This is a genomic window from Psychrobacillus sp. NEAU-3TGS (assembly GCF_029955155.1).
In the GTDB taxonomy this organism is placed as follows: domain Bacteria; phylum Bacillota; class Bacilli; order Bacillales_A; family Planococcaceae; genus Psychrobacillus.
In genome coordinates, this window is the sequence record NZ_JAPNOZ010000004.1 from 236283 (window position 1) to 290984 (window position 54702).

54 protein-coding genes (1 of these 54 cut by a window edge) are annotated in these 54702 nt (G+C 37.9%); 36 read left to right on the top strand and 18 right to left on the bottom strand.

The window, feature by feature from the left end:
• Positions 1-685: the end of a class II fumarate hydratase gene (fumC, locus tag OR571_RS02120; protein ID WP_282241213.1), read on the top strand. It extends 692 nt beyond the left edge of the window; the window shows 685 of its 1377 coding nt (coding positions 693-1377); its start codon lies off the left edge, out of view; its stop codon occupies positions 683-685.
• A 21-nt stretch (positions 686-706) separates the two neighbouring features.
• Positions 707-1198: a PCYCGC motif-containing (lipo)protein gene (locus OR571_RS02125; protein ID WP_282241214.1), complete on the top strand. Its 492-nt coding sequence runs from the start codon at positions 707-709 to the stop codon at positions 1196-1198.
• A 126-nt stretch (positions 1199-1324) separates the two neighbouring features.
• On the opposite strand, the gene rsiV is transcribed toward OR571_RS02125, so the two are convergent.
• Together rsiV and OR571_RS02135 are read right to left on the bottom strand one after the other, a co-directional pair.
• Entirely contained in the window at positions 1325-2203 is an 879-nt protein-coding gene (rsiV, locus tag OR571_RS02130; protein WP_282241215.1) for an anti-sigma-V factor RsiV, read from the bottom strand.
• Positions 2200-2697 carry an RNA polymerase sigma factor gene (locus tag OR571_RS02135; RefSeq protein WP_282241216.1) on the bottom strand — a complete coding sequence of 166 codons (498 nt, stop codon included), beginning with the start codon at positions 2695-2697 and terminating at the stop codon, positions 2200-2202. Before OR571_RS02135 ends, rsiV begins: the two co-directional genes overlap by 4 nt.
• Positions 2698-2880: 183 nt before the next feature.
• Here OR571_RS02135 and OR571_RS02140 point away from each other — a divergent pair, with 183 nt between their 5' ends.
• On the top strand, positions 2881-3579 hold the full coding sequence (locus OR571_RS02140; protein ID WP_282241217.1) for an ABC transporter ATP-binding protein: 699 nt from the start codon (positions 2881-2883) through the stop codon (positions 3577-3579).
• Positions 3569-4864 carry an ABC transporter permease gene (locus OR571_RS02145; protein ID WP_282241218.1) on the top strand — a complete coding sequence of 432 codons (1296 nt, stop codon included), beginning with the start codon at positions 3569-3571 and terminating at the stop codon, positions 4862-4864. Before OR571_RS02140 ends, OR571_RS02145 begins: the two co-directional genes overlap by 11 nt.
• Before the next feature lie 32 nt (positions 4865-4896).
• Here the strand turns inward: OR571_RS02145 and OR571_RS02150 are convergent, their stop codons facing one another.
• The 3 genes from OR571_RS02150 to nhaC all read right to left on the bottom strand — a co-directional run bounded on the left by OR571_RS02150 (position 4897) and on the right by nhaC (position 7900).
• Positions 4897-5160 carry a hypothetical protein gene (locus OR571_RS02150; protein ID WP_282241219.1) on the bottom strand — a complete coding sequence of 88 codons (264 nt, stop codon included), beginning with the start codon at positions 5158-5160 and terminating at the stop codon, positions 4897-4899.
• Positions 5157-6344 (bottom strand): class I SAM-dependent methyltransferase, encoded by a 1188-nt coding sequence (locus OR571_RS02155; RefSeq protein ID WP_282241220.1) that lies wholly within the window; start codon positions 6342-6344, stop codon positions 5157-5159. Before OR571_RS02155 ends, OR571_RS02150 begins: the two co-directional genes overlap by 4 nt.
• Before the next feature lie 176 nt (positions 6345-6520).
• Positions 6521-7900, bottom strand: a complete 1380-nt coding sequence (gene nhaC, locus OR571_RS02160; protein ID WP_282241222.1) for a Na+/H+ antiporter NhaC — start codon at positions 7898-7900, stop codon at positions 6521-6523.
• A 185-nt stretch (positions 7901-8085) separates the two neighbouring features.
• Between nhaC and OR571_RS02165 the strand changes: the two genes are divergently transcribed.
• The 3 genes from OR571_RS02165 (at position 8086) to hflX (ending at position 11843) form a co-directional block, all read left to right on the top strand.
• The gene (locus OR571_RS02165) at positions 8086-9717 is read left to right on the top strand and encodes an AMP-binding protein (protein WP_282241223.1); all 1632 of its coding nucleotides are present in this window, start codon (positions 8086-8088) and stop codon (positions 9715-9717) included.
• 92 nt (positions 9718-9809) lie between these two features.
• Positions 9810-10553, top strand: a complete 744-nt coding sequence (locus tag OR571_RS02170) for a VOC family protein (protein ID WP_282241224.1) — start codon at positions 9810-9812, stop codon at positions 10551-10553.
• A 15-nt stretch (positions 10554-10568) separates the two neighbouring features.
• The gene (gene hflX / locus OR571_RS02175) at positions 10569-11843 is read left to right on the top strand and encodes a GTPase HflX (protein ID WP_282241225.1); all 1275 of its coding nucleotides are present in this window, start codon (positions 10569-10571) and stop codon (positions 11841-11843) included.
• A 36-nt stretch (positions 11844-11879) separates the two neighbouring features.
• On the opposite strand, the gene OR571_RS02180 is transcribed toward hflX, so the two are convergent.
• Positions 11880-13598 carry an ABC transporter ATP-binding protein gene (locus tag OR571_RS02180; protein WP_282241226.1) on the bottom strand — a complete coding sequence of 573 codons (1719 nt, stop codon included), beginning with the start codon at positions 13596-13598 and terminating at the stop codon, positions 11880-11882.
• Positions 13599-13734: 136 nt separating this feature from the next.
• Between OR571_RS02180 and OR571_RS02185 the strand changes: the two genes are divergently transcribed.
• The 10 genes from OR571_RS02185 to zupT all read left to right on the top strand — a co-directional run bounded on the left by OR571_RS02185 (position 13735) and on the right by zupT (position 23968).
• Positions 13735-15222, top strand: a complete 1488-nt coding sequence (locus OR571_RS02185) for a peptide MFS transporter (protein ID WP_282241227.1) — start codon at positions 13735-13737, stop codon at positions 15220-15222.
• A gap of 166 nt (positions 15223-15388) precedes the next feature.
• Positions 15389-16240 (top strand): DUF6612 family protein, encoded by an 852-nt coding sequence (locus OR571_RS02190; RefSeq protein ID WP_282241228.1) that lies wholly within the window; start codon positions 15389-15391, stop codon positions 16238-16240.
• Positions 16241-16742: 502 nt separating this feature from the next.
• On the top strand, positions 16743-17699 hold the full coding sequence (locus OR571_RS02195) for an ABC transporter permease (RefSeq protein WP_282241229.1): 957 nt from the start codon (positions 16743-16745) through the stop codon (positions 17697-17699).
• On the top strand, positions 17686-18642 hold the full coding sequence (locus OR571_RS02200; RefSeq protein WP_282241230.1) for an iron chelate uptake ABC transporter family permease subunit: 957 nt from the start codon (positions 17686-17688) through the stop codon (positions 18640-18642). The genes OR571_RS02195 and OR571_RS02200 overlap by 14 nt, the downstream gene beginning before the upstream one ends.
• The gene (locus tag OR571_RS02205) at positions 18639-19406 is read left to right on the top strand and encodes an iron ABC transporter ATP-binding protein (RefSeq protein WP_282241231.1); all 768 of its coding nucleotides are present in this window, start codon (positions 18639-18641) and stop codon (positions 19404-19406) included. The genes OR571_RS02200 and OR571_RS02205 overlap by 4 nt, the downstream gene beginning before the upstream one ends.
• Positions 19407-19531: 125 nt before the next feature.
• Positions 19532-20575 carry a siderophore ABC transporter substrate-binding protein gene (locus OR571_RS02210; RefSeq protein ID WP_282241232.1) on the top strand — a complete coding sequence of 348 codons (1044 nt, stop codon included), beginning with the start codon at positions 19532-19534 and terminating at the stop codon, positions 20573-20575.
• Between the two features lie 248 nt (positions 20576-20823).
• Positions 20824-21033: an antibiotic biosynthesis monooxygenase family protein gene (locus OR571_RS02215; RefSeq protein WP_282241233.1), complete on the top strand. Its 210-nt coding sequence runs from the start codon at positions 20824-20826 to the stop codon at positions 21031-21033.
• A gap of 727 nt (positions 21034-21760) precedes the next feature.
• Positions 21761-22372, top strand: a complete 612-nt coding sequence (locus OR571_RS02220) for a phosphatase PAP2 family protein (protein WP_282241234.1) — start codon at positions 21761-21763, stop codon at positions 22370-22372.
• A 50-nt stretch (positions 22373-22422) separates the two neighbouring features.
• On the top strand, positions 22423-23082 hold the full coding sequence (locus OR571_RS02225; protein WP_282241235.1) for a uracil-DNA glycosylase: 660 nt from the start codon (positions 22423-22425) through the stop codon (positions 23080-23082).
• Positions 23083-23158: 76 nt separating this feature from the next.
• Positions 23159-23968, top strand: coding sequence for a zinc transporter ZupT (gene zupT, locus OR571_RS02230; RefSeq protein WP_282241237.1), 810 nt, complete (start codon positions 23159-23161; stop codon positions 23966-23968).
• A 30-nt stretch (positions 23969-23998) separates the two neighbouring features.
• Here zupT and thrB read toward each other — a convergent pair whose 3' ends face one another.
• Together thrB and thrC are read right to left on the bottom strand one after the other, a co-directional pair.
• Positions 23999-24922, bottom strand: coding sequence for a homoserine kinase (gene thrB / locus OR571_RS02235; RefSeq protein ID WP_282241238.1), 924 nt, complete (start codon positions 24920-24922; stop codon positions 23999-24001).
• Entirely contained in the window at positions 24919-25974 is a 1056-nt protein-coding gene (gene thrC / locus OR571_RS02240; protein WP_282241239.1) for a threonine synthase, read from the bottom strand. The genes thrB and thrC overlap by 4 nt, the downstream gene beginning before the upstream one ends.
• A 330-nt stretch (positions 25975-26304) precedes the next feature.
• Between thrC and OR571_RS02245 the strand changes: the two genes are divergently transcribed.
• From OR571_RS02245 to OR571_RS02255, 3 genes are all read left to right on the top strand, one after another.
• A complete protein-coding gene (locus OR571_RS02245; protein WP_282241240.1) occupies positions 26305-27516 on the top strand; it encodes an MFS transporter in 1212 nt (403 codons plus the stop codon).
• A 111-nt stretch (positions 27517-27627) separates the two neighbouring features.
• A complete protein-coding gene (locus OR571_RS02250; protein ID WP_282241242.1) occupies positions 27628-28899 on the top strand; it encodes an acetyl-CoA hydrolase/transferase family protein in 1272 nt (423 codons plus the stop codon).
• A 1-nt stretch (position 28900) separates the two neighbouring features.
• Positions 28901-29485 carry a DNA-3-methyladenine glycosylase gene (locus OR571_RS02255; RefSeq protein ID WP_282241243.1) on the top strand — a complete coding sequence of 195 codons (585 nt, stop codon included), beginning with the start codon at positions 28901-28903 and terminating at the stop codon, positions 29483-29485.
• A gap of 55 nt (positions 29486-29540) precedes the next feature.
• Here OR571_RS02255 and OR571_RS02260 read toward each other — a convergent pair whose 3' ends face one another.
• Positions 29541-30341, bottom strand: coding sequence for a GNAT family N-acetyltransferase (locus OR571_RS02260; protein WP_282241244.1), 801 nt, complete (start codon positions 30339-30341; stop codon positions 29541-29543).
• Between the two features lie 173 nt (positions 30342-30514).
• Positions 30515-31702: an NO-inducible flavohemoprotein gene (gene hmpA / locus OR571_RS02265; RefSeq protein WP_282241245.1), complete on the bottom strand. Its 1188-nt coding sequence runs from the start codon at positions 31700-31702 to the stop codon at positions 30515-30517.
• A 173-nt stretch (positions 31703-31875) separates the two neighbouring features.
• Between hmpA and OR571_RS02270 the strand changes: the two genes are divergently transcribed.
• The 3 genes from OR571_RS02270 to OR571_RS02280 all read left to right on the top strand — a co-directional run bounded on the left by OR571_RS02270 (position 31876) and on the right by OR571_RS02280 (position 34591).
• Positions 31876-32325 carry an RrF2 family transcriptional regulator gene (locus tag OR571_RS02270; RefSeq protein WP_282241246.1) on the top strand — a complete coding sequence of 150 codons (450 nt, stop codon included), beginning with the start codon at positions 31876-31878 and terminating at the stop codon, positions 32323-32325.
• 46 nt (positions 32326-32371) lie between these two features.
• Positions 32372-33301: a manganese-dependent inorganic pyrophosphatase gene (locus tag OR571_RS02275; protein WP_282241247.1), complete on the top strand. Its 930-nt coding sequence runs from the start codon at positions 32372-32374 to the stop codon at positions 33299-33301.
• Between the two features lie 636 nt (positions 33302-33937).
• Positions 33938-34591 (top strand): DsbA family oxidoreductase, encoded by a 654-nt coding sequence (locus OR571_RS02280; RefSeq protein WP_282241248.1) that lies wholly within the window; start codon positions 33938-33940, stop codon positions 34589-34591.
• Positions 34592-34632: 41 nt separating this feature from the next.
• Here the strand turns inward: OR571_RS02280 and OR571_RS02285 are convergent, their stop codons facing one another.
• The gene (locus tag OR571_RS02285; RefSeq protein ID WP_282241249.1) at positions 34633-34986 is read right to left on the bottom strand and encodes a DUF2500 domain-containing protein; all 354 of its coding nucleotides are present in this window, start codon (positions 34984-34986) and stop codon (positions 34633-34635) included.
• A 103-nt stretch (positions 34987-35089) separates the two neighbouring features.
• Between OR571_RS02285 and OR571_RS02290 the strand changes: the two genes are divergently transcribed.
• The 5 genes from OR571_RS02290 (at position 35090) to OR571_RS02310 (ending at position 41176) form a co-directional block, all read left to right on the top strand.
• Positions 35090-36622: an FAD-dependent oxidoreductase gene (locus tag OR571_RS02290; protein WP_282241250.1), complete on the top strand. Its 1533-nt coding sequence runs from the start codon at positions 35090-35092 to the stop codon at positions 36620-36622.
• A 142-nt stretch (positions 36623-36764) separates the two neighbouring features.
• Positions 36765-37226: a PadR family transcriptional regulator gene (locus tag OR571_RS02295; protein WP_282241251.1), complete on the top strand. Its 462-nt coding sequence runs from the start codon at positions 36765-36767 to the stop codon at positions 37224-37226.
• Positions 37227-37240: 14 nt separating this feature from the next.
• Complete coding sequence (locus OR571_RS02300) at positions 37241-38983, top strand: ABC transporter ATP-binding protein (protein WP_282241252.1); 1743 nt, start codon at positions 37241-37243, stop codon at positions 38981-38983.
• Complete coding sequence (locus tag OR571_RS02305; RefSeq protein WP_348775007.1) at positions 38976-40784, top strand: ABC transporter ATP-binding protein; 1809 nt, start codon at positions 38976-38978, stop codon at positions 40782-40784. The genes OR571_RS02300 and OR571_RS02305 overlap by 8 nt, the downstream gene beginning before the upstream one ends.
• A 176-nt stretch (positions 40785-40960) precedes the next feature.
• The gene (locus OR571_RS02310) at positions 40961-41176 is read left to right on the top strand and encodes a hypothetical protein (RefSeq protein ID WP_282241253.1); all 216 of its coding nucleotides are present in this window, start codon (positions 40961-40963) and stop codon (positions 41174-41176) included.
• Positions 41177-41270: 94 nt separating this feature from the next.
• Here the strand turns inward: OR571_RS02310 and OR571_RS02315 are convergent, their stop codons facing one another.
• From OR571_RS02315 to OR571_RS02335, 5 genes are all read right to left on the bottom strand, one after another.
• Complete coding sequence (locus tag OR571_RS02315) at positions 41271-41567, bottom strand: hypothetical protein (RefSeq protein WP_282241254.1); 297 nt, start codon at positions 41565-41567, stop codon at positions 41271-41273.
• A 175-nt stretch (positions 41568-41742) separates the two neighbouring features.
• Entirely contained in the window at positions 41743-42918 is a 1176-nt protein-coding gene (locus tag OR571_RS02320; protein ID WP_282241491.1) for an amidohydrolase, read from the bottom strand.
• Entirely contained in the window at positions 42918-44150 is a 1233-nt protein-coding gene (locus OR571_RS02325) for a Zn-dependent hydrolase (protein ID WP_282241255.1), read from the bottom strand. The genes OR571_RS02320 and OR571_RS02325 overlap by 1 nt, the downstream gene beginning before the upstream one ends.
• 16 nt (positions 44151-44166) lie before the next feature.
• On the bottom strand, positions 44167-45354 hold the full coding sequence (locus OR571_RS02330) for a hypothetical protein (RefSeq protein WP_282241256.1): 1188 nt from the start codon (positions 45352-45354) through the stop codon (positions 44167-44169).
• Positions 45355-45538: 184 nt separating this feature from the next.
• Positions 45539-46066: a YceI family protein gene (locus OR571_RS02335; protein WP_282241257.1), complete on the bottom strand. Its 528-nt coding sequence runs from the start codon at positions 46064-46066 to the stop codon at positions 45539-45541.
• 254 nt (positions 46067-46320) lie between these two features.
• Between OR571_RS02335 and OR571_RS02340 the strand changes: the two genes are divergently transcribed.
• Together OR571_RS02340 and murB are read left to right on the top strand one after the other, a co-directional pair.
• Positions 46321-46626, top strand: coding sequence for a winged helix-turn-helix transcriptional regulator (locus tag OR571_RS02340; RefSeq protein WP_142539413.1), 306 nt, complete (start codon positions 46321-46323; stop codon positions 46624-46626).
• A gap of 78 nt (positions 46627-46704) precedes the next feature.
• Positions 46705-47625, top strand: coding sequence for a UDP-N-acetylmuramate dehydrogenase (gene murB / locus OR571_RS02345; protein ID WP_282241258.1), 921 nt, complete (start codon positions 46705-46707; stop codon positions 47623-47625).
• Positions 47626-47766: 141 nt separating this feature from the next.
• On the opposite strand, the gene OR571_RS02350 is transcribed toward murB, so the two are convergent.
• Positions 47767-48066 carry a hypothetical protein gene (locus OR571_RS02350; protein WP_282241259.1) on the bottom strand — a complete coding sequence of 100 codons (300 nt, stop codon included), beginning with the start codon at positions 48064-48066 and terminating at the stop codon, positions 47767-47769.
• 146 nt (positions 48067-48212) lie between these two features.
• On the opposite strand from OR571_RS02350, the gene OR571_RS02355 reads away from it, so the two are divergent.
• Genes OR571_RS02355 through OR571_RS02365 form a run of 3 tightly spaced genes read left to right on the top strand, consistent with a single transcriptional unit; the run spans position 48213 to position 51796 of the window.
• Positions 48213-48587 (top strand): ArsR/SmtB family transcription factor, encoded by a 375-nt coding sequence (locus OR571_RS02355; RefSeq protein WP_282241260.1) that lies wholly within the window; start codon positions 48213-48215, stop codon positions 48585-48587.
• Complete coding sequence (locus OR571_RS02360) at positions 48562-50667, top strand: heavy metal translocating P-type ATPase (RefSeq protein ID WP_481900352.1); 2106 nt, start codon at positions 48562-48564, stop codon at positions 50665-50667. The genes OR571_RS02355 and OR571_RS02360 overlap by 26 nt, the downstream gene beginning before the upstream one ends.
• Positions 50668-50686: 19 nt before the next feature.
• Entirely contained in the window at positions 50687-51796 is a 1110-nt protein-coding gene (locus tag OR571_RS02365) for a GNAT family N-acetyltransferase (RefSeq protein WP_282241262.1), read from the top strand.
• A 42-nt stretch (positions 51797-51838) separates the two neighbouring features.
• On the opposite strand, the gene OR571_RS02370 is transcribed toward OR571_RS02365, so the two are convergent.
• Positions 51839-51994: a lmo0937 family membrane protein gene (locus tag OR571_RS02370; protein ID WP_142539417.1), complete on the bottom strand. Its 156-nt coding sequence runs from the start codon at positions 51992-51994 to the stop codon at positions 51839-51841.
• Between the two features lie 242 nt (positions 51995-52236).
• On the opposite strand from OR571_RS02370, the gene mntR reads away from it, so the two are divergent.
• The 3 genes from mntR (at position 52237) to OR571_RS02385 (ending at position 54567) form a co-directional block, all read left to right on the top strand.
• Entirely contained in the window at positions 52237-52656 is a 420-nt protein-coding gene (gene mntR / locus OR571_RS02375; RefSeq protein WP_282241263.1) for a transcriptional regulator MntR, read from the top strand.
• 40 nt (positions 52657-52696) lie between these two features.
• Entirely contained in the window at positions 52697-53557 is an 861-nt protein-coding gene (locus OR571_RS02380) for a CvfB family protein (protein WP_282241264.1), read from the top strand.
• Between the two features lie 92 nt (positions 53558-53649).
• Entirely contained in the window at positions 53650-54567 is a 918-nt protein-coding gene (locus OR571_RS02385; RefSeq protein ID WP_282241265.1) for a DUF1002 domain-containing protein, read from the top strand.
• The last annotated feature ends 135 nt before the right edge of the window (positions 54568-54702 follow it).

The following is a 54702-nucleotide window of genomic DNA, read 5'->3' on the forward strand; positions in this document are numbered from 1 at the left end:
TACGGGACTAAACGCGCCGAAAGGATTTGGTGATTTAGTAGCAGCTGAAATTTCTAAGGCATTGAGTATTGAATTTACTTCAGCAAAAAATAAGTTCCACTCTCTTACAAGCTATGACGATGTTGTATACGTACATGGTGCAGTAAAAGCACTTGCTGCGGACTTGATGAAGATCGCTAATGATGTACGCTTACTAGCAAGTGGACCACGTTCAGGTATCGGAGAAATTTCCATTCCAGAAAACGAACCAGGAAGTTCTATCATGCCAGGTAAAGTGAACCCAACGCAAAGTGAAGCGATGACAATGGTTGTTGCTCAAGTAATGGGGAATGATACAACAATCAGTTTTGCTGCAAGTCAAGGACATTATCAATTGAATGTTTTCAAACCGGTTATTATTCATAACTTCCTACAATCAGTTCGCTTATTAAGCGATGCAATTATTAGCTTTAACAATAATTGTGCAGTGGGCATTGAACCAAACTTAGAAACAATTGAGCACCATGTAAATAATTCACTCATGTTAGTTACAGCATTAAATCCATATATTGGATATGAAAATGCTGCAAAAATTGCGAAGCACGCACATAAAAATGGTACGACATTGAAAGAAGCTGCGGTAGCACTTGATTTATTAACTGCTGAAAAGTTCGAGGAAATTGTCCGTCCAGAAAAAATGATATAAGAAGAAAAGAGATTTATTCACATGAAAAAAATACTATTTATATGCCTCATTTCTATTTTAGTCCTTTCTGCATGTGGCCAGAAAGAGACGAAAGAGAATCACGAGGGACATGAAGACCATATTGCACATTTAGCAAATGGAGATATCCAAGAAACGACTGCCTCAACAGACGTGTTGCCAGCATTTTTAGACAATCAGTCAGAGGATATGCAACTTGTGTATCAAGCAGCTGCTAAAGCACACGATGTTTTAAAATGGATGCCTTGTTACTGTGGTTGCGGTGATAGTGCAGGGCATAAGAATAATTTTAACTGTTTCGTTCAAGAGATAAAAGAAAATGGAGAAGTTGTGTGGGATGACCACGGAACACGCTGTGCGGCTTGCTTGGAAACTGCCGTAGCATCTATCAAAATGGTCCAAGAAGGTAAGTCATTAGTAGAAATTCGTAACGCAATTGACGAAGCTTATAAAGAGGGCTATGCAGCACCAACTAAAACACCAATGCCTTCATAATTAAAAAACTGCTTCTTCTCATGAGTTTGTGAGAATGAGCAGTTTTTTTTGAGTAAAGATTATAATCGGATAGTCGACTAAGGCAATCGGATAATCGACGAGTCGAGTCCAATCATAACCTTGTGATTATTTTATATAGTAATCACTTATTAAATATTCACTTATCACTTCAGTTGGAATTTCAAATGTAAGAACACCCATATAACCTGGAGCTATTTCATATTTGTCAAACGAAATTGTTAGCTTATGGTCTGCGGTTATGGAAAAAGTTTGATCCGGGCGAATAGTTTCGAATTCGAAACCTATTTCTTCCTGATCATCGATCCAATATATTTTATCAGGATCATTTGCCATTTGTTTTGCCATTTCATCTTTTAAATAAGTAGAGATAACCTCGATATAAGCATCATCTTTAAATAAGCTAGGTAATGTGATTAGTATCTGGTTTTTCTTATCAATCGTATCTGTACGCATTGTTGTAGAAGATGATCCAACTGTATTCACTTCATAACGACTAATAGAAAGAATATCCTCTGTATCGGTTACAACCTCATACGTAGATGTAACACCTAGATGCCCACCGCCTGCTTCATCTAGTTCCTTTATCTCGTTTTGGAAGTCTTCATAAAGCGCCTCGTTTTCCGTAATATATTTTTCATTTAACATTTGTTCTAATTCCTTATTTTCCAGTCCAGTTACATTTGGGGTTTTTAAGTCAGCGTTATAAGTGCCTTTATCAAGCTTAATGGCCTGGAAGGTGACGACTTGAACAAATTGCCCAAGCAGAGGGACCGTGGCAAGAGATTGTGCGAGTGCAGGGCTTACATTCACACTAGTTGTAAATAATGCTGCCGCTGCAACTAAACCGATTCCCCATTGTTTAATCGGCGATTGTTTTTTCTGTTTCCTTTTTGCTTCTTTGATAGAATTTTTCACTATATTATTTAATTCCTTAGGTATTTCAACTTCTTCATATTTCTTTTTGGCATCCTGTAAATTCTTCATAATTCCACCTTCTCTTCCATATTAACTCGCAGCTTTCGAAGTGCTGCATACAATCTCGTTTTGATGGTATTTGAATTTTCGCTCTGTATCACTGCAATTTCATCTATTTTTAAATCCTCGAAAAAACGAAGTACAATAATCGTTTTATATGGTTCATTTAGATGGTCGATGGCTTCATATAAATCATAATCTTTTTCGAGATCATGCTGCTCGGGCAAAAACGTATGAAGGATATCATCATCCATTGCTTGCATACGACCGTGCTTTCGGATGTAATCTATTGCAGTATTTACAACAATACGATAAAACCATGTTTTGATATATCGCTCTTCCTCTAATCGATCTATTGAATTTAACGCTTTAAAAATGCTGTCTTGAATAATATCTAGAGCGTTCTCTTTATTTTTTACATAACTAAAAGCTAATCGATAATAATCGTTTTGATGTTCTATTATATAGTTTTCAACTAGTTGAAACTTTTCCTTATTCGTCATGACGTATATGAACTCCTTTTTCCCGTACCCGCGATTACGTTTCAAAGATTAGACGGGCAAGTGTTTTGGAAAGTTTGACTATCAATAAAATATTTCTTAAGAAATTCTTCATATTTCTCCTTCTAAAATGTTAAGAAACAATCTGTAGAATAAACGAAAGCAGCATAAGGAAGGAGAAAACAAATGATTCAAATACAAAACGTTAACCATACATTTCTAATAGGAAAAAAAGGAAAAGAAAAAAAGGTACCTGTCTTAAAGGAACTATCCTTTGAAGTGGAAAAAGGGGAAATAGTTGCGATTGTAGGAAAAAGCGGATCAGGAAAATCCACTCTACTACATACAATAGCAGGCTTTATGAGTCCAGAACAAGGATCCATTATCGTGAATGGTCAAGAAACCGTCCATTTGAATGAAACAGAAAGAGCAAAATTCCGTTTAAATAACTTTGGGTTTATATTTCAAAACTTTCAACTCATGCCTGGGTTAACTGCCTTTGAAAATATAGAGCTACCATTGAAACTAAAGGGAATAGCGCATAAAAAAAGAAAAACGAGCGTGCAACTATTATTGAAAAAAGTAGGACTAGAGGACGTAGCAGATCATTATCCAAATGAATTATCAGGAGGTCAACAGCAGCGCGTTAGCATTGCACGAGCATTGATCACTAATCCTCCGATTTTGTTTGCAGATGAGCCAACGGGTAGCTTAGATTCAGAAACCGAACAAGATATTTTATTGTTAATACAAGATCTCAATCAAACAATGGGCGTAACGTTCGTTATTATTACGCATGACGAGGAAGTCGCAAACATTGCCCATCGTAAATTCAGAATGCGTGATGGGGTATTAGTGAAAGGAGATGCAAACAATGTTATTTAAAGATCAAGTTGACTTTGTAAGCCAACATATTAAGAAGAATAAATTACGTGTATTTATGACCGTACTAGCCGCCACGATGGGATGCGCATTTTTGATCGTCCTTGCTTCCATCGGATTTGGCATACAGGATACGATGCGTAAGGAAATATTAGAAGATCAAGCTATTACCGAGGTAGAAGTGTATACCAATAATGGAGAAGCACTCGATATTTCTCAAATTAGGACAGTTGAGCATGTAAATGCCATTGTGCATAGAACTAGTATGGACATAATGGCAGTTTCTCAATTAGGCGAGCGTTCGCTTGAAGGGAATATGCTACTAACTAATTTTGCAGAAGAAGAAAAATCAAACCTTCAATTATCCGAAGGGCGTATGCCTACAAAGGAAAATGAAATTGTTGTAGGGTACCAGTTTGCAGAAAACTTATTAACAGATGCGGAACGTAAAGAAATGGAACAAAGTACAGAAGAGGATGCTGAGCCAATAGGAGGTTATAAAGAATCTCTAATCGGAAAAACTATTTCCATGTCTATGCAATCTTACGAAATGGATGAAGCATTCCCTGAAAAGTGGGACTTTACGATTGTAGGAGTAACAGAGAAACCGGCAAGGGACTGGTTTGTCGACACTAATATGTTAGTAGATGAATCGTGGAAAGACAAGTTTCAAGAAGTTTACGAGGCGAATACGGGGAACGAGAATCCAGACTTATTCTACTCTAGCACGAAAATCTACACTTCTAGCCTAGAGCATGTTAAATCGGTAACAGAAGAGCTAAAAGAAATGGGCTATAGTGTGTATTCTGTTTCAGAACAATTGGAGCAGTTAGATGTCTTTTTCATGGCATTTAAAATAGGACTTATCTTTGTTGGGACAATCGCAGTATTAATCGCGTCGATTGGTATTTTTAACACGATGACAATGGCAGTAACTGAAAGAACTCGTGAAATCGGAGTTATGAAAGCAATAGGAGCTAGTCCTAAACTAATTCAGCGTCTATTTTTAATGGAAAGTGCATGGATCGGGATTATCGGGACTGTGCTCGCAGTCATTATTTCATATGCAGTGAGTTTCCTAGCAAACTGGATATTGCCGATGGTAGTAGGAGCAGCATTAGGGGAGGATGAGTTCCAAGATTTATCGATGACATTCTCGCTAATTCCATGGCAGCTTGTGGTCATTGCATCTGTGATTAGCATCAGTGTAGCGATGATTTCTGGATGGAGACCAGCACGAAAAGCAACAAAAATTGATGTCATTCAAGCATTAAGACAAGAGTTATAAAGAAAGGTCGTCCCCGTTATGGAGACGACCTTTTATTGTGAAATGGTGACATAAGCGAAGAATAGAACTAGTACAACTGCTACGTTTAGTAAGTTGTAATTCATCCTCGAAATTTTTCTATCCATTTTCTCCGATTTGTTGATGAATGTGATCCCAACAAAGGTGATGAGTATAGCTAAGATTAAGGCCAGAATCGGTTGCATATTATATACGCGTGCATCAATAAAATGGACGAGGATGATAGCGATGGCCATTGCCACACCATATGCCACTTTTTTTAGCGTTGGTTCTTTCATTGTCTACTCCTATCTAGTGAATAAGGCATCATTTCTTTCAATTCATTCTCCAAAAACGGATCCGCACTTAGCATCAGCTTAAACTGCTTATAACTTTCCATTTGTTCAGCAGTTGCTTTTTTCCCGTTTTTATAAGCCCGTATCAAGATGTTTTTCGGTGTGTTTTCCATATCAATAAACTCCACCAATTGTGCCTCATAGCCAACCATGTTTAGAATTTCTGCTCGGATGGAATCTGTTGCAAGTGCCGCAAAGCGTTCTTTAATAAGTCCATGCTTTAGCATAATATCAAGCCCTGGTGCATTGAGCTGTCTATTTAGCTCATGCTGGCAGCAAGGGACACTTAAAATTACACTCGCTCCCCATTTAACAGCACGGGAAAGCGCCATGTCTGTCGCTACGTCACATGCATGCAGAGTGACAACCATATCGACAGCTGTTTCATCGTTGTAATCATTAATATCTCCTACTAAAAACTCCAGCTGCTCATAGCCTAAATCATCTGCAATTTTTGCACATTCCTCAATTACTTCTTTTTTCAAGTCAAGACCCGTTACACGAATATCGAGGCCTTTTTCGATCTTTAAATAATGATAAAGGGCAAATGTCAGATACGATTTCCCAGATCCGAAATCTAGTATACGCACGGGTTTATCCTTTGGTAAATGGGCAAGCGTATCGTCGATAAATTCTATGAAACGATTGATTTGCTTAAACTTATCATACTTTTGCTTTTTCACTTTTCCTTCTTCGGTTTGCACGCCTAAACGAATAAGGAAAGGATAGGGAGTGTTTTCATCTAACAAATAATTCTTTTTCCGATTATGAGAAAGGTTCACTGTTTTTGGAGCCGCTGCTTTCTCCGATTTCCACATCACTTTGTTTTTCTTAGAAAGCTGGACTTGTACTTTCTCTGTTACGAAGTCCGCATGAATTTGGCGGAACTGTTCTAACAGCTCATCCAGTGTATTTGCGAATTCGTCTAACTGCACATTTTCATGCTTTAAAATGCGTTCATATTGGTATTCTAGTTGTATGTGATACGTATTTTTTATGTCGATTGGTTTTAGCTTTACACGCTTTATTTCATTTGACTTCGCCCGTGGCTGGCTTATGGTTGCAGCGATTAGCTGTTTGTTTGTGATTTGTTCTATTAAATATGCTTTCATTTCTTGAAATTCCATTAACATCGCCTTCTTTTTCCGTAATATACTTGGAAATAGTGTAACATATCGGTGATATTTTAGGTTAGTTGGAAAATGGAGAGCTTTAGTTGGAATTTCAGCCAGTTTAGTTGGAAAAATGAAAGCTTTAGTTGTAAAAATCGAGCATTTAGTTGTAATAGGAAATAAAATGGAAATTACTTAATGTAAGTAAGCGTCTTCCCAGTCCATCCAAACAATATCGTCAGAATTGGGCTTAACAAGCAGAAAAATGCGAATGGCAAGTAATCAATTGTGGAGACTGCTAACACATTCGTGATGAATATGCCGCATACACTCCAAGGGACGAGTGGATTCACGACTGTACCAGCGTCTTCCATGACACGTGCCAAGTTTTTATTGGCCAGTCCTACTTTTTTAAACTGTGCTTGGAAGGATTCTCCCGTTAGTAATATTGATAAATATTGCTCTCCTATTAATGTATTCACACCAATTCCAGTAAAAGCAGCTGCCGTAATAACAGACCCTACGCTTTTCAATAAACTTTCTACCTTCGATAGCAAGCTTTGTACAATACCTAGTGTAAATAATAGTCCCCCCATACTTAATGCAAGTATGACAAGTCCTATCGTGAACATCATGCTATTTATACCCCCACGAGTAAGCAACGAGTCGACTGCTTCGACTCCTATACTAGATGTATAGCCATTAAACAATATATTCAGTACTTCCTCGAAAGGCGTATATTGAAAGAAATAAGAAATACAAATAGCTGCAAAGGATGTTAATGCTAAGGCGATAATTGCAGGTACTTTTTTAATAGAAAGTATAAAGAGTAAAACAATCGGAAGTAACGTATACCAATGAACCATACCTGTTTGAAGGAGTCCTTCTTGAAAAACATTAATCTGATCTAGTTCTCGGAATTCTTTATTGGGCGATAAAATACCGTATCCAATGAGTGAAATTAGAAATGCCGGGATAGTCGTCCATCCCATATTGCGAATATGTTCAAACAAGTCCACTTGAACAATCGCAGATGCAAGATTTGTTGTATCAGATAATGGAGACATTTTATCTCCAAAAAACGCTCCAGACACAATTGCACCCGCAGTAATCGCTAATGAAATATCCATTGCGCTCGCCATTCCGATAAATGCAACTCCCACTGTTGCAACTGTTGTTAAGGAACTCCCAATAGATAACCCAACAATACAAGTAATTAAAAATACAATCGAAAAGAAGAAATGTGGTGTGATAAATTGAAAGCCTAAATAGATAAGTGTGGGGATAGTCCCACCCATCATCCAGCTACTTATTAATATACCTATAAAGAAAAAGATGAAAATAGCCCCAAGTCCCGCTTTCGAGCCTTCTACAAGTCCTTCTTCTAACTTTTTAAAAGGAACTTTTTTAAATAATCCATAAGTGATTAATATTAAAATAGCCAACAAAATAGGCATATGTGGAACTGCATCAAATTGAACAATACAAACTGCCATTAATGCAATAATCATAAACGTAATGAGAACAGCCTCTATAAAAGAAGGCGTAATTGTCGAGCGAATTCGAAACATTGTAAATCCTCCTCCATGAAAATCGATTCAAACACTTTCGCACTTCAACGCTTTGAAGTGGCGAAGTAATTAGGATTTTATCACGTTTTATTATTAAGTCAATTAGTTAATAAATAGTCTATTTCGTCAGAATTTTGTGATAGAATGATAGGAAAAGAAATAACATTCAAAAAGGGGAGATTTGTTTGTTAAACGAAAAAACAATAGGGCAGATTGTAAAAGAAGCAGCTAGAAAGTTTCCAGAAACAGAAGCATACGTATATCCCGAGCACGGGATTCGAAAAACATATAAAGAATTTGACGAAGAAACGGACGAGCTTGCAAAAGCGTTCATTGGTCTGGGCATTCAAAAAGGGGAACATGTTGCAATTTGGTCTGACAACAAAAGAGAATGGTTATTAAGTCAGTTTGCAACAGGAAAAATGGGTGCAGTACTTGTAACTGTAAATACTAATTATCAGGAAAGTGAGTTGGAGTATTTACTGCAGCAGTCCGATGCAACGACACTTATTTTATGTGAATCTTATAAAGGAACGTCTTATCTGGACATTATTCGAGCTGTTTGCCCAGACATCGAGAACTCAGAAAAGGGTAAGATACAATCTGAGAAATTACCACATTTGAAACGTGTCATTGTAATGAGTGAAAATGACTATCCAGGCATTTATACATGGACTGAGTTGCTAGCTCACGCAGAAAAGGTATCGGATGAAACATTAGCACAACAATCGAATTCTCTTCATAATGAGGATGTTATTAATATGCAATACACATCTGGTACAACGGGGTTTCCAAAAGGAGTTATGCTAACGCATAAGAATGTGGTGAATAACGGACAGCTTGTTGGTGATTATATTCATCTTACAGAAAATGACCGACTATGCATCCCCGTTCCGTTTTTTCATTGCTTCGGATGTGTCATGGGAACCATTGCATCTGTAACTCATGGAACGACAATGGTTATTATTGAACAGTTTAACCCAGAAAAAGTATTGCAAATGGTGCAGGACGAAAAATGCACTGCCTTACATGGTGTACCTACCATGTTTATAGCGGAGTTAAATCACCCGGATTTTGCTCAGTTCAATCTGAAATCATTGCGTACTGGAATTATGGCGGGATCCATTTGTCCAATCGAAGTGATGAAAAAAGTAATAGAAGATATGGGATTGTCGGAAATTACTATTGCATATGGACAAACAGAATCTTCTCCTGTCATTACACAAACAAAAACAGATGATGCGATTGAAAAGCGAGTTTCCACTGTTGGAAAGGCACATCCTGGAGTAAAAGTGAAAATCATCGACCCGGTAACAGGGGAAGATACACCTGCAGGAGTTCCAGGTGAGTTATGTACGAGAGGTTACTTAGTGATGAAAGGCTATTATAAAAATGAAGAAGCGACAAAATCTGCGATTGATGCAGAAGGGTGGCTTCATACCGGGGATATCGCGGTTATGGATGAGGATGGGTATATCGATATAACTGGTCGTATTAAAGACATGGTCATCCGTGGTGGGGAAAATATATATCCAAAAGAAGTAGAGGAATTTTTGTATCAGCACCCATCCATTCAAGATGTCCAAGTAGTGGGAGTTCCTGACCCGAAATACGGAGAGGAGCTTATGGCATGGATTATATTAAAAGCAGGAGAAAACTTAGATGCTGAGCAACTAAAGGATTTTTGCAAAGGGAAAATATCACATCATAAAATTCCGAAATATATTGAATTTATCGATGCATATCCAATGACAGCATCCGGTAAAATTCAAAAGTTTCTCCTTCGGGAAATGTCGAAAGAAAAAGCCTTAGTATAAGATATTTCCCGGGAAATCGACAAAAAGAGATGACATATTTCTTGGTCATCTCTTTTGTTCTTTTAATAAAGATAGAAGGAAGGGCTGGTAAAATGTATTTAGACCATATCGTTCATCACGTAACAAAGACGCCAAATCAGGTGACTGTAGATTGGAATGAGACGGGAGTTCATGCAGTTATTGGAGGACAGCATACATATTGGGGGACATATAATGCACTCTTATATACCAAAACTAGCTATATAGAGTGGTTAGCAATTGAACATAAAGAAGTTGCTGAAAATGCCAATCATCCATTAATCAATCTATTGTTACATGATTTGAAATCAGCACCTGGGTTTGGAACGATTTGTATTCGTACTCTATCTATTGACGAATTACATAAGCGACTGGAAGCGAAAGGTATAGAAACCTCAGGAGTATTACATGCTGAAAGAAAAACAACCAGCGGTCTAATACGTAGGTGGAAGATGCTGTTTGTTAAAGAAGAAATAAGTGATGCCCTTCCTACGCCATTTTTCATCGAATGGGAGGAAAGTGATGAGGGACGCTATCAATCCCTTCGAGAAGATGGCACAATGAACGAAAGTAATTTACAATTAAGGATCTCAGCATGTGAGTTTCATGTGTGTGAACCAAGGGAAATAATGAATAAATGGAAAAGATATTTCGATTTGGTAGAAGGAGATGAACACATACTTCTACTAAACAATACGAAACTAGTCTTTAAACAGTTAGAAAACGGAACGAAAGAAAGACTAAAAGTAGTTCATATAGAAGGATTCATGGATAAAGAAACTCTTGTGTATGAACAGGCAACGTATCACTTCCATTAGGAGGAGGAATTATTTTTGGAGGAATTTTTAGAAAAGGCGATCATTGTTGCGGTTAATTTGCAGCATGATGAGCATTTTGAATATGGATTAGAAGAATTACACAATTTAGCAGAGGCGTTAAATGTTGAGGTAGTGGGCGAGGTTACACAAAATCTAGAACGTGTGACCAATTCCCATTATGTTGGAACGGGCAAAGTAGAAGAGATTAAAAACTTTTATGAAGAAGCCGGTGCCAATCTTGTTATTTTTAATGATGAGCTCTCTCCTTCACAAATCAGAAATTTAGAGAGAGATTTAGAATGTAAAGTAATCGATCGAACGATGCTTATTTTAGATATTTTTGCCAGACGAGCAAAATCAAATGAAGCACAAATGCAAGTAGAGCTAGCACAACTTCAGTATATGCTTCCGCGACTAGTTGGACTCCGGGCTTCTCTAAGCAGACAAGGTGGAGGTACTGGTGGTGGTTTTAAAAACCGTGGTGCAGGGGAAACAAAGCTAGAGCTAGATAGACGTAAAATTGAAGACCAAATTGCTAAACTAAAACGCGAGCTAGAGCAAGTTAAATACCAGCGAGAGACGCAAAGAAAGCAGCGTAAGAAAAATGCAATTCCAGTCATATCATTAGTAGGATACACAAATGCAGGTAAGTCCACTATTATGAATCAATTACTTCATAAAGTTGGGCAGACAGATTCCAAGCAGGTATTTGAAAAGGACATGCTATTTGCTACACTTGAAACTTCTGTTCGTCAGATTAAGTTACCAGACCAAAAAGAGTTTTTATTAACAGACACGGTTGGATTTGTTAGCAAACTACCTCACCATTTAGTAAAAGCATTCCGTTCTACTTTAGAAGAGGCAAGAGATGCAAGCTTATTACTACATGTAGTTGACGTTTCGAATGCCGAGCATCGCTATATGATGGATGTTACGAACGAAACGTTACTCGCTGTTGGCGTAGAGGATGTCCCAACCATTTATGTATACAATAAATCGGATTTAGCGGATATGAAATACCCGTATGTATCTGGAGAGAATATTTGGATTTCTGCTAAAGAAGGAGCAGGTCTAGACGAACTGCTAGGAATGATTAAGAAGCATATTTTTTCTGACTATATTGTGTGCAACATGTTAATCCCTTTTGACAGAGGTGACCTTGTCTCGTATTTAAATGAACATGCTTCTGTAGAGTCAACTACTTACGAAGAAGAAGGCACACTTGTGAAAGTTGAATTAAAGAAATCAGACTATGATCGACTACAACAATTTGTCTTCGTACAAGAATAACAAAAGAAGCTTATCGCTCGTGCGATAAGCTTCTTTTTATACTTCCTGGAACTGGATATTATGCAACCTAGCAAAAATGCCATCTTGCGCAACTAATTCATTATACGATCCATCTTCTGCGATACCATCTTCGGTTACAACTAATACGCGGTCAGCATCCCGAATAGTCGCAAGTCGATGCGCAATAATAAGTGTAGTGCGATTTTCTGCAAGCTCCATTAATGATTTTTGAATTATTTTCTCTGTTTCCGTATCAAGGGCAGAGGTAGCCTCGTCCAATATTAAAATTGGAGGATTCTTTAAAAACATACGAGCAATGGCAAGACGTTGTTTTTGACCACCTGATAATTTAAGTCCTCTTTCTCCGATTTGCGTGTCATACCCATGTGGAAGACCGGCGATAAAATCTTCTAAATGGGCTTTTTTTGCTGCCTCTCGAATTTCCTCGGTAGTAGCATCTTTTTTTCCGTACGCAATATTTTCTTCAATTGTTCCGGTAAATAAGAAGACATCTTGTTGTACAATTCCGATTTGAGAACGTAATGATTTCATTGTGACGTCTTGAATATTTAGTCCGTCAATTGAAATGGTCCCTTCATTCACCTCATAAAAACGTGGAATAAGTGAACATATAGTTGTTTTTCCGGCTCCAGACGGACCAACAAATGCCACCGTTTCCCCTGATTTGATCGATAAATTGATATCGTCTAATACAGATTTATGCTCATCGTATCGGAAGTTAACATTCTCAAATTCAATATCTCCATTTAAATGAGTAACACTTAGAGCGTTTGGTCGATCTTTAATCTCCGGTTCTTGTTCCATAAGATCTAAAAAGCGTTTAAATCCAGCCATTCCTTTTGGATACAGTTCAAGTAAGGCAGTGATTTTATCAACTGGTTTGATCAACACATTAACATATAAGATAAAACCAACAAGTTCCCCTGGTTTAAGCGCGCCTTTATAAGTAAACCAAGCTCCCACCACAAGTACAACTAACGTTACTAGGCGAGTCATCATATAAATACTCGAATGTGTGCCTGCCATTACTTTATAGGCTTTGAGTTTTGCAAGACGGAATTGTCCATTGTCTTGTTTAAAACGATCTATTTCAAAATTTTCATTCGTAAATGATTGGACCACACGGACACCGGATACACTATCTTCAACACGTGCGTTTACATCTGCAATTTTGCCATACATGTTTTTCCATGCCTTGTTCATCATGATATTTCCGTAGGTAGCAACAATCGCTAAGAAAGGAACCATCACAATTGCAATTACGGCAAGCTCGGGATTGAGATTGAACATAATAATAAAAGCACCGATAAGGGTCATAATAGCAATGAATAAATCCTCAGGTCCGTGATGGGCAAGCTCACCGATATCAAATAAGTCATTGGTAATACGGCTCATAACATGTCCCGTTTTAGTATTATCAAAAAAACGGAAGGATTGCCGTTGTACATGATTGAACAATTGCTGGCGCATATCAGTTTCGATATTAATACCGAGCTTATGTCCTAAATAACTCACAACATAGTTTAGGAAAGTGCTCAATATATAAACGAGCAACAGTAAAATACTAACTTTTACAATCATATTCCAATCGCCAGTTGGTAATAATACATCAATAAACCATGACACAGCCATAGGAAATGCTAGCTCTAAGATGGCTACAAATACTGCACTACTAAAGTCAATGACGAATAACCGTTTATGTGGTTTATAAAATGAAAAAAATTTCTTTAGCACCAAATCTCCCTCTTCCTTTTATACATAAAGACTATTATAGCGAACAATTTCATAAAACGAAATAATTGGATAATTTTTGACAGAGAAAAGGGAGGGCGGTATAATTGATGTCTCAGTTTAGAAAAGAGGGTAAAGTATGTTTTCAAAAGAAGAAATAGTTAAATCAGTCCCACAAAAAGGCTTCTTTGGACATCCGAAAGGGTTATTGTCCTTATTTTTCACAGAGTTTTGGGAGCGTTTTTCATACTACGGTATGCGCGCAATTCTAATCTATTATATGTACTACGAAGTAACACAGGGAGGATTGGGACTAGACCGATCCACTGCTAACTCTATAATGGCAGTATATGGTTCCCTTGTTTATATGTCAGGAATTATTGGAGGTTGGATAGCCGACCGCCTATTTGGTACGACAAGAACTGTATTCTATGGTGGAGTTTTAATAATGCTTGGGCACATCGTATTGTCGTTTCCAGGTGGAATTACGCCACTATTTATTTCGATGGCACTGATCATCATAGGAACAGGGCTATTGAAGTCTAATATCTCCACAATTGTTGGTGATTTATATTCAGAGAAAGACGCTCGTCGTGACTCTGGGTTCAGTATTTTCTATATGGGTATTAACATGGGTGGATTCCTTGCACCTTTAATCGTTGGTACTATTGGTCTTGAGTATAATTTCCATTTAGGTTTTGGACTAGCAGCTGTTGGAATGGCATTGGGATTAATCGTCTTCTTACTAACGAAGAAAAATAATCTTGGATTAGCTGGTTCGTATGTGCCGAATCCAATGTCTAAAGAAGAACGTAAAAAGGTATTTAGTAGAATTGGTATTGTCATTGTAATCGTATTAGTTCTTGGATATATCTTAGTGCAACAAGGGATTATGACAATCGATGTATTTACAATGACGGTATCTATTTTAGGTATTGTTATTCCTACTTTGTATTTCATCGTTATGTATAGAAGTGATCGAACAACGGATGATGAGAAGTCAAGATTGCTTGCTTATATCCCGTTGTTTTTAGCGGCAATGATGTTCTGGGCAATACAAGAACAAGGATCGAATATATTGGCGCAGTATGCAGATGAGCGTGTTAATCTGATGATAGGATCTTTTGAGATTTCACCTGCATGGTTCCAATCGTTAAATCCGTTATTTATCATTGTGCTTGCACCTGTTTTTGCTTGGATGTGGATAAAACTTGGTGATAGACAACCATCTACACCTAAAAAGTTTGCATTCGGATTATTCTTTGCAGGGATGTCTTTTATTGTAATGATCATTCCAGCGTATATGAATGGAACAGAGACACTTGTAAATCCATTTTGGCTTGTACTTAGCTTCTTCTTAGTTGTGCTTGGTGAGTTACTACTATCTCCAGTTGGTTTATCTGCAACAACGAAGCTAGCACCAGGTGCTTTTGCCGCTCAAACAATGAGTTTATGGTTTATGACGAACGCATCTGCGCAAGCGATCAATGCACAAGTAGTTAAACTGTACTCACCAGAAAATGAAGTTTTATACTTCGGTGTAATTGGTGTTATCGCACTTGTTATTGGGCTGTTATTGTACTTAATGACGCCTTTAATCCAAAAGTACATGCGTGGAGTAAAATAAATTATAAATGCGTAAGGGATGTGGCAGATTGCATCTCTTTCGCATTTTTTTATCTAGTCGGGTTTAATGAGAGTATTGGTAAATGAATAATCATGAAAATAAATGAAACCTTTCCGAAACTTTCCTCGTATAATAGTTATCAAAGCATGAAGGGATGATAACTAATATGAAGAAATGGACAACGCTAATAGCGGTAGCCACATTATCATTAGGTTTAGCTGCATGTAACGAGACTGCTAAACCAGCAGAAAAGACAGAGGTAACAAAAAAGAGTGAGTTAACACTTCAAGAAGTATATGATAAATCTATTGCTGCATCAGAAGAACTGAAGAGTGTACGAGCAGTTATGGATCTAAATCAAAAAATGAATATACCGAATGAAGAAAATGAATTGGAAATTAGTTCGAAAATGGATATGGAATATATAGTAGAACCAATGCAGATGCATCAAAAAGGGACTTCTACTGTAAGTGGTCTAGTTGAAGGCATGACTGATCAAACATCTAAATCTGAAAGTTACATGACTGCGGATGAGTTCTATGTATACGATGAATCTACCGGTGCTGGACAATGGATGAAGCTCCCACAAGAAATGATGGCGGGAATTATGAATGCTTCAGAACAAGCGAATGCGTCTGACCAGTTGAAGCAGATTCAAGGATATTTAGATGACTTTACGTTCGAACAAGATAATGATAACTATATATTAACGCTTGAAGCTTCAGGGGAAAAATTCACGGAATTAGTAAAAACGCAAGTTGATGAAGTAATGCAATCAATGGGTATGGGAGAAGAGATTCAAATGGATTTCGATATTCACTCCGTAAACTATTTGATTCACATTGATAAAGAAACGTTCCAAACGAATAAATTAGATGTTGTGTTTGATATGGATATGGATATAGACGGTGAAAAAATGAACATTGTACAAGATGTAAAATCTACTTTCTCTGGTTTCAATGAAGTAGAAGAAATCGTTATTCCACAAGAAGTAATCGATAAAGCTGTAGAATTATAATAAGTAATAAGACTGTTTTCGATTGTTGCAATAAAACGATCGGGAGCAGTTTTTTTATTGGCTCTATAAAATTCAATGTTAAGGATTTGTGGATAAGAAATCTCACAAACTCTATCTTTTAGTAAGCGTCTTTTTTAAATTTTGATCTAATCTATAGTAAGATTGTATTAGACCAAATTAGCTTATATATAATATATTTTTAATTGAAAACCATTTTCATCCAAGGGTTGACTTGTATAGGCAAGATGCTATAATAAAATTGGTGGGTAAATGATAATGATTTTCACTATCGTAAACTCATAAACAGTACGTTATAGATAGATATATAAAGCTATCTTCTTATTTCTTTAGTAGCACTTTCTTCTTATCTCTTTGTTGGAGAAAGCAAAGTTTCTCGAGCTTTTTGCTGGTTAGGAATATCGTATCTTCTATGTAAAATAAATTGAATACTCAGTGTTAGGGAATAACTTTCGCTGAGAATAAAAGAAATATGGGGTTAAAAATGAGACTGTGGATATTGATTGTTGCAGTAATCATCCTATCGTTCATTTCACTATTTATTGGTGCGATTAACATTAAGCCAAGTGATTTGCTTAATTGGGAATCGTTAGAAACACAAATTTTCTTAATTAGTCGTTTACCAAGGTTATTAGCTATTATTTTAGCTGGCGCAGGGATGGGTATTGCAGGTTTAATAATGCAAAGTTTAAGTAGAAACAAATTTGTATCGCCAACAACGGCAGGTACATTAGATGCAGCAAAACTAGGGATTATTATCTCCATGATATTCTTTACTAGTATGTCATATATCGGGCAAATTGTTTTCAGTTTTGCTTTTGCTTTAATTGGTACATTTATCTTTATGCAGTTGCTTGAACGAATTAAGTTTAAAGATGCAGTTTTTGTTCCGCTTATCGGGATTATGTACGGAAATATTGTTGGTGCAATATCTACCTTCTTAGCATATGAAGCGGACATTCTACAAAATGTAGATACATTTTTCCAAGGGAGTTTCACGCTAGTTGTCTCTGGACGTTATGAGCTTCTTTATGTAGCTGTACCGGCCATTATTATTGCCTATATCTATGCAAATAAATTTACTGTAGCAGGTATGGGGGAGGATTTTGCTAAAAATGTAGGCTTAAGCTATCGAACGGTATTGAATATTGGACTAATTATTGTTGCTGTTATTTCAACGACAGTCATTTTAACTGTCGGTGTCATTCCATTTTTAGGGTTAATTGTACCTAACCTTGTTTCCCTATATTTAGGGGATAATTTACGTAAAACAATTCCGCATACTATTTTTATGGGGGCAGCATTCTTATTGATCTGCGATATTATTAGCCGCTTAATCGTACATCCATATGAAATTCCAGTAAATACAACTGTTGCAGTAATCGGTAGTGCGATCTTCTTAATTATGTTATTTAGGGGGAAAGCATATGCGAAAAAATAGTACGAAGCTAATTATATTGGCAGTTATCGCTATCATATGTATGTTGTTATTTGCATTTTACAATATCCAAGGCGGTTTTAGTTACGCGTTTCCGAAACGCTTAGAGCGATTATTTGCAATGGTCATTACAGGGACTGCAATCGCCTATGCGACAGTAGCATTCCAAACCGTGACCCACAATCGATTGTTAACACCATCGGTTATGGGGATTGACTCCATGTACGAGATCGTTCAAACGATTATTTACTTTGCCTTAGGTTCGTCTTCGATCTTTGTTGTAAGCCGTTATTTAAACTTTGGTGTATCTATTATTGCAATGGTTCTGTTTGCTTTAATATTATACCGTTTCTTATTCCGTGCTGATAAGCATCCGATCTTCTTGCTATTATTGGCAGGTATGATAATCGGTACACTACTCGGAAGTTTAGTTACCTTTATGCAAGTAATTATTGATCCAGTAGAGTATGAAAGCTTGCAGGCTCGATTGTTTGCTAGCTTTATGAATGTAAAAACAGAGCTGCTATTTATATCAGCAGGTATTGTGATCTTAGCATTTCTTTATGGTACACGGATATTACATAAGTTAGATGTTATGTCTTTAGGGCGTGACAATGCCATTAACTTAGGTATTAACTATGACAAAATGGTATTACGAATTTTAATTTTGTCATCCATTTTAATTGCAGTAGCAACGGCTTTAGTCGGTCCTATTACGTTTTTAGGATTAATCGTTTCTAACTTAGCGTATCAATATTTTGCTACATATAAACACTGGGTCCTAATAGTGGGTGCAAGTTTAATAAGTATTATTGCTTTAGTCGGCGGACAATTTTTAGTGCTTCATGTATTCCATTTAACTACAACAATTAGTGTAATTATCAACTTTATCGGTGGTCTTTACTTTATTTACTTATTACTAAAGGAAAGTAGGAAAGCAGGATGATTGAGATTAAAGGGCTTTCTAAAAGCTTTGGGAAAAAAACGGTTGTCGAAGATGTTACATTGAAAATCCAAGCAAAAGCCATTACGTCCTTTATTGGACCTAATGGTGCGGGTAAGTCAACATTATTATCGATGGTAAGTCGTTTATTAGATGCAGATACTGGTGAGGTATTATTAGATCAATCAGATGTAAAAAAAATGAAATCAGATTCATTTGCGAAACGCGTTGCGATTTTAAAGCAAACAAATCATTTGAATATTCGTTTATCGGTTCGTGATCTTGTATCTTTTGGCCGTTATCCATATTCGAAAGGTCGTTTAAACGAGGAAGATCATAAGTTTGTAGACCAAGCGTTAGAGTACATGAATTTAACTGACATGCAAGATAAGTTTTTAGATGAGCTTTCAGGTGGTCAAAAGCAGCGTGCATTTATTTCTATGGTTATTGCGCAAGATACTGATTATATTTTACTCGATGAACCTTTAAACAACCTAGATATGAAGCATTCTGTTCAAATCATGAAAATCTTGCGTAAACTAGTAGATGAGTTAGGTAAAACTGTTGTTATCGTATTGCATGATATTAACTTCGCGTCTGTCTATTCAGATCGTATTGTTGCGTTGAAGAATGGACGATTAGTAAAAGATGGTCCAACACATGAGATTATTAACTCAACTGCTTTACGTGAAGTGTATGATATGGACATTCCTGTTCAAGTACAGGATGGTTGTCGAATTTGTGTATATTTTAATTCACATAATTGATTTTAATTTTTAAAATTTTAAAAGTGATTGACAATCATTGCAGACTCATTTAGAATATGACTTAGTTAATTGATAATGATTATCACTATCAAATGAGTAAGATATATTAGGAGGAGAAATTTAGCATGAAGAATTGGAAGTTTTTAACTGCTGCATCAGCATTAGTATTAATGTTAGCTGCATGTGGATCAGAGGAAGCAGAAACACCAAAAACAGATGATACAAACCAAGCAACTGAAACAGAAAAAGAAGAGGTAGCGGAAGAATCAGCATTCCCTATGACAGTATCTTCGTTAAGTACTAACCGTGAAACAGAAGAAGGAGCTTCTATCACATTTGAAGATATTACTTTAGAGGAAGAGCCAGAGCGCATCATCTCTTTTGACTATGGTTTCTTAGACACGCTGGATGCATTGGGCGTTGAAGGTATCGTAGGTGTAGCAGCTAACGGCGGTAAAGGAAACATTCCAGAACACTTAAAAGAAAAATATGCACCAAGCGATGAGATTACGGACGTTGGTACATTAAAAGAAATCAATTTCGAAGCAGTAGCAGCTGCTGATCCAGATATCATTTTTATCTCTGGTCGCCAAGCTCCATACTATGAAGAATTAAAAGAAATTACACCAAACGTAGTATTTATTGGTTCGGATAACTCGAACTATATTGATGCAGTTTATGAAACAGTTGATTTAGCAGCAGCAATCTTTGATAAAGCTGACAAAGCAGAAGAGTTAAAAGCTGGACTACAAGAAAAAGTAGATGCTGTAAAAGAAAAAGCAGCTGGCTATGAAAATGCATTAGTTGCAATGTATAACGACAAAAAAATCTCTGGTTTTGATAACGGTGAAGATTCTCGTTTCGCTTATGTGTACAATGACTTCGGTTTTAAACCAGCAACAACTGATATTAAAGCATCCTCACACGGATCTGACTTTTCTTATGAGTCCGTACTTTCTGTAGATCCAGAAGTATTATTGATCGTTGACCGTACAGTTTCAGATGAAGCAACAATTAAAGCAGATATCGAAAACGATATTATTAAACAAACTCGTGCTTACAAAGAAGGGAAAATCGTATACTTAGATGGTACGAACTGGTACTTCTCAAGTAACGGTATCACAACCGAAGCAGATAAATTACAAGAAATCTTAGATGAATTAAAATAATTCATCCTATATAGTAAGTGGAGCTACTCTAATCGTGTATATTGATTGGGTAGCTCTTTACATTTATCATTTTACTTATGAAAAAGGGGATAGAGAACATGTTTGTTCAAATGAGAAAAATGAGAAAATGGACTTTAACAGAAGGTAATTCAGATAAGATTATTGAGCGCGCTTTGGAAAAAAGCGTGACCAAGGCCCAACTCTAATAGAAAACAACCAGGTTTTGTTTTGTAGGGCGCGAACTGTTATTGAAAAATGTCCGTCGCGGCGAAGAAGAACTGGTAATGATCATTCGTTGGGAATCAGAAGAGGCATGGAAAAACTGGGAGAAGAGTCCAGAACATATAGCTGGTCATAAAGCGAAAATCAAAGAGCATGGCGGAAAACCACCTAAACCAGAATATGTTATTTCTATCGAGCATGCAAACTATACCATTGTAGAATTAATAACTAAATAATGAATGCTGTGATTATAATAATCCACGAGGAATTAAACCTCGTGGATTTTTTAGTGGCTTCCAAGATTGATGCTATGTCATTTGTTCCTACCAAAAACATAAATTATGTGTTTAGGGAAACTGCGAAGTAGGTGGTTGATGAAGTGTCCGCTAGATTTTCACTGCAGTCGTACGCTTTCCGCCGGGTGTGCGATGAGCCATTCCCTCCGCTTAGGCGTCGTTGGAATGTCTCATTAGCCCACTCATCCGGCAGGAGTCGACGACTGTAGTAAAAATCAATGGTAAATCCTTTTTTATTTTTGATCGACTTGCTAAAAACAAAACATCAATGCCAGTTTCAGTTTGTCGTGTTCGCAGCTCATTATGTCGCGTTAAACCATTTATTGGCATTTATTAGTTGGAGAACATATGAATAAGTTTCATTTGTTAAACAGTGACACTGATTAGATAGCGTTATCCTTCATAGATTGTAGCGAAAGGGCGTCGACTCCAGCCGGAATAGCTTGAGCTGAAGACCCTGGACAGAGCGTAGCGAAGGAAGCGATGAAGCCAAGCCGGCGGAAAACGTACGCCCTGCAGCGGAAATCTTAGCGGATTCTTCATTCCATTCACTACGTCGCAGTTTCCTATATAGCGAACCCATGCCGAATAATATCCATGCAATTGTGTATTGTAATTATGTAGTCTATACTTTTATCATGAATAATTTTGAGAGGAGTGGGATACAATGAAAAAATGGTTTTATCCACTTGGATTTGTAACACTACTTGGATTTGCCGCATTATATATTTCTTTTACCTCAGAAGAAATGGTGCAACTGGATCGTAAAATGAGCGAACTTATTTATGGCAATCAATTCATCACGTTATTTCATTATATAGGAGAACAGAAATTTATTGTTATCATGATGTTGATCTTATTCGCCTACTTATGGATACGCTCGAAAAATTATCGTGGTATGTTATTTGGATTGTTTTCTGTAGGTGTAGGGAACGTACTCAACCAGCTTATGAAAAAGTGGGTGGAAAGAGAGCGACCAGATATTCCGAATCAGCTAGAAAGCTTTAGTTTTCCGTCTGGGCATGCGATGGTTGGATTATTGTATATATTTACGATTGCCTATTTCTTAGCCGAACATCAAACGAATAAAAAAGTTCGCGTGTCCATATGGATTGGTGCACTTATACTTACCGTTCTAATTGGATTATCGAGGGTTGCAGAAAGTCGCCATTATGCTACCGATGTGTTTGCAGGATGGATGGCAGGGTATACATGGTTTATCCTCATTGTATTATGGTACGAATTTCGAAGTAACATTTTTAAAAAGAATAGACCCTAGAATCCTTTCCTCCTCTTGGAAAGGATTTTTTCAAAAGGAGTGTAAGAAGTATGTTTGAACTACCGGATGAACTAGTCACACTTGGCAAGAAAAGAATAGAAGGATTCCCAGTAGAAGGCTTTGTCAGAGGGAAAGGACCTAAAAATCCTACTATCCTGCTAATAGGAGAAGCACCAGGAGAGAATGAAGCGGTCCAAGGGATGCCATTCGTAGGTAGAGCAGGAGATGAATTAGTGAAATCTCTTGCAAGTATCGGTTTAACAAGAGATAACGTCTATATGACAAGTGCGGTGAGAAGTCGTCCATATATTTGGAAAGATAAGAAAGCAAGAAATGGTGAAATAACGAAGAGGAAATACAATCGTCCACCTACTCAACAAGAAATAATTGCCCATGCACCTGTACTCGATTATGAACTAACCCATATAGCGCCAGTCGTCATAGTTACTTTGGGAAATGTAGGACTGCAACGGTTACTTGGCAAAGATGCAAAAGTATCTGCTCTACATGGGCAATTGATCGAACATGAGGTACAGCATTTAGCATCGCTAGAAGAAAATAAATTCAAATGGTCAGAGGAAAAGTATTTAATCATTCCAACATACCATCCCGCGGCTGTATTTTATCGTCCTTCCAATCGGGATATTTTAGAAGAGGATTGGGCGAAAATAGGGCAATATATTGCTTCAGCAAAATTAAAATTTTCATGAGTCTAAAAGAATTGCGCATGGGAAACTTAATGCGTATAATAAATGAAAATCGATATTTAGAAAGAAGTGGATACAGGTGGACGGGAATGTTGTCTTTGCATTATTACTTACGTTATTTGCAGGTCTAGCAACAGGGATAGGTAGCTTACTATCATTGTTAACGAAACGTACAAATACGAAGTTTTTATCTATGGCATTAGGTTTTTCAGCAGGGGTAATGATTTATGTCTCATTAGTGGAGATATTTGTGAAAGCTAAGGATTCGTTAACAGAGGAACTCGGTACAACAAATGGTTATTGGATGACAATTTTTGGTTTTTTTGCAGGGATGATTTTTATTGCAATAGTAGATCGTTTACTGCCGAAAATAGGAAATCCACATGAAGTAAAAAGTGTAGAGGACATGGACAATGGACCTTCTAATGCGGAGTATACAAAGCTGATGAAAATGGGAGTCTTTACGGCACTAGCAATAGGCATTCATAATTTCCCGGAAGGTATTGCTACATTTGCATCGGCTTTACAGGATCCTAATTTAGGAATTGCAATTGCGATAGCAGTTGCCATTCATAATATTCCAGAAGGTATCGCTGTAGCTGTACCGATATACTATGCAACTGGTAATAGAAAAAAAGCATTTAAATTATCCTTTCTTTCAGGTCTTGCTGAACCGGTCGGAGCATTTGTTGCGTATTTAGTATTAATGCCATTTTTAAACGGGGTTGTTTTTGGAGTAGTGTTTGCAGCAGTAGCAGGTATTATGGTGTTCATTTCTTTAGATGAATTATTACCGGCAGCTAAAAAGTACGACGAAACACACTCTTCTATTTACGGCGTAGTAGCTGGAATGCTGGTCATGGCATTAAGTTTAGTATTAATGGCATAAAAGCAAAAGTATAAAAAAGCAGTGCAGTTCTCAATTAGAGAAGACTGCACTGCCATTTTTATTTTTTGCAATAATACCAGTTCGATTCATCTCCACTGGTACAAGCTGAAAGTTAGGAAAAATCCCATCTAGCTTTGAAATGAACTCCTGCTCTGAACCTTTTTGTACAAGTGAGAGTAGGGTAGGGCCTGCTCCGCTTATACAAGTACCAAATGCACCTGCATTTTTGGCTGCTACCTTAATCTCTCTACTCTCTGGGATCAGATCAAGACGATACGGTTCGTGAAACAAATCTTGCTCCATGTATACGCCAGCCTGCTCAAATGATTGAGAGAGAAAAGCGGCAGTAAGTAAACTAGCGGTTGCACTTGCTTGTGCAGAAACCTGACGTGTGTAACTATCTGGTAAGACATTTCTAGCAGCTTCTGTTTTTAGCTCAAAGTTAGGAATAAATAAAACAAAAGAAGCATCAATATGATACGCATGAAACACATGGATTTCTCCATTATCTGCACTCGATGAAATTGTAAAGCCACCAAATATAGAAGCGGCTGCGTTATCCGGATGACCTTCCATCAAGGTTGCCACTTTTAACTTGTCTTGTGCAGTTAGCTCAAGTTCAAGTACTTGATTAGCAAGTTCAACCCCCGCAACGATGGCAGATGCGCTGCTTCCCATCCCGCGAGCGAGCGGGATTTCACTTCTCACGGATAGATGGCATGGGGGGAGGCTTTGACCATGTAATTCCGCAGTTTTCTCGGCAGCTTGAATTATTAGATGATCTTTTGGGTTGGGAACGTCCGGTAAGTTATCGGATAAGTTATCAATCTTCCACGCAGAAGCTAGTTCAACCTCTAACTCCAAGTATTTATCTAACGCAATCCCAATCGAATCAAAACCAGGTCCTAAATTCGCTGTACTTGCAGGAATGGAAATCGACCATCTTTTACTCATAGTACACCCTCAATATACGCACGAATTTCATCTTCGTCATTTTTTAATGATACTAAGTCAACTGTCGAAACTTCCATAGCAGTATCTGGATCCTTCAAACCGTTTCCTGTAAAAACAGTTACAACTTTGCTTCCTGCACAGATTTTACCGCTTTTCACTGATTTAATAACTCCTGCTAAGGAAGCGGCGGAACCTGGCTCAACAAATATTCCTTCGCGACTAGCAATCAGTTGATATGCTTGTAGAATTTCATCATCCGTAACAGCATCGATTAACCCACCAGACTCATCACGAGCAGCTTCAGCTAGTATCCAGCTTGCTGGATTTCCAATACGAATGGCAGTAGCAACTGTTTCCGGATTGGCGATTGGTGTACCTTGTACGATTGCAGCAGAGCCCTCTGCTTCAAAACCAAACATTTTTGGTAAGCCAGACTGTTTTACTTCGTCATACTCTTTGAAACCTTTCCAATAGGCACTGATGTTTCCTGCGTTACCGACTGGGATACATAAATAATCAGGAGAAGAACCGAGAGCATCTACAATTTCAAAAGCAGCTGTTTTTTGTCCTTCCAAACGATATGGATTTACAGAGTTAACAAGCGCAACAGGTGATGTTTCACTAACTTTACGAACGATTTGTAACGCGTCGTCGAAGTTGCCATCGATCTCAATAATCTTGGAACCGTACATACATGCTTGTGCCAGCTTTCCAAGTGCTACTTTTCCTTTTGGAATGACAACAATCGATTTTATACCTGCCCGAGCAGCGTATGCAGCAGCGGCAGCAGAAGTGTTTCCAGTAGATGCACAAATAACACATTCGCTTCCTTCTTCTATAGCTTTTGCTACAGCAAATACCATCCCTCTATCCTTAAATGAACCGGTAGGATTTGCACCTTCTACTTTTCCATAAAGCTCGATTCCTAGTTCTTTCGATAAGTTTTCTAATTTAATAAGAGGCGTATTTCCCTCGTGTAATGATAGTTTAGGTGTTTTATCTGTTACAGGTAAAAATTCTTTATATTGTTCGATTAGTCCTTGCCATGCCATGATGTAATCCGCCTCTCTGTTCTTCTTGAATAAACATATGTATTTCTATAATGGACATTTTACCGTAATAAAGCGAAAAAAACAAGTAGATTTTTTTCTGCAGGGTTAATAACTCTGCGGAAAAAGCCTCTGCCGTATGTCACAAATTTTGTAAGGAGTCGAGGGAGGCAGTCTAAGTTAGCAACGTACTGTAGGCCACGAGTTCAATTCAAAGTTAGGATGTAAATACGCTCCATGCGTAATTAATTTTACTATTGTAAGTTCCTTATTCTATGGGTATACTAATCATGTAAACATTAAACATTACAGGTGTAAAGACAGGGGTAAACTATGACAACTAAAAATGTTCAAAAACCATTATCTAAAAATAAATTACTAGGCATTGCAGGACTTGCTTGGATGTTCGACGCCATGGATGTAGGTATACTATCTTTCGTTATAGCTGCACTCGCGGTTGAATGGAATCTGACGCCAGGGGAAATGGGTTGGATAGGAAGTATTAACTCAATTGGAATGGCAGTAGGAGCTCTCGTATTTGGAGTTTTCGCAGATAAAGTAGGACGGAAAAAGATATTTATGCTAACGCTATTAATGTTTTCGATTGCAAGTGGGTTATCAGCGCTAGCTACTGGTCTAGTTGTATTTTTAATCTTTCGTTTCTTTGTTGGTATGGGACTTGGTGGTGAGCTACCAGTTGCCTCTACACTTGTATCTGAAAGTGTGGAAGCAAGAGAAAGAGGACGCGTAGTTGTACTATTGGAAAGCTTCTGGGCTGCTGGTTGGATTGTGTCTGCACTCATTGCTTACTTTATCATTCCTGATTACGGTTGGAGAGTTGCTTTATTAATAACGGCCTTACCTGCATTTTACGCTATTTATTTGCGTATCAAATTACCAGATTCTCCTCAATATACAGCGAAGAAAACAGAATCCAGATCTATCATGCAAAATATGCAAGAAGTTTGGTCGAAGAAGTATGCAAAGCGAACGCTTATGCTTTGGGTTGTTTGGTTTATGGTTGTATTTTCATACTACGGGATGTTCTTATGGCTTCCAAGTGTAATGGTGATGAAAGGATTTACACTTATTAAAAGCTTTGAATATGTGTTAATCATGACTTTAGCACAATTGCCGGGATACTTCTCAGCGGCATGGTTAATTGAGAAAGCTGGACGTAAGTTTGTATTAGTTACCTACTTGCTTGGGACAGCTGCCAGTGCCTTTGTTTTTGGGGCTGCTGAAACAACTGCGCTATTAATCGTTTCTGGTATGTTCCTTTCTTTTTTTAACCTAGGTGCATGGGGAGCTTTATATGCCTATTCTCCAGAGCAATACCCAACTGTTATTCGGGCCACTGGATCAGGTATGGCAGCTTCTGTAGGACGCATTGGAGGTATTCTTGGACCATTATTGGTTGGCTCTCTTGTAGCAGCTGGATATGAGATAGGATATATTTTCGGTATTTTCTGTGGTGCCATCGTGATCGGCGTATTATCGGTTTTATTTCTCGGTACAGAGACAAAACAAACGGAGCTTGAATAGCAGTAAAACCTGTTTCCTAAAGTAGGAAGCAGGTTTTATTTTGTTTACGTTATAAAACATAGTAAAATGAAAGATAGAAGTAAAAATGGAAAGCTGTAGGTGCTAATTAACATGAAATATAAACAACTATCAGATAGCCAAGTAATCGATTTAATAGAACAAGATGCGGATATTATACTCCCATTAACAAATGGAGAACCATATAAATTACTCGACATACTAGAAGAAAATGCGAATAGCTTAACGAATGTGAAAATACATCAGCTACTAGCCCTGCAACAAAGAGCATATATGGAAGGGGCATATCCAGGGAAACTTAAGCATGTATCTTATTTTTTGAGTGGTGCTACACGAAAAATGTTCTACCAAGGGCTGGTGGATCTTGTTCCGAATCATTTCCATGAGATGCCAAGAATATTAAGACAGTCAACAAATCTGTCAATGATTATGGCAGTTGCCTCCCCAATGGATGAGTTCGGCTATTTTTCTTTAGGTACACAGGCAGACATTGTAAGTGAATTTATAGGAACTGTTCCGTTTATACTAGAGGTGAATAAGCATATGCCTCGTACATTTGGTGAAAACCAAATTCACATTAGTCAAATTGCTGGTTTTGTAGAAAATGATCGTCCTTTGTTTGAAGTTACTGCACCACCTATCGGACAACAGGATCTGCAAATAGCCTCTTATGTAGCAGAAAGCATTCAAAACGGGGACACATTGCAAATTGGGATAGGATCGATTCCAAATGCTGTAGTAAGTTTATTAAAAGACCATCGACATTTAGGTATCCATACAGAAATGTTCGTGGATGGAATTATTGATTTAGTAGAAGCAGGTGCGGTGGACGGTACGCATAAGTTTACGAATAAAGGGAAAATCATTGCAACATTTGCGTATGGTTCCAATAAAATTTATAACTTTTTGCACAATAATCCTTCTGTACAGTTTTTACCAGTAAGTATTGTCAATGATCCGCGTGAAATTGCCAAAGAAGAGCGCATCGTTTCCATTAATGCAACCACAGAGGTAGATCTATTTGGCCAATGTGCATCTGAAACGGTTGCGGGTAAATATTACTCTTCTACTGGAGGGCAAGCTGATTTTGCGCGTGGAGTTCGATTCGCTAAAGAAGGAAAAGGATTTGTATGTATGACATCTACTGCTAAAAATGATGAAATTTCACGTATCAAGCTGAGCTTGGCACCGGGTTCTGTTGTAACAACTTCTAAAAATGATGTAGATGCAATCGTAACGGAGTATGGGATTGCTAAAATGTACGGTAAGCCTATTTCAGAGCGTGCAAAGCAGCTTATTTCGATTGCACATCCGAAATTTAGAGAAGAATTAACTTTTGAAGCGAAGAAAATGGGGTTTATCTAAATTGAACATAGTTGAAAAAGAATTCTTTTATCAGCCGACTTTAGACTTAGCAAAAGACTTATTAGGTAAATACATTGTACACGAACATAGTAGTGGACTGCTCATCGGCAAAATTGTAGAAACAGAAGCGTATATGGGACCAGAAGATAGAGCTGCCCATAGTTTCGGCAATAGAAGAACAAAACGAACAGAAGTAATGTTCGGTGAGCCAGGGCTGATCTATACGTATCAAATGCACACACATACGCTGATCAATGTTGTTGCAGCACCTGTTGATACCCCTAATGCCATATTAATACGTGCGGTAGAACCAATCGAAGGATTGGAACAAATGAAGGAATTTCGTAAAAACCAACCAATGAAACAATGGACGAATGGACCGGGCAAATTGACGAAAGCCTTAGGAATTACAATGGAATCCTATGGCAAGCATTGGACAGAAAAACCACTGTACATGGCAGAAGGGGAAAAAGTAACCGCCATTTCTATTGGCCCGAGAATAGGCATTGAAAATAGCAGGGAAGCGGTGCATTATCCTTATAGATTTTGGGAAACTGGCAATCCATTTGTATCAAAAACAAGATAAGATAAAGAGTATTCCATAACAAAAGATCGACCCATTAATCTCTGGGTCGATCTTTTTAAATGAGTTTACCCATATAGTATTCATCAACATAATGGCCATTAATAATAAGGGCATTTTTTCGATCGCCTTCATTTTCAAAGCCGAGCTTTCTATATAGCTTTTGAGCATTCAAGTTTTCCTTTATAACGCTAAGCTCAAGCTTAGAAATACCAGCTTCTTTTGCCCATTTTTCACCGTGAAGCATGAGGGAAGAGGCAATCCCTTTTTTGGAGAACTCTTGGGTTACACCAATTACAACAGATGCTCTATGTAGGGCACGTGGAGCGGGGCCTCCCGTGAATTGAACATAACCTGCATATTGCCCATTCATAATAGCTAGTAAAAGAATAGAATTGGATTCGTTTTTCCAAGAAGTGAAATTTTTTCGAATACGTTGTACGGTCATTTGAATATCCGATTTCCCATACAACATAAAGTCAGTCTCTGAAAAAATAGTTTCTTGTAATTTGATAAAAGGACGAGCGTCTTCTAGCTCCGCCTCTCGAATAATTAGTATATCTCTTTGTTTGTTTTCATCGGCAATACGTTCATCTGTTTCATGCACAACACTATGGAAATGAACGGACTTTCCTAACTCAACATCTCGGATGGAGTAACCATAATCCATCCATGCAAAATAATGTAAAGCAGGGGGCTTCGTTTTTTTCCACCAGCTACTACTTAAATAAGCAGCATTGGGTAAAGCTTGTCCGATAATCGCTTCTATTTCGTTAAATGTCAAAGTAATTTCTTTACTTGTCGATTGTTTGAAAAAGGTGGCAAGCGGAATATATTTATTTTCAAAGTGTTTGGTCATAGTAACAACTTCACTCATTTCTACTTTGATAAAGAATTATAGGCTAATTATAGCACTACCCTCCAATTATGCACACTACTTAAAGCATATTCAAACGTCAAAAAATACCTGTGGATAGAGAACGCCAAAAAAGTGATACTTCTGCTAGAAGTACCACTTTTGAATATTATCAATTATGCATTTGCTAGCTCAAGCTGCATAGCTGGCCCGAAGAATTCATAGTGAATTTGTTCATTTGAATATCCTAGTTCCAGTAAGTAATTAATCATAGCTTCCATAAATCCAACTGGTCCACAAACATAGACATCTCCATTTTGGATTGCATTCGCTGCAAGGACATCCTTTGTGATAAATCCATCTTCTGTATCAGAGTAAAGTGTAACGTATTTTGCATCTTCCATTGATTCCAATAAAAACTTAATGTCTTTATCAAAAGGATGTAAATTTTCATTGCGAGCGCTGTAGATGAAAGAAACTTTTCGAGAAGGTTGGTTTTTCGCAATTGTTTCGAACATACTCATCATAGGAGTGATTCCAACTCCGCCACTTATGAATGTAACAGGTGTTGACTTCTCTGGATCTAAAATGAATTCCCCAGCTGGTGCAGTAAGCTCTACTGTATCTCCGACGTTCACATTATTGTGCAGGTGAACGGAAACTTTACCTTCAGGATCATGCTCATCTTCTTTTTTCACAGAAATTCGGAATGTTTCTGGATCAGAAGCTTTTGATAGACTATATTGTCTGTTTAATAAGTACTTCTCACCTGGAATACTTACTCGAATAGTAATAAATTGGCCTGGTGTATAAGCTGGTACTTCTTTTCCATCAGCTGGTTTTAAGTAGAATGAAGTAATATTTTCACTTTCTTTTTCTTTATGAACTACTGTGAAGTCTTTAAAGAATCTCCATCCACCTTGTTTTGACTCGGCCGCCACATACATTTCTTCTTCAATGCCTATGAATGCATCCGCGATTACGCCATAAGCTTCACCCCACGCATTGATAATATCGTCAGTTGCAGCGTCTCCAAGTACTTCTTTAATAGCCCCAAGTAAATGTTCACCAACGATTGGGTAGTGTTCTGGTTTAATGCCAAGGCTTACGTGTTTTTGTCCGATTTGTTTTACAGCAGGGATAATTGCAGCTAGATTGTCGATGTGTACAGCTGCTGCATAAACAGTATTTGCTAGAGCCGTTTGCTGACGACCTTTTGCTTGGTTTGCATGGTTAAATATATTTAAGAGTTCTGGATGTGCTTCGAACATATTTTTATAAAAAGCGGTAGTAATCGCTACTCCGTGTACTTCTAAAACTGGAGCTGTAGATTTAACGATATCGATTGTTTGTTGAGATAACATATCATGACACGTCCTTTTTTTGTTTTGTTATTTACACTTATTACGATACTCCTGTCTTTTCTTTAAAGCAATATTTAGAATACATCTTTAAGGCGGCTTTAATAAATCGGACACATTTCTTTCACGAGTTTGTCAATATCGTTATAATAAGAAGGTAGAATGGCGGTGGCAATATGAGATTGACTATGTATACAGATTTCTCACTTCGGGTGTTAATATACTTGGGAGCAAAAGAAAAGAACGAACTATCCACAATTCAAGCTATTTCAGATGCATATGGTATTTCTAAAAACCATTTGATGAAAGTGACACATGAATTAGGAAAACTGGGCTATATTGAAACAATCCGTGGACGAGGCGGTGGCATTCGTTTGGCAATGGATCCAAAAGACATTAATATAGGTCAAGTAGTTCGGCATACGGAAGATGACTTCCACATAGTAGAATGCTTTGACTGTAAAACAAATACATGCGTTATTTCGCCCGTTTGTGGACTAAAAGGTGCTTTGAATCGTGCCTTGTTTGCGTATTTAAAAGTATTAGATGGATACACACTCGCAGACTTTTTACACCAAAAGCATAAAATAGCGAATTTACTTTTCAATGAACAAATGGATATATGATAAAATAAGTTCGGATATTGTTTAACTTGATTAGGAGGATTTTATAATGGAAAAAGTATTAGTTTTTGGACATAAAAACCCAGATACAGACACAATTACTTCAGCAATTGTTTACGCACATTTAAAGAATGCAATAGGAGTAGAAGCTGAGGCAGTTCGTTTAGGCGAAGTGAACAATGAAACAAAATTCGCTTTAGAAAAGTTCGGATATGAAGCGCCAAGATTGATCGAGAACGTTGCAACAGAAGCGAAAAAAGTAATTTTAGTAGACCACAATGAAAAACAACAAAGTGCAGATGGAATTGAGGAAGTACAAGTAACAGAAGTAATCGACCATCATCGTATTGCGAACTTCGAAACGGCGGAGCCTTTATACTACCGTGCCGAGCCAGTAGGATGTACAGCAACAATTTTAAATAAAATTTATAAAGAAAAAGGCGTCGAAATCCCAGCAAGTATTGCAGGACTTATGCTTTCTGCGATCGTTTCCGATTCATTATTATTTAAATCACCAACATGCACAGAGGAAGACATCATGGCAGCACGTGAACTAGAAAAAATTGCTGGCGTAAACGCGGAAGAGTATGGACTGGCTATGCTAAAAGCTGGAGCAGATTTAAGTGATAAGAGCTTAGAAGACCTACTTTCAATAGATGCTAAAGAATTCAGCATGGGTGATAACAAAGTAGTCATCGCTCAAGTGAATGCAGTAGATGTAAATGACGTAATGGGTCGTCAGGAGCAACTAGAGGAACTAATCCATCGTGCAATCGAAGAACAAGAATTAGATCTATTCTTCTTCGTCGTAACTGATATCTTAAACAATGACTCAGTAGTTTTAGCACTTGGGAAATTAGCGTTAAAAGCAGAAGCGGCTTTCGGAGTGAAATTCGACAACAATACAGCTTTACTTAAAGGCGTCGTTTCTCGTAAAAAACAAGTAGTACCGGCATTAACTGAAGCATTAGCAAACTAATTAAAAAGACTTCCTGACTTTTACTAGTCGGAAGTCTTTTTATTTTAGGAAACTATAATATTGAGGATATGTTACTGTTTAGGGATAATGCGTCATAAAGAGATACTAAGATGTCCGCCATGATTTCCGCTCCAGGCGGACGCTTTCCGTGGGGCGAGCGGTGAGCCTCCTCCTCCGCTAACGCTACGTGCGGGGTCTCACCTGCCTCACTAATCCCACAGGAGTCGCCACCTTGCTCTTCAATCAATCGAAACTTGCTAATAATTGCTAAAGTATGTCTCATTCAATTATTCATAGGTTTTCCCTATAGAAAACAATATAGTACAAAATCTAGTACATCATTTCTTAGGAATTAGCAAACTCTACTGGATTGTAGCGAAAGGGTGGCGACTCCAGCGGAAAAAGCATGAGCTGAAAGCCCCGCAGGAGCGTGAGCGACGAGGAGATTGAAGCCGTGCCCGCGGAAAGCGTCTACCCTGTAGCGAAAATCCCAGCGCACACATAATAGCTCTGTCTTAAGACGCATTATCCCTTTATTGTGCCAAATCCCGATTACAAGCAAAGCACTTTATATTTGCAGGCAATTATTTTGAAATCAAAGCAAACTCCCATTACAATGAACGAGAGGTGATGGAGATGAAAATTGAAGTATGGTCCGATTTCGTATGTCCATTTTGTTATATAGGAAAAAGAAGACTGGAAGAAGCGTTACAACAAGCAGGTTTTGAAAGCCAAGCAGAAGTTGAATTCAAAAGTTTTGAATTAGATCCAACTTCGCCAAAAACATCTGATAAATCGATGGTAGAAGTACTTGCGGAAAAATACGGACAAAGCGTAGAAGCCGCAAAACAAATGACAGCGGGCGTTGCCGAGCAAGCAAAAACAGTTGGGTTGAATTATAATTTCGATGATATGAAACCAGCGAATACGCTAGATGCACACCGCTTAGTAAAATGGGCGTCTGAGCAAGGCAAAGCAAAAGAAGCAAATGAATTATTGTTACATGCTTATTTCATCGAAGCAAAAGAAATTGGCAAGCATGAAGTGCTGCTAGATTTGATCGAGTCACTTGGACTACCTAGAGAAGAAGCGGAGAAAGTATTGAATTCGGATGATTATTTGACAGAGGTTCGATTAGATATCGCTCGTGCTGGTCAAATTGGTGTTCGCGGCGTACCATTTTTTGTATTAAATGATAAGTATGCAATTTCTGGGGCACAGCCACTAGAATCGTTCATAGGTGCACTGAACAAAGTAGCGGAAGAAGAGGGTATTTCTCCTGCACAATAATATAAAAATTCTCTTCCTATCCAATTGGGAAGAGAATTTTTTTAATATTTTCTTTCAAAACTTAGAAACCTAGTTCCCTGGAAAGTCAGCACTCCAAGATCATCTTCCGCTAACAAGCCATATTCCTGTCCGCTCAGTTGAAGCTCCATTCGATCTCCACTTTCCACTTGAAATGTTACGTAATAGGAAGTAAAGGAGGAACTATCACCTGACCCTCCCTGTGTATGAGAACGTTTCGTTACTACTTGAGCGGGTACTGAAAGCTTAGGAGAATTATTATTTTTGTTCCACTGGGCACCGTTTTTTAAAATGGAAAAAACGATAAAACCAGCTACTACAAGAAAAAATAAGGCAAAAAATGGAGGCATACCACCAAAGAAGCCGAAACTATCCATCTAAAAACCCTCCTCTTAAAAAAACAGTTTTCTTTTATACGCATTAAGTTGAATAAAGTTTCACTATTGGATAGAGAATAGAAGAAACAGGAGGGAATAAAACATGACGCAAAAAATTTTACCTGGTGAATCGGAATCTTACTGGCTTGCAAATAAGGAACTTCCACTTTTTCCTAAACTAAGTGAAGATATAGAAGTAGATGTAGCTATTGTTGGGGCGGGACTCACGGGAATTACGGCAGCCTATTTGCTTAGTCAAATTGGACGAAAAGTGATTGTTATAGAAGGAACGAATATATTAAAAGGGACTACTGGCTTCACCACAGCTAAGGTAACTGCCCAACATGGTCCAATTTACCAACAGCTAATCAATACCTTTGATGAGCAAAAAGCCCGTTTATATTATGATGCAAATACGGAAGCGAAAGATTTTATCCAACGAACAATCGAGCAATTGAATATCCATTGCGACTTTGAAACATTGCCTGCTTATATATATGCCGATACCGAAGAAGGCGCGGAAGAAATTGAAAAAGAGATGGAAGCTTATAATGCTTTAGGTATACAGGGAGCAACATTGACGAAGGACACAGGGCTTCCTTATACAGTAAAGCAAGCCCTTAAGTTAGAAAACCAAGGCCAGTTCCATCCGATAAAATATGCAAAAGCATTAATGGAAAAAGCAATAGAAAATGGTGTGCAGTTTTTTGAGGAGTCACGTGCGAAAACAGTTAAGTCGAATACGGTAGAACTAATGGAAGGTCAGAAAATCACCGCAAATAAAATACTAGTGTGTAGTCATTTCCCATTTAATGACGGGGATGGACTGTATTTTGCCCGGATGCATTCGGAACGTTCCTATGCCCTGGCTTCTATCGCACCGACTAACTATCCAAAAGGTATGTATATAAATGTAGAGAAGCCGACACGTTCTGTACGTACTGCAATAGGAAATGATGGGAAAAGGTATTTACTCATTGGTGGAGAAGGACATGTAACTGGTCGCTTTGAAGGCGATACCAATGCAAATTACGAAACCCTTGCAGCTTTTGGACGAGAGCAGTTTAAAGTAAGTCACTATGATTATCGCTGGTCTGCTCAGGATCTAATCACTTTAGATCAACTACCATACGTCGGTACGATGACAGCAGGAAAGACAGATGTTCTGGTAGCGACAGGATATGCAAAATGGGGAATGACTAACAGTACGGTTGCCGCAAAGATTATGGCTGATCTTGTATTGGAAAAAGAGAACCGCTATATAGATCTCTATAATCCAGCGAGATCTAAAATGAAAAAAGAAGACATAAAAAGCTTTGCAAAAAATAATGCAAGTGTTGCAAAGGAGCTTGTAAAAGGAAAGACAGAGATACCTGATTTGAAACTTGAGGATATTCAAACTGGCAGTGGAGACATAATCATGTTGGATGGCAAAAAGGTAGGGGCTTATAAGGATGATCAAGGAAAAGTCTATCTAGTAAAACCCGCTTGTACCCATATGGGCTGTAATGTCTCCTTTAATAGTGCGGAAAGCTCATGGGATTGCCCATGTCATGGTTCACGATTTAGTTATAATGGGGATGTTATAGAGGGTCCAGCATTTGAACCATTAGAAAAGGTTGAGTATACGGATTGATAGGAGTTGTAATACAGCTCTTTGTAAAATAGTTGCATCACTAAGGAGTTACCTAAATCATTTATTGGGTAACTCCTTTACTATTGTTTTCATTCGATATATCGATTAAAATTATCGATATAGTTTAAAGGAGAGGATATACTTGAAAAAGCGAAGAGGGTTTATACAAATAGCGATTTTGCATTTGCTAAAGGAAGGCTCGATGCATGGCTATCAAATAATGAAAGAATTAGAAAGTCGCTCCGGTGGACTTTATTCGGCAAGTGCAGGGACAGTATACCCGGCGCTCCAGGAATTGACGGAGAAAGAAATGATCGGTTTAGATCCTGAGTCGGACAAAAAGACATATGAGATAAAAGAAAAAGGGAATGAAAAATTAGAGGAATTCGCAACTCGTAGAGAAGGAGAGTTTTGGGAAGAGTGGAAAGCACGCTGGGTTTGGCAAAATTCCGATGAAGCAACAATGCTAAAGTCCGCACTCGATTTATGGGAAGTGGAAATCCATAAAGCGGTTAAACAGTCACGTAAAAACCCTGAAAAAACAACTAAGTTAATAGAATTTGTGAAAGAAATAACAGAGCGTTTACAAAAAGAAAATAGATAGAGAGGGGAAATGCTATGAAATCCCTAGGAAAATTATTTCCGTATATTAAGCCATATACACTATTTGCAATTTTAGCTCCGTTATTAATGTGTGTGGAAGTGGCAATGGACTTACTACAACCGACAATTATGCAGCATATTATCGATGTGGGAATTGCAGGTAATGATAATGCTTATGTGATTAAGCTTGGATTACTAATGCTGTTAACTGCTTTTATTGGCTTGATCGGTGGGGCTGGTTGTACAATTTATAGTACGAAGACTGCAGTTAATTTTGCTGCAGATATACGTCGTGATATTTTCAAAAAGACGGAGCAGTTTTCCAGTAAAAACACGGATGCATTTGGAGCGGGAAAACTAATTACAATAGTAACAAATGATGTAACAGCGGTTCAACAAGCTTTAATGATGACGTTGAGGATTTTTGTACGCGGCCCATTACTGTTTATCGGATCAGTAGCAATTGTTTGGTTTACTGCGCGTGAGTTGTTTCCAGTATTATTAGTAGCTATCCCGATTTTGATGGTTTGTATTTATTATTTTTCGGCTAAATCGGGACAGTTATTTGCAAAAGTTCAAAAAGCGATGGACCAGGTGAATACAAAACTACAAGAGACGTTCGCAGGAATACGTGTTATTAAAGCATTCGATCGTCAAGATTATGAGATTAAAATGTTCCGAAAGGTAAATGATCTATTAACGAAAAGAAATATGTCTGCCGAACAAGTTATTCTAACACTAATGCCGATCATGCTATTTGTGGTGAATTTAGGTGTCGTTGCAGGTATGTGGATGGGGGCGATCAAAGTAAATGAAGGGACACTTCAAGTTGGTGTTATTTTAGCCTTTATTAACTACTTGAATATCATTATGAACGGACTTATGACAAGTAGCCATGTATTAATGCAAATTGCTCGTTCCTTTACTTCAGCTAATAGAATCGGGCAAGTGCTTGATACGGAAATCGATATACAGGAACCTGAAATTCCTGCTTTGCTTCCACAAGCAAAAGGGGAAGTGGAGTTTAAAGAGGTTTATTTTAGCTATAGTAAGAACGGGGAATATGTCCTGAAAAACATCTCATTCCGAGCAAAAGCGGGTGAGACGATTGGAATTATTGGTTCTACTGGTAGTGGAAAATCAACGCTCATTAAACTCATTCCAAGGCTATATGATCCAGATTCGGGATCCATTTTTATGGATGGAGTGGATGTAAAAGAATATCCACTTGACCAATTAAGAGGAATGATTGGTTTTGTTCCACAAAAGGCGACCTTATTTTCCGGAACAATTGAAGAGAATTTATACTATGGAAAAGAGGAAGCAAGCCTTTTAGAAATGGAAGGAGCAGCTAGATCTGCGGCTGCAATAGAGTTTATCGATAAATTAGAGGATAAATATGCCCATGAGCTTATGCAAGGGGCAACAAATTTGTCTGGTGGTCAAAAGCAACGTCTATCGATGGCACGTGCGTTTATCCGTCAACCGAAAATTTTAATATTAGATGATTCCACCTCCGCTATCGATGCTTTGTCGGAAGCTTCCGTACAACAAGCATTACAACAAAATCATGCAGAGACAACTGTGTTCATCATTTCAGCCAAGATTTCTTCCATCATTAACGCAGATCAGATTCTCGTGATTGAAGATGGCATGTTGGAAGCGTGTGGTACACATACTGAGCTGCTAGAAAACAGCAGTGTTTATCGTGGTATTTATGAAACGCAAACAGGGAAGGAGGTCTATTCATATGAATAAATCTTCCACATCTAGCGCGATTGGCCGAGCACGTGGACCACGAGGATTCAGCGGACCAGTGGAAAAGGCAAAGGATAGAAAAGGTACGCTCAAACGAATATGGCAGTACATGGAGAAGCAAAAAGTAGCAATGGTTGCATCGGTTATTTTTGTCATCATTTCTACGCTTTTGAACTTACTCGTACCTTATATAATTGGTGTCATTATCGATCAGTATATCATTCCAAAAGATATGAATGGTACACTTCGATTTCTACTGATCCTAGCCATTGTCTATGTAGCTGCCTCCATTTTTACTTGGCTCCAAACATTTTTAATGGTGCGAGTGTCATTGAAAACCATTCGGATTTTACGCCAGGATCTATTTAATAAGTTTCAAACATTATCATTGCGCTTTTTTGATAAACGAACACATGGCGATTTAATGAGTCGTGTGACCAATGATATTGAGAGCTTGAATAATGCACTTAGTCAAAGTGTGATTCAAATTATTTCCTCTATTTTAATGGTATCAGGTGTGACGATCGCAATGTTCTTACTGAATTGGATGCTTGCTATTATATCCTTATTGGTCATTCCATTAATCGTTTTTACAACGAAAAAAGTGATTAAATATAGCAGTAGTAATTTTATTAAAAGACAGCGTGATTTAGGGGAACTGAACAGCTTTATCGAAGAAGCTATTTCGGGAAATGAAGTCATTACGATTTTCGGACAGGAAGAAAAAACGTTCACAAAGTTTTCTGTCGTGAATGAAAGACTAAGACATTCTGCAATGGCAGCTGATACGGTATCAGGCTTTTTAGGACCGATTAATAACTTCATCAATAACTTAGGGCTTGTGCTAATCATAGCAGTTGGTGCTGTTATGACGGTGCAAGATATGGCAACAGTCGGTATTATCGCAGCATTCGTAACATATTCGCGCCAATTTTTCCGTCCGATTAATCAGCTATCCAGTCTATTAAACACATTTCAGTCTGCTATAGCTGGGGCGGAACGAGTATTTGAAATTATGGACGAAACACCAGATCTAACGGATAAAGAAAATGCGATTGAAGTTGACTCTTTTCAAGGGGATGTCACGTTCTCGAATGTAAACTTTGCATATGAAAATGGTAAACCAATCTTAAAAGACATTAGCTTTGAGGCAAAAGCAGGGGAGAAGATTGCATTAGTAGGTCCAACTGGTTCAGGGAAAACAACGATTATCAATTTATTAATGCGTTTTTATGACATCGATTCTGGAGAGATTAAAATCGATGGGCGACCAGTTAAAGACTACCAGATCAGTAAACTCCGTGAAAAAATAGGAATTGTACTTCAAGACACATTCTTATTTTCTGGAACAATCATGGAAAATATCCGCTATGGTCGTCTAGAAGCAACAGACGAAGAAGTCATTGCAGCTGCCAAAATGGCTTCCGCACACAGTTTCATCAAACACTTGCCAGGTCGCTATGAAACACTTATTACCTCAGGCGGATCAAGCTTAAGCCAAGGACAGCGACAACTTCTAGCAATTGCTCGAGCGATTTTAGCCGATTCCGATATACTGATTCTAGATGAAGCGACATCAAGCATCGATACTAGAACCGAAATAGAGATCCAGCAAGGACTGAATCGATTATCGGAAGGGAGAACAAGCTTCGTCATTGCACACCGATTAAAAACAATCGAAAATGCGGACTGGATATTAGTAATAAATCAAGGAGAACTAATCGAGTCTGGGACACATGAAGAACTATTGAAGCAAAAAGGTTTTTACGCTGAATTGTATGAGAGTCAGTTTAATATTTGAATGAAAAAGCAGGTGGTACTCAAGGAAAGTGGAGTACTGCCTGCTTGTATTATGTAAGGGCTATATTTTAAGCAAGCTCCGAAATAGATGTAATCGATTGAAGAAATATTTCATTTTAGGTAACCTATTTTCTTTTTGATACGTATATCTATTTGAAATAAAGGAGAGTGTTCCTATTGAAAAATACAAAATTAAGAATGGTATGGATACTTAACAATATTTTTTGTTACTTAATGTTTATCGGTTTTTCAATTTTTGTGGTTATAAATAAAGAGGATTTTCAATTAATAGATAGATGGTCAATATGGGTAATAGGAATGCTTCTCCTTTTAATGTTCTCTATGTTTGGTACTTATCGAATTTGTGGATGGATAAAAGAAGGGAAATTATAATTACCTTTATATATGTTCATTGAAATGAATAAGATTAGATAGTGAATTAGGCAATAAAAAAACAATCGTGCGGAGTAATCTCTGCACGATTGTTTTAGAAAGAAGAAGTTTTAGTTTCCGCTGGTACACGTTTTTGTAAATCTAAAATAATTGGATCAGCAGATGACTCTAATAAGTCTGCTTGTTTTTGTTGAAGATCTAATCGCATTTTTTCAGTTTCGATTAAAAAGTTATTATACTTCAGTTTTTCAAGTTCAATTTCATCTTTAACAATTTGTGCCTTATACTTTTGTGTTTTTCGTAAATGAGTTGTCCAAATTGCAGTAAGTGGAATAGAAAAAATCATTACTATAGCCACTAAGCCAATCCCTAGTGCGAACAAATCCTCCATTTGTATCCCTCCGTAGCCATTTTCTTAAGTATATACGAAAAAAGAAAGAAATAGTTTCGCAAATATAGATTATTCTGAGCACTAATGAGTTTAGTTGGAAAAATCGTCACTTTAGTTGGAAAACCATCCGAAAACGAAAAAAGCTCCCTCGAACAACTTCGGGGGAGTCCATAAATCATTTATTCAAATAAGCCCAAGCATACTGAGCATACAGTTCCGCACCAGTTACAAGTGCATCTTCGTCGATATCGAAGTTTCCGTGGTGATGGGCCCACTCTGTATCTTTTTCAGGATTTCCACTACCTACAAGTGCAAAACTTCCAGGTGCTTTCGTTAAGTAAGCAGAGAAGTCTTCCGCACCCATTGTTGGTTTTTCATCATACACCGCATCAGATCCAAACGCTTCAGTAGCAACTTGTTGAACAAGCTGTGCGCTTTCTTCCTCATTCACTACCGTATCTGTACCGCGAATATATTCCACTTCTGCAGTAGCGCCGTAAGTAGAGGCAATACTTTCCGCATATTGTGTAATGCTTTTCTCGATATGATCGCGGGTTTCTGGATGGAATGTGCGAACAGTTCCTTCGATTTCCGCATTTTCAGCGATTACATTAAATCGGGTACCTACAACCATTTTCCCGATAGTAAGAACAGCAGGACTTTGCGGGTCAATTGTTCTAGAAACAACTGTTTGGACGTTCATAACAAAAGAAGAAGCAACGATTGCCGCGTCGATGCATGCTTCCGGTATCGCAGCATGTCCACCTTTTCCTTTGAATTTCACTTTGATGATATCCGCTGCAGCAAATGAAGGACCTGGTGAGCAAGCTACTTTATTTGTTGGCATTTGAGACCAAATGTGAATACCAAACACATTGTCTACTCCGTCCATTGCACCTTGAGCAACGATTGCTTTTGCTCCAGCCGCTGCTTCTTCTGCCGGTTGGAACAAGAAACGAACATTACCTGGAAGTTGGTCTTTTACATCATTCAAAGCCTTAGCTGCTATTAATAACATCGAAGTATGTCCGTCATGCCCACACGCGTGCATTTTTCCTTCCACTTTAGAAGCATAGGGTACATGCGTATTCAGTTGTTGAACTGGAAGAGCATCCATATCCGCTCTAAGCGCCACTGTTTTACCGCCTGGAACTGCTTGAATTTCAGCGATTACTCCCGTAGGCTCTGTTTTTCGGTAGGGAATGCCAAGCTCGTCTAAATACTCGCAAACGAACGCAGTCGTTTTGAATTCTTCAAATGATAACTCAGGCTCACTATGCAGTTTACGACGTAGCGCGGTCAATTCTTCACTATTATTTGTAATGGATTCTTTTATTTTTGGGTTAATCATCATTCATTTCCCTCCGTTAACTTTAAGGCTGTCTGAAATACAATATTTGCACCGCTCGCCAGATGACTTCCATCTGACCATTCTTCAGGACAATGACTAAGCCCATCTTTACTTGGAATGAAAATCATCCCACAAGCAGTAAAATCGGAAAATACCATTGCATCATGTCCGGCTCCACTGTTGATCGAGCAATAAGGAACGTCTAACTTTTCACTTTCTTCCTGGAAGATAGATTGAATATGTTCATCCATCTCTTTCGGTGAAATATATAATAATTGTTCCGTTGAAGTAAGAATGCCTGTAGTCTGTTTAGAAGCAATCAATTCTTCCACTTTTCGCACCGCATTTTGAACGTGCTGCTCTTTACCAGAACGTATATCTACTGAGAATACCACTTTATCTGGTATAACATTGGAACCATTTGGGAATACCTGGAGCTGTCCAGTAGTGATTACTGTCCCATTTCCTTCCTCTATGGCTAGCTTCGGAAAAGTGGCAATTACCTCAGCGGCTGCAACCAGAGCATCAGATCGGCGATTCATCGGTGTAGTACCAGCATGTCCTGCTTTCCCTTGAATTGTTACTTCTAATTGCGTTAATCCAACAATTGCTTCCACAATGCCAATCGGAATATTTTTTTCCTCCAATATAGGACCTTGCTCGATATGGAGCTCGAGAAATGCTTTGATCGTTTTCGGATCACGCCATTTTTCTTTTGAAGGATCCAAACCTATGCTAATCATTGCATCTTCGGCTAATAGTCCGTCTTTATCTGCAAGTACTTTAAAGTCTTTATTGGTCAATAAACCCATCATGCCTCTAGAGCCCATTAAGCCACCGCCCCAGCGGGACCCTTCTTCTTCTACAAGCGCAATAATTTCGATAGGATAAGCAGGCTTCTTATTATTTTCTTGGAATAACGCAGCTACTTCTAGCCCGATTACGACTCCTGCAGTACCATCGAAAGCTCCTCCGTTCGGAACGGAGTCAAAATGAGAGCCAACAATAACAGAAGGGGCGTTTGGAATCGTTCCATCTAGCTTTCCAAAAATATTTCCGAACCCATCCTCTGAAACAGTAAGTCCATATTTGAGCATCTGCTCTTTAATATAATTTCGAGCACTCAAATCTTCTTTCGAATAAGTAAGCCTTGTTACGCCTGCTCCAGGAGTAGCGGTAAATTGACTTAATAGTTCAATATGCTGTTCGATTCTTTGCTGATTGGCTAACATACTATCACTCCTATTCTTATAAGAATCCTACGAAAATACCTGCGAGTATAACAGAAACAATTGTTACGCTTATAAATCCGCCTACCAGCATTGGCGCAAGCATATGATCGGTCAGTGCTTTTCGCTCTTTTTCATCTTGTGTTAACGAGTTAATTACCTCATTCGTAATAATATAGTCTGCCGGGAAGCCATATAATGCGGTTAACGAGATTGCAAAAGCCATGTTTTTACTTACTTTTAACACTTTTCCTATGATGAAGGAGAAGATGTACATTCCGATAACCCCTAATACGATTGTTCCAATTAGCGGATAAAGAATATCGACAATCATAGATGGTGTAGCAGCTTTTAGTCCGTCAAATACGAATAGCATTAAAACCATTACACATAATCCAAATCCATTTGCTTTTTGTAATACATGACGCTCCAAAAAGCCGATGCTTTTCGCGATAATACCAAATAATAAACAAAGAACATACGGGCTAACTGTTACGATTGGTGCTAATAATGTAGAAACAAGATAAGCTAGGAAACCGACGAAAGCAAGACGGAAAAATTTAAAATAATCGGTATTATATTGTTTAGGCATTTTGCGGAACATTTTCAGCTCTTCTTCCACTTCTTCAGAAGCAGTAGAAGCTTGTCCTGTTGTAGCTAATTCTCCTTTACGAAACTTTTCAAGAAGTACTTTCCCTTCTTTTTTCAGCGCAATAGAGGTTAAAGGATAACCAGCAAAGCCTTGCATAACGTATATAACAATGGCGAAAACAGATAAAGTAGTAAGCCCTGCATTTGCAGCACCTTCTGACATGATTAGGGCAGATACAATACCGCCAACTAAAGGTGGTATAGCAACAATAATTGTTTCAATACCAAATAAGAACGTTCCTATTCCAAATAGAGCGGCAATAATCCCTACAATCCCAGCAAGGGAAATGAGAATCGTCTTCCATTGCTCCTTCAATTGTTGGATAGAAAGTAAAGTACCCATATTGGTGATGAGCAGGTAAATCATCATAGTTGCTACAACTGGCGGTACCCCGGCAATAGGAACTATATCTTGCGGGAAGAATGTCCAATATCCGATAAGGAAAAGAACGGCTGATACAAAAACAGAAGGAATCCAAGCCTTCGTACGGGTTGAAACAAGATCTCCTATGAATAAAATCGCGATAACGATTACTAGTGCAAGCATTTGTGACATAATAATTATTCCTTTCTGACAATATAGAATACTCAACATAATAACACGAATGGTTAGTATATAATATATTTCAGAAAAGTTAGATTTTTATAATAATAATGTAAGTGTTTTCTTTAGAAAAAATGCTAATTTCCAAATAAAAAAGCAACTCTGGAAGTCCAGAGTTGCTTAAGAATTGTTTAAATTATTGAGCTGGGTTTAACTCAAGTTCTACAGAGATTTTAATATCTTCTCCAACAAGAACGCCACCAGTTTCAAGCGCTTGGTTCCACACTAAGTCAAAGTCTTTACGATTAATTTTAGTTTCAGCAGAGAATGCTACAACTTCCTGACCCCATGGGTTTGTTCCTTTACCGCCATATTCCACTTCAAAAGTGACTGGTTTTGTAACACCTTTAATCGTCATATCACCAGTTACATCGTATTCGCTATCATCGGTTTTTTTGATGTCTGTAGCTACGAATTTGATATTTGGGAATGATTCTGTGTCAAAGAAATCTGCACCACGTAAGTGATTGTCACGATCTTCGTTGTTTGTTGTAATAGATTTTACATCGATGTCGAAGCTGATTGCTGCACCCGTTAAATCCTCTGCATTTCCTTCTAAGTCAGCAGTAAAGTTAGTGAAAGAACCTTTTACTTTTGAAACCATCATGTGTTTTACAGAAAAGTCGATACTAGAGTGCGCTGCGTCAAGATTAAATTTTGCCATTTTAATTTCCTCCTTAGTATTTCTTGTTTTTTTTAGTATATAATACATTAACCTTGAAATCAAGATGTTTTATTTCAAAACAAATTGATTTTCTAAACAATTTTCTTTACCCAATTCATGTATGAATCAAACTACAAGTTACTTTATGTAACTAACTTTAAATTAATACCGAACTTACGTCAAGTAATTAAATTACTCTTATTTTACAAAAAAATTATATAGGCGTATAATAGGTAGTAATAGAGGTGAATGAAATGAAAGAAACATTATTATGTCCACGTTTAGCGAAGGCAATGGAATTGCTCGGAAAAAGGTGGACTGCGTTAATTATTTTTCAATTAATTGATGGAGCGAAACGGTTCAATGAAATCGAGTCGTCTCTTCCTATAAGTGGTCGATTGCTTTCAGAGCGTCTTAAAGAGCTTGAAAAAGAGGGGCTAGTAGAAAGAACTGTCTTTTCGGAGGTTCCTGTACGGGTAGAATATAATTTAACGGACAAAGGTTATGCCCTAAAAGATGTGATTGATGGAATTGAATCTTGGTCTAAAGAATGGTTCTAACAATTTCGCTTGAAAAATTATGGGCGAGAACGCATACTATGGAAGGATAAAGGTTAATGAAGAAAGGATTGGCTATTTTTGGCTAAACAGCAATGGTATCAAGATTTAAGAGCACGAATAGATACGAAGAACATAAAAATAGATGAAGCATTGAATTTGCATACAATGACACGAATGGGTGGTGCCGCAGACATATTTGTGACACCTGACACGGAAGACGAAGCTGCGTTTACAGTTCAATATGCATATAAAAACAATATTCCCTTATTACTACTAGGAAATGGTTCTAATATGGTCGTACGAGATGGTGGGGTTCGTGGGATTGTACTTCGTTTGGAAAAGTTGAACAAGATTACGATAAACGGCAACAGAGTGATCGCTGAAAGTGGAGCCGATATTATCGATGTTTCAAGAGCGGCTGCAAGTGAAACACTCACAGGCTTGGAATTCGCTTGTGGGATTCCCGGTTCAATTGGCGGAGCAATGGCGATGAATGCCGGTGCGTATGGTGGAGAGATTCAAGATGTAATTGTGCAAACGACAGTTTTAACACCAAGTGGTGAAAAGCTTGTTCTTTCAAAAGAAGAGCTAGAGCTGGGCTATCGTAAAAGTATCATTACGAAAAAAGGGTATTATGTATTATCCGCCGAGTTTGAACTTGCACCAGGTGTACAGGAAGAGATCGATGCAAAAATTGCAGACTTGACGTTCCAAAGAGAATCTAAACAACCGCTCGAATATCCTTCAGCAGGTAGCGTGTTCAAGCGTCCACCTGGTTATTTTGCCGGTAAGCTTATTCAAGATAGTGGATTACAAGGAAAAGGATTTGGTGGAGCAGAAGTTTCCACAAAGCACGCAGGTTTTATTGTTAATAAAAACAATGCAACTGCAACCGACTATATTAGCACGATTGAAATGGTAAAATCAGCAGTAAAGAAAAACTTTGACGTTGAGCTTGAACTCGAAGTGAAAATCGTCGGAGAAAACGTGGACCTGTGAATATATATTCACAGGTTCTTTTTTTATGTCTTAGGGAAATTATATAAGCTGGCTATTTTATAAAAGTACAATTATGGAGAAAGTGCATCTTAGTGACTTACCGCTGCAGGCTAGACACATTCATGCAGTAAGCAGGAGCCCTCACCACGATTTGATCGTAATGTGGACAATCCCTTCCCAAAGTTGGACGATCCCTCCAAATAGCTGGACAATCTTCTGCGGAACATGGACAATCATTGTGAGTTTGGACAATCTCTTTCCAAAGTTGGATAATATTCCTTGGAACCTGGACAATTCATTGCAAAGTTGGACGATTCCTCCAAATAGTTGGACAATCTTCCTCGAAACATGGACAATCTCTCCTCCACCCATTGCAAATAATGCAATTATGCATTTAAGCTCTAAAACTAATTGATCTTCTTTGAGACATACTATTCCCACATTGAGTAAGCATCCCTTATCAAAACCAGAAGGCAATTAAAAAGAAAAATAACATTCAAATATCTGTTTGAATAACCTTGCTATTAGAATAGTTTGAACATATAATGAAGGTAACAATCAAACAGACATTTGAATGAGGTGGGAAAATGCAGACGAACGATATGTGTGAGGTAACGAAAGTAAATGAAAGTGTAGTAAATTCTGTTAAACAGCAACTTCCTGATATGACGAACGTTGCGAAGATTTTTAAAGCATTAGCAGATGAAACGCGTTTGAAAATTGCATATGCACTCACAATAGAAGAAGAGCTTTGTGTGTGTGATGTGAGTGAAATAATTGGATCCTCTACAGCTACGGCATCACATCATTTACGATATTTACGAGATTTGTCATTGGCCAAATCCGAACGCAAAGGGAAGTTAGTTTATTATGCATTAGCGGATCATCATGTGAACCAGTTAGTTAAAATTGCGTATGAACACGCCATAGAAGAGAGTGAGAAGATTGGAGAAAGCAATTAAAAAAGAGTATCGCTTAGAAAATCTATCATGCGCCAACTGTGCGATGAAGTTTGAAAATAATATAAAAAGCCTGCCCAATGTGGAGGAAGCATTGGTGAATTTCGGAGCATCTAAAGTTGCTGTTGTTGGTAATGTTACTGTAGAAGATATTGAAAAGGCTGGTGCTTTTGATGGTATTAGAGTGGCACCGCTGAAACAGCAGAAACAAGAAACAACGCCATTTTTTAAACGAAAGGAAAATATCGTAACAGCTATCTCCTTTGTTTTTCTAGTAATTGGGATTATCGCGTCTTTTATGTATGAAGAAACACATCCTTTTGCAATTGGTTTATTTGTCATCGCAATTATAGTTGGCGGATACGATATGTTCAAAAGTGGATTGTATAATTTGTCTCGTTTTTATTTTGATATGAAAACGCTTATGACAATTGCGATTATTGGGGCGGCAATAATTGGTGAGTGGCGTGAAGGGGCTGTTGTTGTCTTTTTATTCGCAGTTAGTGAAGCATTAGAAGCATACTCGATGAATAAGGCACGTCAATCGATTAGCCAGTTAATGGATATAGCACCTCCGTCTGCGACTGTTCGTCGTGGTGATCAGTTGGTCGAGGTCGATACAGAATTTATTGAAATAAATGATGTGTTAATCGTAAAACCAGGACAAAAAATTGCAATGGATGGAATTGTGGTGAAAGGAGCTTCATCGGTCAATCAGGCGTCTATTACAGGAGAGGCTGTACCTGTTTATAAATCGAATGGTGATGAAGTGTTTGCTGGTACGCTAAATGAAGAAGGCTCATTGGAAGTAAAGGTAACAAAAAGAGTAGAAGATACAACCATTGCGAAAATTATTCATTTAGTAGAGGAAGCGCAAGCGGAAAAAGCGCCTTCTCAAAAATTTGTAGATCAATTTGCAAAATATTATACACCAATCATTATCACCATCGCTTTTTTAGTAGCCATCGTACCACCGTTATTTAGTGGAGACTGGCAAACTTGGATTTACCAAGGGCTTGCTGTATTAGTAGTAGGGTGTCCATGTGCTTTAGTTGTATCTACACCAGTAGCCATCGTTACGGCCATTGGAAATGCTGCCAAGCAAGGTGTGCTTATAAAAGGCGGAATTCATTTAGAAGAAATTGGACGTATACGAGCGATTGCTTTTGATAAGACGGGTACATTAACGAGAGGATATCCTGAAGTAACAGTTGTAGAGTCTGAAAATCCTCATGATTTCATACAAAAAGTAATGTCGATTGAGACGTATTCCCAGCACCCACTTGCACAAGCAATTGTGAAATTCGGTAAAGGGGAGCATATACATGTCTTGACTGTAGATAATTTTAAGTCCATTACAGGGAGCGGCGCAGAAGGAATTATAGATGGGAACAAGTGGTCAGTAGGTAGTGTGTCTTGGATTCTTTCGATCAGTACCGTCTCAGCTGAAGTAATTGAACGTGTCAAACAATTGCAATCAGAGGGTAATACGGTAATGCTTGTAGCAGAGGATGAAGTATACAAAGGATTTATCGCAGTTGCCGACCCGGTGCGTAAAACTAGCAAGAAGGTGCTCCAAAATCTTAAGAGTGTTGGTATCAAACACACCGTTATGCTTACTGGAGATGACACAAGAACTGCAAATGCTATTGCAGCTAAACTTGGAATGACAGATGTTGAGGCAGGCCTGATGCCAGAACAAAAACTAACGGCTATTAAAGCGTTAAAAGAAAAATATGGAGCAGTTGCCATGGTCGGGGACGGAGTAAATGATGCACCTGCGCTTGCAGCGGCATCGGTTGGGATCGCGATGGGTGGAGCGGGTACAGATGCCGCACTCGAAACGGCAGACGTTGCACTAATGGCGGATGACTTAGAAAAACTTCCATATACGATTCGATTAAGTCGAAAAGCATTGCATATTATTAAAGAAAATATTATGTTTGCTTTAGGACTAAAGATAATTGCACTATTGCTCATCATTCCAGGATGGTTAACTTTATGGATTGCCATTTTTGCAGATATGGGGGCAACCTTACTCGTAGTGCTGAATTCATTGCGACTATTAAAAGTGCATAAATAGTACGTTCGGAGGGAATAAAATGAAGCTTACAGAATGGACAATGGAAGAGCAGGAACAGCTGATCCATTTCATGACTACTAATACTTGGCCATACCATGGTAATGCACATCCGGCTAGAGAATTGATCGAAAAAACAATTGAAGAAGGCGGATATCAATCCGACGAAGTTAAAACGTTTTGGGTGGAAAACGAAGACGGTAAACAGGTCGGAATCGTTAAAATTTACGACTTACGTGATGAGATTCCTTTATTCGATTTGCGAATTGCAGATGAAGCGCGAGGAAGAGGCTATGGTCCTCGTGCCTTGAAAATGGTAGCTGAATACATTTTTCAATTACCCGAGGCAAAAATTCGTCTAGAAGGTCATACAAGACAAGATAATTTTGCAATGCGTAAAACGTTTGAACGTGCTGGCTTTGTAAAAGAAGCCCAGCTTCGTCAAGCATGGTTTTCTCCGAAAGAGGAGTCTTATTATGATGCAGTCACGTATGGCATGACAAGAGAGGACTTCTTAAAAGGTACATCAACTCCTGTAAAATGGGATGATGATTCTCATCCTGAAGTGAGTAAAAAGGAAGACTATTCTTTTTCGGAAGAACTTCATACGGAACGGTTAATCATCCGAGCACCTAAAGTGGAGGATGCCGATGTAGTATGGAAAGCGATTGTAAGTTCCCATGAAGCCTTAAAAGAATGGATGCCATGGGCGCAAACGAAGCAGACGTTAGAACAGACTACAGCTAATTTGCGACAAGCGGTTGCGGATTTTATTACAAGAAAAGATTTAAGGCTACATTTGTTCTCAAAAGAGACGGGAGAGTTTGTAGGTTCCTCGGGCTTACACCGAATCGATTGGAATGTACGAAAATTTGAAATTGGCTATTGGATTGATAGCAAGTTTGAAGGAAAAGGACTAATGACGGAAGCGGTTGAACGTATTACCGAGTTTGCGTTTGAAGAGTTACAAGCAAATCGAGTAGAAATTCGTTGTGATAGCGAAAATGTACGAAGCCGATCTGTAGCAGCAAGATTAGCCTACACATTAGAAGGAACACTTCGCCATGATTCACTCTCTGCTGATAACAAAAAGTTAAGAGATACTTGCATTTACGCAAAAATAAAAGAATAAATCATATTAAAAAAGGTGCTGCCGATTGGCAACACCTTTTTTCTAGAGCGATCGTCTTCCTGTCACAAGTTGAATGACGAAAATAATACCTGCAATGATTAATAGGGTGTGGATAAGTCCACCGCCTATTTTTAATACTAAACCTAATACCCATAGTACGATTAATATGACGATAATCGTCCATAAAATTTTGCCCATATGGAACATCCTTTCCATCAAATATGTGTTGTTATATGTTGTTATTAAAAAGTTACCCTTTAAGATGGTGTATTAAACATTTTATCTTCCTGGAAAATAGCTCCAATAACCAAAAATGTATTCATGAATCCACAAAAGCGAGCAGTAAGCTCTTGAAACTACTGTAGGAAAATAGGTCTTGAATTGTGATAGGTAACAGTATGTAGTAAAATGAACAAAGAAGTGATGAAAGGAAGATGTAAATGCCAACACCAAGCATGGAAGACCATATTGAACAAATATATATATTAATCGAGCAGAAAGGATATGCTCGTGTGTCTGACATAGCAGAAGCATTATCGGTATTACCGTCTTCCGTTACAAAAATGGTACAAAAACTAGATAAAGATGGTTTCTTAATATACGAAAAATATCGTGGTCTAACCCTTACAACAAAAGGTATGAAACTTGGTAAAAAACTAGTGAAACGACATGATTTACTGGAAGACTTTTTGCGATTAATTGGAGTAGAAGAAGAAAATATTTATGCGGATGTTGAAGGTATTGAACATCATTTAAGCTGGAATTCAATCGATCGAATTGCTGATTTGGTTTTATTTTTGGAAGAAAACCCAGAGCTGCAATCGAGACTTGTTGCATTAAAAGAAGAAACAACAGAATAAGAACAAATCCATTTACATGGTTATAAGGAGAGCGATACATTTGGCAGAACTAGCATCAGGAGAGATAGTGAAATTACAAGTAAAGTCACAAGAGGGATCTAAATGGATTCTTCAGCATGATACGATGGAAATTCCATTAAACGCATCAGAAGCGCCAGAAAACTTACAAGTAGATGAGACGATTGAAGTATTTTTATTCGTAGATCGAAGAGGTAATTTATCTGCTACAACTGCATTACCTACCATACAAAAAGGAACGTATGGATGGGCAAAAGTGATCAAGGTTTCTGAAAAAGAAGGGGCTTTTGTGGATATCGGTACTTCTAAAGAAGTGCAAGTAAAAGCAGAAGACTTACCGAAGATAAAAGAACTTTGGCCGGTAAATGGCGATCATTTATATATGACGCTTCGTACAGACAAAGACGGGGAATTATTTGGTCGTTTGGCAACAGAAGATCGAGTAGAAGAACTCTATATAGATGCTCCTACTACATTATTCAACCAAAATATTCAGGCAAGACCGTATAGATTATTGCCAATCGGGACTTTCTTGCTAAGTGTGCCAGAGAACTATCGAATTTTCGTGCATCAATCAGAACGTGCAGAAGAACCAAGACTTGGACAAGATTTAACAGTTCGTATTATCGATACTAAAGAAGATGGCTCTTTGAACGGATCACTTCTTCCTCGTAATCACGAACGTTTAGGAGACGATGCGGAATCTATCTTCCGCTACTTAAATGATGTAGGTGGCAAAATGCCATTTACAGATAAGTCTACACCCGAGGAAATACAAGAAATGTTCTCTATGAGTAAAGCGGCATTTAAAAGGGCGCTAGGTAAGTTAATGAAAGAAGGAAAAATTGTACAAGCCGATGGTTGGACACAATTGAAGCTATAAGGAGAAAGGGGTAAAAAGAATCGATTCAATCGGAACTTTTTACTCCTTTTTACGTACTAATGGGAGAGCCAATTGGAAAGGAGTTTGATAAAATGAAAAAGTTTTTGCAAACAATAATGGCTATTATATTAGTAATAGGAGCATTTATTGCCCCGTCCATTGCACTAGCAGACTCAGATGGATCGACAACAGAAGAAGTGGTAAATGAGAAATTTGGTGCGCCGATCGTTGTATACGGTGGCAATCTAACGGAAGAACAAAAGAATAGTGTAAAAGAAAGCTTAAAAATAACAGATAGCTCTGATATTCAAGAAATTGAAGTAACCGGACAAGATCTAGTAACCTACTTAAAAGATGGAGATGCATCTGCTCGAATGTTTTCTTCTGCTAAGATTACTAGAAAGGATGCGGGAAAAGGGCTAGTCATTAATATTGTAACACCAGATAATATTACAGAAGTAACATCCGAAATGTATGCCAATGCCATGCTAACTGCGGGTATTCAAGATGCAGTTGTTGAAATTGCAGCTCCTAAACCAGTTACTGGTCATTCTGCATTAGTCGGTATTTATAAAGCGTATGAAGTAACAGGCGGAAAGCTAGATACCGAGCGTACAGATGTAGCAAATGACGAGTTGTCTGTAGCAACAATACTTTCAGAAGAAGCAGGTATTGATGAAGCAAAAGTAAGTGAGCTACTGACAGAAATTAAAAAACAAATTGCCGAGCAAAACCCTGTGACGCGAGAAGAAGTAGAAAAAATCGTATCCGAGCAGCTCTCTAAGTTACAAATTGAGCTTTCTGAAAAAGATCGTCAGTTATTAATCGATATTATGGATCGGATTCGTCAACTAGATATCGATTTTAGTAAATGGTCCGATCAGTTAAATGATTTAAGTAAAACAATTGATGAAAAAGTCGGTAATCTTGTTGATAATGAAGGCTTTTGGCAAAGCGTTAAAAACTTCTTTAATAATTTGATCGATTCTATTCGTTCTCTATTTAACTAAAAGTACATCCTAATTGTCCATGATTGATGATTAGGATGTTTTATATTTGTGGAAATTATAAAGTATACGTATTTGTATAGTCTTCTCCCAATATATAAAGTACATCTCTGTTTAGGGAAACTGCGACTTAAAGAG

Excerpts from the sequence above, each read along its gene's own strand:
- OR571_RS02125 (WP_282241214.1), top strand. The coding sequence starts at position 707 with ATGAAAAAAATACTATTTATATGCCTCATTTCTATTTTAGTCCTTTCT.
- rsiV (WP_282241215.1), bottom strand. The coding sequence starts at position 2,203 with ATGAAGAATTTACAGGATGCCAAAAAGAAATATGAAGAAGTTGAAATA.
- OR571_RS02135 (WP_282241216.1), bottom strand. The coding sequence starts at position 2,697 with ATGACGAATAAGGAAAAGTTTCAACTAGTTGAAAACTATATAATAGAA.
- OR571_RS02140 (WP_282241217.1), top strand. The coding sequence starts at position 2,881 with ATGATTCAAATACAAAACGTTAACCATACATTTCTAATAGGAAAAAAA.
- OR571_RS02145 (WP_282241218.1), top strand. The coding sequence starts at position 3,569 with ATGTTATTTAAAGATCAAGTTGACTTTGTAAGCCAACATATTAAGAAG.
- OR571_RS02150 (WP_282241219.1), bottom strand. The coding sequence starts at position 5,160 with ATGAAAGAACCAACGCTAAAAAAAGTGGCATATGGTGTGGCAATGGCC.
- OR571_RS02155 (WP_282241220.1), bottom strand. The coding sequence starts at position 6,344 with ATGGAATTTCAAGAAATGAAAGCATATTTAATAGAACAAATCACAAAC.
- nhaC (WP_282241222.1), bottom strand. The coding sequence starts at position 7,900 with ATGTTTCGAATTCGCTCGACAATTACGCCTTCTTTTATAGAGGCTGTT.
- OR571_RS02170 (WP_282241224.1), top strand. The coding sequence starts at position 9,810 with ATGTATTTAGACCATATCGTTCATCACGTAACAAAGACGCCAAATCAG.
- OR571_RS02185 (WP_282241227.1), top strand. The coding sequence starts at position 13,735 with ATGTTTTCAAAAGAAGAAATAGTTAAATCAGTCCCACAAAAAGGCTTC.
- OR571_RS02190 (WP_282241228.1), top strand. The coding sequence starts at position 15,389 with ATGAAGAAATGGACAACGCTAATAGCGGTAGCCACATTATCATTAGGT.
- OR571_RS02195 (WP_282241229.1), top strand. The coding sequence starts at position 16,743 with ATGAGACTGTGGATATTGATTGTTGCAGTAATCATCCTATCGTTCATT.
- OR571_RS02200 (WP_282241230.1), top strand. The coding sequence starts at position 17,686 with ATGCGAAAAAATAGTACGAAGCTAATTATATTGGCAGTTATCGCTATC.
- OR571_RS02205 (WP_282241231.1), top strand. The coding sequence starts at position 18,639 with ATGATTGAGATTAAAGGGCTTTCTAAAAGCTTTGGGAAAAAAACGGTT.
- OR571_RS02210 (WP_282241232.1), top strand. The coding sequence starts at position 19,532 with ATGAAGAATTGGAAGTTTTTAACTGCTGCATCAGCATTAGTATTAATG.
- OR571_RS02220 (WP_282241234.1), top strand. The coding sequence starts at position 21,761 with ATGAAAAAATGGTTTTATCCACTTGGATTTGTAACACTACTTGGATTT.
- OR571_RS02225 (WP_282241235.1), top strand. The coding sequence starts at position 22,423 with ATGTTTGAACTACCGGATGAACTAGTCACACTTGGCAAGAAAAGAATA.
- thrB (WP_282241238.1), bottom strand. The coding sequence starts at position 24,922 with ATGAGTAAAAGATGGTCGATTTCCATTCCTGCAAGTACAGCGAATTTA.
- thrC (WP_282241239.1), bottom strand. The coding sequence starts at position 25,974 with ATGGCATGGCAAGGACTAATCGAACAATATAAAGAATTTTTACCTGTA.
- OR571_RS02245 (WP_282241240.1), top strand. The coding sequence starts at position 26,305 with ATGACAACTAAAAATGTTCAAAAACCATTATCTAAAAATAAATTACTA.
- OR571_RS02250 (WP_282241242.1), top strand. The coding sequence starts at position 27,628 with ATGAAATATAAACAACTATCAGATAGCCAAGTAATCGATTTAATAGAA.
- OR571_RS02260 (WP_282241244.1), bottom strand. The coding sequence starts at position 30,341 with ATGACCAAACACTTTGAAAATAAATATATTCCGCTTGCCACCTTTTTC.
- hmpA (WP_282241245.1), bottom strand. The coding sequence starts at position 31,702 with ATGTTATCTCAACAAACAATCGATATCGTTAAATCTACAGCTCCAGTT.
- OR571_RS02270 (WP_282241246.1), top strand. The coding sequence starts at position 31,876 with ATGAGATTGACTATGTATACAGATTTCTCACTTCGGGTGTTAATATAC.
- OR571_RS02275 (WP_282241247.1), top strand. The coding sequence starts at position 32,372 with ATGGAAAAAGTATTAGTTTTTGGACATAAAAACCCAGATACAGACACA.
- OR571_RS02280 (WP_282241248.1), top strand. The coding sequence starts at position 33,938 with ATGAAAATTGAAGTATGGTCCGATTTCGTATGTCCATTTTGTTATATA.
- OR571_RS02285 (WP_282241249.1), bottom strand. The coding sequence starts at position 34,986 with ATGGATAGTTTCGGCTTCTTTGGTGGTATGCCTCCATTTTTTGCCTTA.
- OR571_RS02290 (WP_282241250.1), top strand. The coding sequence starts at position 35,090 with ATGACGCAAAAAATTTTACCTGGTGAATCGGAATCTTACTGGCTTGCA.
- OR571_RS02300 (WP_282241252.1), top strand. The coding sequence starts at position 37,241 with ATGAAATCCCTAGGAAAATTATTTCCGTATATTAAGCCATATACACTA.
- OR571_RS02305 (WP_348775007.1), top strand. The coding sequence starts at position 38,976 with ATGAATAAATCTTCCACATCTAGCGCGATTGGCCGAGCACGTGGACCA.
- OR571_RS02315 (WP_282241254.1), bottom strand. The coding sequence starts at position 41,567 with ATGGAGGATTTGTTCGCACTAGGGATTGGCTTAGTGGCTATAGTAATG.
- OR571_RS02320 (WP_282241491.1), bottom strand. The coding sequence starts at position 42,918 with ATGATTAACCCAAAAATAAAAGAATCCATTACAAATAATAGTGAAGAA.
- OR571_RS02325 (WP_282241255.1), bottom strand. The coding sequence starts at position 44,150 with ATGTTAGCCAATCAGCAAAGAATCGAACAGCATATTGAACTATTAAGT.
- OR571_RS02330 (WP_282241256.1), bottom strand. The coding sequence starts at position 45,354 with ATGTCACAAATGCTTGCACTAGTAATCGTTATCGCGATTTTATTCATA.
- OR571_RS02335 (WP_282241257.1), bottom strand. The coding sequence starts at position 46,066 with ATGGCAAAATTTAATCTTGACGCAGCGCACTCTAGTATCGACTTTTCT.
- OR571_RS02340 (WP_142539413.1), top strand. The coding sequence starts at position 46,321 with ATGAAAGAAACATTATTATGTCCACGTTTAGCGAAGGCAATGGAATTG.
- OR571_RS02355 (WP_282241260.1), top strand. The coding sequence starts at position 48,213 with ATGCAGACGAACGATATGTGTGAGGTAACGAAAGTAAATGAAAGTGTA.
- OR571_RS02365 (WP_282241262.1), top strand. The coding sequence starts at position 50,687 with ATGAAGCTTACAGAATGGACAATGGAAGAGCAGGAACAGCTGATCCAT.
- OR571_RS02370 (WP_142539417.1), bottom strand. The coding sequence starts at position 51,994 with ATGGGCAAAATTTTATGGACGATTATCGTCATATTAATCGTACTATGG.
- mntR (WP_282241263.1), top strand. The coding sequence starts at position 52,237 with ATGCCAACACCAAGCATGGAAGACCATATTGAACAAATATATATATTA.
- OR571_RS02385 (WP_282241265.1), top strand. The coding sequence starts at position 53,650 with ATGAAAAAGTTTTTGCAAACAATAATGGCTATTATATTAGTAATAGGA.